Here is a 45,442-nt window from a genome sequence, read left to right as displayed (position 1 = left end):
GTTCGCCTTCAGGCGCACCAGAATTTCGCCGGGGCCGGGCTTCGGGATATCCCGCTCGATGAGCGCGAGACCGTCAATACCCCCGTCTCCCTGAATTACATAGGCTTTCACTGGTTCATCCTTGCTTGTTTGAATTACTTCCGGTTATTGTTATTTATTAGCGCCCCGGCTCTTCCCCTATTGAAGGAAGAAAAATGTTTACTGTAAAGCAATTTTTTAGTCCATAGTCCTGAGTGGACCCTTCAGGTTCGTCCCCGTCCCCGATTTCTTATCGATTATTTAGCAGTAGCCCCGACATGATTGCGCAATATCTTCCTGATTTCAATCTCTACCATCTTTTGATTGTCTGTGTCGCCCTTGCCCTAGGCGGCTTCGTCAAGGGGATATCGGCCTTCGGACTGCCGACCATCGCCGTGCCGATCATCGTTTTCTTCATGTCGCTGCCGGCCGCCGTCGCCATCATGGTCTTTCCCATGATCATCACCAACTTCGTCCAGATGATGATCTCGGGTCAGGTGAAAATGGTACTTAGCCGTCACTGGCGGCTTTTTCTCGGGCTGGCGCTGGGATTGCCCGTCGGAGTGTATCTGCTCTCGGCCGTCGATACACGCTACCTGCTGATCGTCGTCGGATCGGTGTTGATCCTGATCGCAACGCTGGAGATGTCTGGCATATCCTTCGCTTTTCTCGGGCGGCGGGAAAAGCTGTTCGGCCCGATCATCGGCGTTATCGCGGGGGTCATCGGCGGTATTACCACCCTTTATGGTACGCTACCGATTTTCTTCTTTGTCGCGCTTGACCTCAAAAAGGAGGTCTTCATCGCGACCGTCAGTGCCTTTTTGTTCTTCGGCAGCATCTTCCTGATGTTGAGCCTGCAGACGATGAATTTTCTGCGCGTCACCGAGGCGGTCTACAGCGTCATCGGCTTGGTCCCGCTGTTCGCCGGCATGTGGGCCGGGACCCATGTCCGCCACCGGATTGACCAGCGGAACTTCAAGAAGATTGTTCTGTTACTGGTCGGTCTCATCGGCGCGATTATGATCTACCGCGCCTTTTCATGATCTCTTTATATCCGGAGCAACGCGTTATTCCGCCGACAGCCGCAAATCGCTCCGGTCCGACCGGGGCACGGTGAAGGAAAAGCTGGCACCACCCTTCTTCGGGCTGGCGACCCAGATCCGGCCGCCAAGGAAGGTGACAATTTCACGGCAAATGGCGAGCCCGAGTCCGGACCCCTGCGGCTTATCCTCACTACTGTCGAGAGATTGATGGAATTTTTCAAAGATATGTTCTGCCATATTTTCCGCAATGCCCTTGCCATTGTCGGTGACGGTGACCGTCAGAACATCCTCAGCGGGGGCAACTGTGACATGGATGCGGCCATTTGACTTGTCGCAGAACTTGATAGCGTTAGACACCAGATTAATCATCACCTGAATAAGCTGGTCCCGGTCCGCCCGCACCGACGGCAAACCCTCCGGCAGGTCGAGGGTCAGCGTCACATCGTTTTCCTTGAGCAGACCGGCGAGCGTCGCCATTGCCTCATGAGCCGTGGCGGCCATATCCACCGTATCCAGCGACCAGTCCATTTGCCCGGCCTCCATGCGCGCAAGGTCGAGCAACTGGTCGATCAGCCGGGTCAGGCGGCTGCTTTCCTTGATGATGACGTTCAGAAACTGCGACCGCTCGGCAAGCGACACTTCGGGATTGTCCACCAGAATCTCGCCGAACGCGCGAAGCGAGGTAAGGGGGGTCCTGAGTTCGTGACTGACCATTGACAGGAAATGATCTTTCAGCGAATCCAGTTCCTTCAGTCGCTCATTGGCATTGCGCAGTTGCCCCGTCGCTCGCTCCAGTTCGGCAGATTTCTGCTCCAGCCGATGGCTGTACTCGATCACCTGGCTGGTCTCGTCGAGAATGCGGTAAACCTCATCCAGCCCGACAATCTCGCCCTTGACGACGGAGCCCATCATCACCCGCGCGGTCGCCGAGCCGATGGCGCCGGCCAGCATTTTTTCCGCGAAATCCAACATCGCCGCATCGGCGGTCTGGCCTTTTCGCAGATTGATGTCACGCTCGGCGGCAAAATTCGTGAAGGCCTGGGCAACCCGCTGGACACCGACGAAGCGGCCCACAAGCTGCTGCAAATCGGCGACTGTTGCCGATCCGCGCCAGTAGCGGCTGTCGCGGTCATCATCCGTATGGCCGAACACATCAACGAACAATGTTCCCTGTATCCGTTCGATCGCCGTCTGCTGCGACATAAGCGAGACCACCCAATAGGCGCCGATATTGACCAGCATGCTCCAGAATAGCGCATGCGTTAGCCGATCAAATCCTTCCATTCCGAACATCGAATAGGGCTTGAGAAAGGCAATACCCCAGGGACCGTTCTCGATAAAACTTACTGGCAGCCAACCCGACTGCGCAAAGGAAGGCAGAAGAAGCGTATAGAGCCAGACAATAAACCCAAGCGCCAAGCCGCTCAGCGCCCCACGGTAGGATGCGCCTTTCCAGAAAATACCGCCGATAAGGGCCGGCAGGAACTGCGCCGCAGCAGCAAAGGAGACGAGGCCGATCATCACAAGCGAATAGGATTCGCTGGCAATCAGGTAATAGGCGTAGCCAAGAATCATCACCAGCAGGATGCTAACCCGGCGAATGGTGAGCAGCAATCCGGTCAGGTCATCGTTCTTGTTGATATTCAGCCATTTCGAACGCAGTAGGAGCGGCATGATGAGGTCATTGCAAACCATGGTACTAAGCGCGATAGAGGCGACAATCACCATTGAGGTCGCCGCCGACAATCCGCCGACAAAGGAAAGGAGGGCGAGAGCACCCCGGTCATTTACCAGCGGCACCGTGAGCATGAACATATCTGCATCGGTTGGCCCGCCCTGAAAGGCGAGTCGACCGGCAAGCGCCACGGGCAGCACGAAGATATTGGTAATCAACAAATAAAGGGGGAACAGCCACGTCGTTTTGCGTAAATAGGATTCGTCCGGGTTCTCCACCGCCGTGATATAGAATTGCCGCGGCAGACAGATAATCGCCGCCATGGAGAGTACCGTCATCGTCATCCAGACATTGTAACCGCCATCGCCGCTGATACGGAAAAGAGAACTGAGCCCCGCCTCCTCGGCCTTGGCGAAAAGATCGGTGAAACCGTTATAAAGCCCGTAGGTCACAAAAATCCCGACAGTCAGGAAGGTCACGAGCTTGACCACAGATTCGAAAGCGATGGCCGCGACCAGCCCCTCGTGATGCTCACTTGCATCGATATGGCGGGTACCGAACAGGATTGAAAACAGGGCAAGAGCCACCGCCACAACAAGCGTCGTATCGATGGGCAGTATCGACTGGTTCGAGACATCGAGCAGCGACGTCTCAGGCGAATTAACAAGGATACGGAAACTGCTCGCAATGGATTTGAGCTGGAGCGAAATATAGGGCATTGTGCCGACCACCGCGATCACGGTCACCAGACCGCCGAGCCCAGCCCGTTTACCGTAGCGAGAGGCAATGAAGTCGGCGATGGAGGTGATACGGTGGCCCTTGCAGATGCGGACAATCTTTACCCAGACCACCGACCAGAGCAAAAAAACGAGGGTCGGGCCGATATAAATGGCTAGAAAATCAAGCCCGCGTGTTGCCGCCAAGCCGACACTGCCATAAAAAGTCCAGGAAGTGCAGAACACTGCAATCGACAGGGTATAGATATAAGGATTGCGGGTCAGGTGCCTACCCTTCTTCGCCTGGGAATCGACGAACTGCGCAATGGCGAACAATAGCCCGAGATAGAGAAAGGAGACCGTGAGGACGAGCCCCCCGGACATTACTTCTTCCCCCGCTGCGCGTCGTCCGCCGAACGACCTGCAGGCAACGGCACAGCCGGCGTCCGATCACGCCGCCGCGCCCCGATCGCCGTGAGCACAATCGCCGCGCCCCAGATACCGAACATGCTAAGATAACTTATGGGGATGCCGAACAGAAGCTGGGAGCTGTTGATGATACGCAGAACCGGCGGCATGAAGGCAATAAGGCAGGCAACAAAAAGCAGGATCGACCATTCTTTTTTTCGCCCGCTTCTCATCATCGCCCTAGACCTTTATGATTGGATTTACCCCGCCATCTCAAACCTGCTTTGCCTTCAATACCGACGTCGGAACGGCGACAATTTCCTTGACCATTTTACCGAGGACGCGCGTTGAAAACGGCTTGGTTACAAATTCATCGGCACCAAGGGCCAGCGCCCGTTCTTTGTCTGCCTCACGGCTTTTCGCCGACAGCATAATAATCTTGACGGCCCGGCAGGCGGGATTTGCCCGAATTGCCTCACAAACTGCAAATCCGTCCTGCTTTGGCAGCATGATATCAAGAAGCACGAGATTTGGCACATACTCTGCGATCGCCCGGAGTGCCTGTTCGCCATCGCGGGCCACACGCACTACGAAGCCAGCCTGTTTCAGGATAAACTGCAAGGACAAGACGATGTTCGGCTCGTCCTCCACAACAAGCACTGTATGCACCATTTTGCCGTTTGTTCCCTTTCGTTAACCGGGGTAGCGGAATTTTCTCCATCGTCTCTTGCGATATCTTTTTAGTTCAAACTCCAGCCCCAAGTCTCCCTGCCTGCAATTATAGCCTAGTCCCCCGGCTGTTGTCATTGACTGATCTTTCCGGGAGGCAGGCGTTACTTGTTCATGCGATTGTCGATCAGCTCCTCAACCACTGCCGGATCGGCAAGTGTCGAGGTATCACCAAGGCTGCTATAGTTATTCTCAGCAACTTTGCGCAAAATACGCCGCATGATTTTACCAGAGCGGGTTTTCGGCAAGCCCGGCGCCCACTGGATCAGGTCCGGAGAGGCAATCGGCCCAATTTCCTGTCGCACCCAGGCGACCAGCTCTTTCCGCAATTCCTCTGACGGATCAACACCCGTAGTGAGCGTGACATAGGCATAGATACCCTGCCCCTTGATATCATGTGGATACCCAACGACAGCCGCCTCCGACACCTTCTCATGAGCGACGAGTGCGCTTTCAACTTCCGCGGTGCCCATGCGGTGACCGGACACATTGATTACATCATCGACACGCCCGGTGATCCAATAATAACCGTCCTCATCACGGCGGGCGCCGTCACCGGTAAAATACCGGCCCGGGAAAGCGGCGAAATAGGTCTGATAAAATCGTTCATGATCACCATAAATCGTGCGCATTTGTCCCGGCCAGCTATCGTCAATACAGAGGATACCCTCGCACACGCCCGTCAGGACTTTGCCATCGCCATCGACCATCACCGGATCGATACCAAAGAAGGGCAACGTTGCCGAGCCCGGCTTCAAATCCGTTGCCCCGGGGAGCGGCGTGATCATGATGCCGCCAGTTTCAGTTTGCCACCAAGTATCGACAATCGGGCAACGGCTATCGCCAACCACCTCGTAATACCAGCGCCATGCCTCGGGGTTGATCGGTTCGCCGACCGAGCCGAGAAGCCTAAGGGATTTGCGCGAGGTCTTCTTCACCGGCCCGTCCCCGTCCCGCATTAGCGCCCGGATCGCAGTTGGCGCGGTGTAGAAAATATTCACCTGATGCTTGTCGCAGACCTCCCAGAAACGGGAAACAGTCGGATAATTCGGCACCCCTTCAAACATCAAGGTGGTCGCGCCATTGGCAAGCGGGCCATAAATAATATAGCTATGGCCGGTCACCCAACCGACATCGGCGGTGCACCAGTAGATATCGCCGTCGTGGTAGTCGAAGACATAGCGGTGGGTCATGGCCGCATAGACAATATAACCACCAGTAGTATGCATGACGCCTTTCGGCTGGCCTGTCGATCCCGAGGTGTAGAGGATAAACAGCGGATCCTCGGCGTTCATTTCCTCAGGCGGACAATCGGCATCCGCTTTCGCCATTTCCTCGTGATACCAGATGTCGCGTCCCTCGGTCCAGTCGATCTTGCCGCCGGTGCGTTTGACGACAATGCAGGTGGTGCAGTCGGGGCAGTTTTCCAACGCCTTGTCCGTGTTCGCCTTCAGCGGGATCGGCCGGCCGCCGCGAACGCCTTCGTCGGCGGTAATAATGCAGTTGGACTTGCAATCGATAATACGGCCCGCCAGCGCATCGGGAGAGAAGCCGCCGAAGACGATGGAATGAATGGCGCCAATTCGGGCACAGGCCAGCATTGCCACGGCCGCCTCGACGATCATCGGCATGTAAAGCGTGACACGATCACCCTTTTTTATTCCCTTTGCCTTCAACACGTTAGAGAATTTGCAAACTTCATCATGCAGTTCGCGATAGGTGAGCGTCTTGTCATCTGTCGGCTCATCCCCTTCCCAGATAATCGCGGGGCTGTCGCCTCGTGTTTCCAAATGCCGGTCGAGACAGTTGTAGCTGACATTCAGCGTACCATCGTGATACCAGCGAATATGCAAATCGTCCTTCGCGTAGGAGACATCCTTGACCTTCGTATAGGGCTTAATCCAGTCGATCCGTTTACCATGCTCGCCCCAGAAGGCCGCCGGATCGTCGATCGACGCGCGATACATCGCATCATAACTCGCCTTGTCCGCCCAGGCGGCATTCGCCAGTTCGGCAGGTACGGGATATAATTCATTTATTGACATGCTCTTAAGCCCTTTCACACCGTAGTCTACGGTAAATCATTTTCCTCACTATCAGGATAACATTTAACGCAGCACGGGAGACGGGTAAAATAAATTTTTACCCGTCGCCGGAATAACCCCTAAATCAAAGTGGTTATCCTGGATATTTTTCCGAAAACGTCAGATTGCCAGATATTCGTGTCGTAGATCCTCATCTTCAAGCACCTCTTTCGCGGTCCCGCGAAAAGCGATTTGTCCCATGTCCAGAATCAATGCCTTGTCGGCCAGTTGCAGGGCGGCGACCGCATTCTGTTCGACGATGACCGTGGTGATTCCGAGTTTCCGGACCTCCATCAGTATCCTTTCAATTTCCTGAACGATCACCGGCGCCAGCCCCTCATAAGGTTCATCCAGCAATAGCAGCTTCACATCTCTGGCCAACGCCCGCGCTACCGCGAGCATTTGCTGTTCTCCGCCTGACATGGTCACAGCGTCCTGATTGCGGCGCTCGCCAAGGCGCGGGAAATGTTCGTAAATCCGCTCGATTTCCCAGCCTTTTGGCTCTGCGACCTGGGCCAGGATCAAATTTTCCTCAACCGTCAGGCCTCCAAATATCCGCCGGTCCTCAGGTACCAGCTGTATTCCAGCCCCCGCTGCCTGATAGGCTTGCAACGGATGGATGGGCAAACCTCCAAGATAAATCTCGCCGCGCTTCAGCGCCGGGCTGTCGAGCCGGGCAAGCGCCCGCAACGTCGAGGTTTTTCCAGCCCCATTGCGCCCCAGCAGAGCGACGATCTCACCCTCTTCCACGTCAAAGGAGACTCCCTGAACGATATAGGATTCCCCGTAATAAGCGTGAATATCCTTAACGCTGAAATATGGTTTTTTAATTTCCGCCGACATCAGGCAGCTCCCCCCAGATAGGCTTCCTTGACTTTAGGATCCTCGCGTACTTCCTCAGGATCACCGCCGGCAATAATTTCGCCGCGGGCAAGAACGCTAACTTTGTCGGCAAGGCTGAAAACGACATGCATGTCATGCTCGATAATGATCTTTGTCATGCCTCGCGATTTTATTTTCTTGAGCAGGTCAATCGTCTGATTGGTGTCATGGCGGGCCATTCCCGCCGTCGGTTCATCCAGCAACAACAGCCGCGGTCGCAGGATCAGGCACATTCCGAGTTCAAGCCGCCGCTTGTCGCCGCGTGACAGACTCCCCGCTTCCATCATCATCATGTCCTTCAGGCCGACATCCTCAAGGATATTCTCGGCTTCATCACGAATCTCCCCCTGACGGGTGAGAGGCTTAGCCGCATTGAAACGAAAGGAGCCATCGCGGTGGGAAAATGCCGGGATCATGACATTTTCAAGCAGGGACATTTCCTGGAAAATCTCCGGAGTCTGGAAAACCCGGGCCACGCCAATCTGGGCAATTTCATGAGGCTTTTTGCCGGTCAGTTCCTCGCCGTCAAATATTACCTTCCCCGTATCAGGTTTCAGGCGGCCGATACAAACATTGAGCAGGGTTGATTTACCCGCACCGTTGGGCCCGATTATCGCATGCGTGGTCCCCTCTTCCACATGCAGGTTTATATTCGACAACGCGCTCAGCCCGCCGAAGCTCTTGTTGATATTGTCCAAATGAAGAACGAGATCACCCATGGTCTTCCCTTTACTCGCCGGCCTGGTTCGGGGCCTGCACCGATTGTGCGTCGCGTTTTCTATCCGAGGTGAATAAACTAAAGATGCGGTTGAAGCCTTCGACAAGACCGCCGGGCAGGAAGATTACGACAATGACGAATAGCAGCCCCAGAGTGAGGTTCCACCCACTGCCGACGAAAAGACCGACAACAGGGACCAGAAAATCCACAACCGAATCTGGCAAGAAGGAAAAGGCATGATGCAGGACGTTGTTATCGAAAGATGAGAATATATTCTCGAAATACTTGATAAGGCCGGCCCCCAGCATCGGCCCGATCAGCGTCCCCGCGCCGCCGAGAATTGTCATCAACACCACCTCTCCCGAGGCGGTCCATTGCATTCTCTCGGCCCCCGCAAGCGGGTCTGTCACTGCAAGCAGGCTTCCGGCCAGCCCGGCATACATGCCGGATATGACGAACGCCGTCAGCATATAGGGACGTGTGTTCAGCCCCGTATATTTCATTCGGTTCTGGTTTGACTTGATCCCTTTCAGCATCAATCCAAATGGCGACCGGAATATGAGCAATGACAGGAAGAAACAGATGATCAGTAGCACGGCGCAAAAATAAAATCCCGGGTAACCGCTCATCGGTTCGCCGAATAAATCGGTGATGGGCAATCCCGCACTCGTTGCCTCCCCAAACATCCTGTCGATAATACGCGGATCAGCGCGGGCCAACTGCAATCCGGTTTCCCCGTTGGTAATGGGGGTTAGCACCGAATACGCCAGATTATAGGACATCTGCGCAAAGGCGAGAGTCAGGATTGAGAAATAGATGCCCGAGCGCCGCAGGCTTAAAAAGCCAATGATAAGGGCAAGAAGTCCCGAAAAGATAACTCCGAAGATCACGGCAGGAATAGCGTTCATGGTCAAGAGCTTGAACGACCAGACGGCGGCGTAGGAGCCAACCCCGAGAAAGGCAGCATGCCCGAACGAAAGATAGCCCGTTAGCCCGAAAAGAATATTAAAGCCAATAGCAAAAATACCATAAATCGCGAACTTCTGCAGCAAATCAGGATAGTTGGCGCCGAACGGCTCCGACCATAGCGGGAGCGCCAGAATGACAGCGGAGAAGATAAGCAAAAGGAGCGCATCATTGAGAAACGGCTTTTTCATTTTATTCATCCATCACGCCGGTTTTGCCCAATAATCCGCGCGGCAGAACCAGTAAAATAATCACGGCGACAAGATAGAGAATAATCTGGTCAATGCCCGGAAGAATATCCTTTATCTCGTTCATTGAGGCGAAGGACTGCACGATTCCGAGCAGGAATCCGGCCAACACGGCGCCGCCAAGCGATCCCATCCCCCCCACCACAACAACGACAAAGGATAGAACGAGGAATTCCATTCCAAGATGATAATCCGGCGGCAGAATGGGCGTATACATCACGCCGGCAACACCGGCAACGACAGCCGCAAGGGCGAACACGATCGTGAATCGTCGCTGGATATTAATGCCAAGAAGGCCCACTGTCTCGCGGTCCCACATCCCGGCGCGCACCACCATGCCGTAGGTCGTGAACTGCAGAAAGGCAAAGACCGCAAAAATGATGACGCCGGAAAAACAGAGATAGACGAGACGCCACCATGGATACACCAGGTTTTTGCCAAGTCCCACCCAGGATCCGACATCTGCACTTCCGGCGAGAAATGCCGGTGCGGACTGCGGTATCGGGTTGGCGCCGAAATACGCCTTGATAATTTCCTGAATGACGATTGCAAGGCCGAACGTGACGAGTATCTGTTCGGCATGCGAGCGCTTGTAAAAATGTTTTATCAGGCCGCGCTCCATCACATAGCCGACCAGCAACATAAAGGGGATGGCGAGTAAAATCGACAGCGGTACCGAATAATTGATAATCGTCGTGCCGATATCGCCAAACCAGGTTTCGATATAGGGCTGTTCCTTGTAGGCGGCAAAAGCCGTAATGTTTTCATCGCGGATCTTGGCGGAAATCGTCACTAATTTCTGAAAAGTAACGGCGCAGAATGCGCCCAGCATAAACAGCGCGCCATGGGCGAAATTGACGATCCCCAGAGTCCCGAAGACTAGCGTTAGCCCCAGCGCAATCAGGGCGTATGCAGCACCCTTATCCAGACCATTTAATATTTGAATAAAAATGGCATCCATAAAAATCTACCCAGAAGGCCCCCAAAAATGGTCGATTTAACGAGAAGTCGATGTACACGCGGAAAGAGCAAGCCGGGCGGGATGGCGACCGCGACTGGTCGCCATCCCGCCTATTGTTGCTTATTCCCTACATTTTAACTTCATACGGCCCAAGTTCGCCGCCGAATATTTTCCAATCATATTCCACTTGAGCGCGTGGCGTAACATCGACAACGTTCAGAAGATCGAACTGGCTTGATGGGTTTTCATTCCCGCGCACCACCAGCACATCCTTGAAGCACTGATGATCTGCAGCGCGATACAGGGTCGGACCGTTGCCCATACCGTCGAAGTTGAAGCCTTCCAGCTGCTTGATCACTTCTGGTGGGTAGAAGGTGCCGGCCATTTCACAGGCATTCGCATACAGTAATGTCTGGACATAACAGGTATGGGCGGCCATGGAGGGCGGAGCCCCATATTCGGCGCCGAAGGACTTCACAAAGGCCTGCGAGCCTTCGTCCTGCAGCGACCAGTTCCAGTTGGCGGTTCCTAGAATGCCCTTGATGGCATCGCCAGCACCCTGCGCCATCAGGCGCGAGAACAACGGCACAACAATCTCGAAGTTCTTGCCATTGACCTGCTTGTCGCGCAGGCCGAACTGAACTGCCTGCGTGAGGGAGTTGATCATGTCCTTGCCGTAATGGTTCAGGATCAACACATCGGCATCGGAATTCAGGACCGGAGTGATATATTGCGAAAAGTCACCGGCACCAACCGGGGTTCTCACGGTATTAACTGTTTGCCAGCCGAGCGCCTCGGTTGAGTTCTTGATCGATTCTTCCTGAGTCCAGCCCCAAGTGTAGTCGGCGGTCAGGTGATAGGCCTTGCGATCAGTGCCATATTCCTTTTTCAGCACCGGCGCCAACGCCGCACCAGACATATAGGCATTGAAGAAATGACGGAAACCATACCGGCGCTTGTCCTTACCCGTCGTGTCATTGGAATGAGTGAGGCCCGCCATGAAGATGATACCCTGTTCCTGGCAGAGTGACTGTACGGCAACCGCCACACCGGAGGACGAGCCGCCAGTGACCATCAGGACACCGTCCTTTTCGATCATGCGTTTCGCCGAAGCGCGCGCCGCATCCGATTTTGTCTGGGTATCTCCGGTTGAATAGGCAACCTTTTTGCCAAGGATCCCTTTGCCTGTGAGACTCGATGGCTTAAAGGTGTTGAGCATGCCGCCGTCGCCTTCGCCATTCAGATGTTTTACTGCGAGTTTGTAGGCACGGAGCTCGTCGGCACCTTCGTCCGCGTAAGGGCCGGATTGCGGCACGTTAAACCCGAGCGTAACCTGGTCTGCATTTTTTGGATCATTGCGAAAGTCGGCGGCCCAAGCGTTCTTGATAAAGAAGCTCGGGGTCGATGCAACCAGTCCCGTTACCGCGCCAGCCTTCAGCAGGCCCCGGCGCGAAACGCCTGGTTTCTTGATGTCATTCATAAAATTTCTCCCATTTTCCAGTAGGTCATCCCTGTGCCGGGAGTTTATCATTTTGTTTTCCGTAGAATTCAAACCCCCGCCCTGTAAAAATTTCACATTTTTAATATTATTCCAATAATACACTGGAAAACGGCGGTTTTTTATGTCAATATTTTTCGAATAATTTTGTAAATATGTAAAGTATGTAAATATCAGGATCAGAAACATGGCAAGATCCGCGCTTTTGGGAACCCGGCTCAGGAGATTGCGCAAGGAAAAGAAACTGACACAGGTTGAACTCGCCGACCGCCTTGGCATCTCTGCAAGCTATCTCAATTTGCTCGAACATAACCGGCGCAGTATCACAGTACCTCTGCTGCTGCGAATAAGCCAGATTCTCAAAGTCGATCCGCTGGTCTTCTCGCCCCAGGAGGAAGGGCTCCTGATCGCCGAAGTAACGGACGCCCTGAAAGACCCGCTGTTTGCTGATGACGACTTTGGCGATGAGGACATCGCGGCGATGGCGGCTGATGCGCCAATGCTCTGCTCCGCGCTCAAAAAGACATATGATGCCTACAAGGCTTCGCAGACCGATATGCAGCTGTTAAGCGAACGTTTATCCCAGGACCTGCTGTTCGCCGGCTCCTCTTTTCGTCTGCGGACCCTGGTGACATCGATCCTGTCTTCCACTGAAATTGTGCATGATAATGAAGATCTTGGCCCGAAGGAACGAAAGGAATTCTTACAGATTGTTCTAAAAGACAGCGAGGCCCTGACTGATACGGTCAACGAACTTCTCGGCATTGTTGGTGGCGACGGCCTGAGCGGCAAAACATGGGCCCCGTCTCCTAATGAGGCGGTGTCAGATTTTATTCAGTCGCGGAATAATTATTTCGAGCCGATCGAAATCGCCGCAACGGAATTCCGCAATTCAATTGGCAGCGACGATATCCTGCCAACACTGGCACTGGCTGATTTTCTAAGGCGCGAACATGGCGTTCAAATCGATTATGCCAATCGCGACAGCCATAACACCGAGGCGACCTTATATGACGAACAGAACCGGTCGCTGGTTCTCTCGAAGGCCCTGCCACAATCGAGCGTCAATTTCCATCTGGCGTTGCTCTGTGGTCAATTGTCGTTTTCCAGTCTGTTTGACGAATTGGTGAACGCACCGGAATTGCCCAGCGATGCCGCGCGGGCGAAAGCCGTTGCCGCCCTGTCCAACTATTTTGCCGGTGCCTCTCTACTGCCCTATGATATATTTTTCCGTGCGGCGGAGGACCTGCGCTATGACATTGAGCTGTTGCAACAGCAGTTCGGCGGCAGTTTCGAACAGATCTGCCATCGCCTGACGACACTGCAGCGACCCGGAAAATCAGGCATTCCCTTTCACCTGATCCGAAGTGACGTCGCCGGGAACATCTCGAAACGGTTCAGCGCCTCTGGCTTGCGTATTCCGCGCTATGGCAATTCCTGTCCGCGGTGGGTGCTACATGCCGCGTTCCTGACCCCCGGCACTATCTGCCCGCAAATTTCCGAGATGCCCGACGGCAGCCGGTTTTTCTCGATTGCCCGGACCGTGACCAAGCCAAGTCTCGGCTATTCCCAGCCAAAACGCCATTATGCCATCAGTATCGGCTGTGATGTCAGCCAGGCACAGCGACTTATCTATGCCGACAGCATGAACCTTGCGGCGCCAAGAACAGTTATGCCCGTCGGCATTACCTGTCGGCTGTGCGAACGGTCGAACTGCGCGCAGCGCGCGGCGCCGCCCCCCTCCCAGATCCGGCAGATGGCCGCGCCGCAGAAACGCAACATATCGCCCGGAATTGGGGATATCTAGGGCCGCACGGCGCTTGGCCAGCGCCTGTTACTTGCTTTGAAGGATTAGCCGGCCTTTTGCCGTGCGCCGAATGACGCCGTCGCGCAGTGCGGTGAATTCGAGTTCCATGTTGGGGCCCGTCAATGTTCGCTTGTAAACCTGCATATCATAGTCGCCGACATCGCTGATCGCCATGACATAGACAGTTAATGTCTGCTTGCTGATCCGCGCCCAGGAAACAGTGTCCCCCGCATAGACATCTCCCCCGAGATTGTTTTTCCAAACATTGGGAACTTCCGATTTGACATAGGTAAATGTCGTTTCCTTCAGAACTTCCTTGGGGTTCGTCGGGCTTCCCTTCTGGCGAAGCAAGGTCCGCCATGTCACGGTAAAATCCCCGTTGTCCGCCGGCGAGATGCTCACGTCAATATCGCGGCTGGTAATCGGAAAATTCACGCTGACATTATTTTCAGAGATGGCATTTCCCTGCCAATTGCCCGCAAATGCGGAAATCGGAAGGTCTTTTGCCGCAGCGACGACCGGCAGTGCCACGGCAATGATCACCGCCACCAGAAAATTCACGACTCTACTCAATGTTCCTGTCCCCCAAATATATTTCATTTAACCTGCCCCTGATACCCCGCACAATAGGGCAAGGCCGCGCGCGGGACCAGTCTATTTTATCGCCAGTGGGTCATAAAAAAGGCCGCAAACATTGCGGCCTTTTTTGTATTTTACAGTTATCGCCTAGCTTTCATCCACAACAATTTTTCCGTTTGTGATGTCGGTTGAAGTCAAAACGGAGTTCTCGACAACAACTGAAAAATCGGCGATTGGTGCGTTGGCCCCATCGGTTACGGTAATCGTGGTATTCGTCCCGTCATCACTGAAAACGACATGATCGGCTCGGTCGCCCGAATTAATATTCAAATCATCGAATACGGCGGACAGGTCAATGACATCATGATCACCATTGGTGCCGAAATCGTGAATGACGTCATCGCCATCCGACTGCGCACTCTGGAATACAAACCGGTCATCGCCATCATTACCGGTGAGCGAATCATCTCCGGCCTGCCCAGCGATATAATCATTTCCCGTCCCGCCCATAATCGTATCCACGTTCTGCGTCCCCGTGTAGAACGTATCGGGGCTGATCTGGATATTCAGGTCTGCCGTACTTGTCGATCCAACCGTATCGGAAATGGTGTAACTGAACACCTCGCTCTCGAAGTTCGAAACATCAGTATTTGCGACATAATGATAGTCACCGTTTTGAAAATTCAGCTCCAGAACGCCGAAATCGGTTGTCAGTGTAAGGTTATTCCCGCTCACCGTTACGTTTGGATTGCCATCATCGCTCAGATCATATGTCGTCCCATTATAGGCCACCGATACAATCGGAATGGCGGCGAGCGGATTATCACCTGCACTATCGTTGGTCAGCACATTCCCGGATAATTCCGCTTGCGTTGCCACAAGACTGCCATTCAGCTGGGCAGCGTCATCCACATATAAATACGGGCCGCCCGGTGCAGTCACATTATCGTCCGTCGGCGTATTGTCGAAGAGCCCGAGATATTCACTATTGTTCGCCGCCGCGCCAATCCCGACGGAATAGACCTCGGCACCGCTGAGATCATTATTCACCCAATCGTTAAAGGAATTAATCGCAAAACCGTTGCCGCCCGGACCAGACTCCGTCGGAACACCGTCGGAGAGAAAATAGAACTTGGGCACATCCTGGGGATCGAAATCAATGGTACGCGCGAGATTAAGCGCTTCGTAATAGCTCGTCCCGCCACCGCTCAGACTGTCAATTCCGTTGAGGGCATTCAATGTCGAGGCAAGCGTGGTAAAGGTCCCATCACCACCGCCCAGGAATTTGGCCGTGGAATCAAAATCAATAATTGTAATCTTGGTGCCATCCGGATTCTGAGAAAACAGGGTTGTTGCCAGGTTTTTCAGCGCCTGTTCCATTAATGCAAGATCGTTTTGGGACAAACTCGCGGAGGTATCGACGATAAAAACAGCATGGGTATCGAGTGGCTCGGTAATCACCACAGGCCCGTCGGCAACAGCATTTGGACCGAGGACCACAGGCACATCGTCCACCGTCACGTTAATGGTAAGGCTAGTGCTGGCCGTGTTGTCGCCCTCCTGCAGTTCGCCGCCGGCCCCGACCATCGCCGCCTCCAGCGAGGTCGCGGTCACCGACAGCGAGAAATCCGTCGTGTCGTCAGTGACTGGGGTAATCGACATGTTCGCGAGATTCCAGCCCGTCACATCGACGCTGCTGCCATTACCAATAAAACTGTTAGTGCCATCGGTCAGGGTCGCGCCCGTCGGAACGCCATCAATAGACAGGGACAGGCTTTCAGACCCGTCCGTATCCTGAAGCGCCGCCGAGATATCCGGCAACCCAATCGCCGTATTCTCATTGCCGGTTACCGACGCATCCGCGCCGGAGGCATCTAAGGTAAGCGTCGGCAGGTCCGCCACCGCGTCAATCAGCACATCAATCGTCCCCGCCGTTCCGGCCGTGGCAGCCGCCGCGCCGTCCTGAGACCAGGGGGTTACAATGATTGAAAAGTCACCATCGCTGTCCGCGGGAAGGCCGGTAATCGTCAGTGCGGCCAGATCGGCCTGCTCCACTCGCCAGCCACCGGCGTCGGCCGCTCCGGCAGAGAAAGTCACAGCGGCGGGATACCCACTCAGGATCACCCAACCGTCTTCCGTTCCGCCTTGGCCGGTTGTCAGCGTGATGGCAAGGGCGATGTTTCCATCTGCCGGGGCCGGAACCGAGGCAATCTGATCAGCAGCAGTTCCAAAATCCTCTTTCCCAGCCGCGTCCGTAACGATGACAGTCGGCACGTCCGAACCAGGATTAGGGCTGCCGATGGGCCGGAAATCTTCATTCTTACCAATGATTTCATCGGCTTCCTCACGAGAAAAAGAGAGATCCGTCGGCGGCAAAAGATCGGCGATACCAAGGGGGTCGCCAATGCTGCCATCGTGAAAGGGCTGAAAATGGGCGCCGCCGCCATCGCTCACGTTATTTCCGGCCTGCGGCGAAATGTCGGCGACCGAATATCCCTCCACCAATGGCGTGATCTGGTCAACCACAACAACGTTGCCGTTGGCGAACCCAATCGCCGGCGGGTTTTCCGTCACCGCGAATGTCAGGAAATCCTGCAATAAAACCGAGGGTCCGCCATCAACCGGCGTAATAATCAGGTTTCCGCCGTCCTGACTAAAAGTAACGTCCTGAAGCGATGCGAAGGGCAGCTCAATTGTTTCTCCGGGCATTGCCACAATTGTCATTCCAACATCGTGACCTGAATTTTCACCGACGCTGTTATTGGTGTTCGACGTTGCCATTGCTCACACTCCACGGACATTTACATAATACCAGAGACAACCCAAATTAGGTAACCCTCTGGAAAAATTATCAAAATCGGGTTTCTTTTCTATGTAGCCCGAACTATAGCCAACTTTTTACACTGAAGCGATTGTTATCCACATCCCCTAAATGGGGGATAGACACAAAAATAATCAAATTTTACGTAATTGTGGAAACTTATTTATCAGGAAACCGCGTTTGCCACAGTCTAGAGGCAAAATGTAAAGGACTCGTAACTTTTTAAACATTTGAAGGCGCGACCGTCAGGTCTTTAGCAGAGCCAGTTTTGCCAGCAGAGCGGAAAGCAGAGCAATCGCGATAGAGGCCAGCATAATTGCCTGCAAAGAAATATCTGCATCAAGCGCCCACCCCATGAAAACCGGCCCAAGGGCGGATCCGAAGACCATGACGACGGTCGCAACTGACCGGATTGCCCCGAGATGAAGGGTTCCGTAAAGCTCTGGCCAGAGGGAAGAGAGGACCGGACTGGTAGATCCCGCCCCGAGACCAAGAACAAACATGACCACGACCGCATACCCCTGCGGTCCGGAATAGCTAAAAATAGCGAGGCCTAGCATCAGCGGTAACAGTACGAAAGGCATGATCCGGCGTGCCCGGAAGATATCCACAAAAAAGCCGGACACCATGCCCCCAATCAGGGAGGCGAGGGCGAAAACAGTGAAACACAATGTCCACCATTTAAAATCCCAGCCCTTTAACGAGATAAAATAGACCTGATGAAAGAACAGGCCGGTGATAATTGCGGCCTGGGCCATGGCCGTCGGCGCCAACAGGTAAAAGCGCCTGTCGCGCAGCACTTCCGCGCGGCTCCAGTGCCGTGCCTCCTTATCTGCTGCCACCAGAAGCTTCGCGCCGGGACCGTCCTGACGAGTGGTGTGACGGATAAGCACGGGAATAACCGGCAGCAGGGTAATCGCCATCAGGACCCCCATACCCGGCCAGATATATCGCCAGTCAACCACGCCGAGGGCCAGCACAATCAGCGGCGGGAACAACGCCTCGCCAAGCGGGAAACCGAGACCGGCGATGGCGACCGCCCGCCCCCTCTCCGCCTCATACCGCCGCGCCATCGAGGTGAGCGAGACATGTGTCATCATCCCCTGACCCATGAAGCGGATGCCTATGATCCCGAAAAAAAGTGTAATTGGCCCCTGAATAAACCCAAAAGCCAGCATCGCCGCGATCATGATCAGCGTGATCTTGAACACGAACTGGCGAAGCGGCAATCGGTCGACCAGCGGCCCGCCCTTCCATAACATCGCGGCGCAGAGAAGCGTTGCGACCGTGTAGATGGCGCCAAACTCTCCGTTGCTGAGGTTAAAATCCTGGCGGATATGACCACCGATGACGGAGATGACATAGGTCTGCCCAGGCCCCGACCAGAATGAAAGAAGCAATCCAAAAAGCAGAAACCGCCATTCCTGGCGGATAAAGGGTATCGTTCCTTCAATACGCATAACGTGACCGGCCTGTCCGGGTGAAAACTGCGGTCATTGCGTCATGTTTGCTGGCCTAAGTCAATGAGCCAATCCTCACCCGCCAAATGTTTTCTTGATCCTGTCCCGCCCCTGACTCGCTTCTTCCGCAAAAAACGTAAAACAGACTGGTATATCTGCTCTTTGAATGTCAAAATCCGCTCTCAGGGAAGTTAAGATAAAAAGAAGAGCCGCCCAATGTCACGCTACGTCCTCGCCATCGATCAGGGAACCACGTCCAGCCGCGCCATCGTTTTTGATAAGGACTACACGCCTGTCGCCACCGGGCAGCGGGAATTTACCCAGCATTATCCGGCCTCAGGCTGGGTCGAGCATGACCCGGAGGAAATCTGGGACACGACAATCGCCACCTGCAAGGAGGCCCTTGCCAAAGCAAGTGCGACAATCGCGGATATTGCCGCCATCGGCATCACCAACCAGCGCGAAACGGTGGTGATCTGGAACCGGGAAACAGGCAAGCCAATCCATAATGCCATTGTCTGGCAGGACCGGCGGACCTCGGATTTATGCATGGCTCTCAAGGAAAGAGGGCTGGAAAATCTGTTCACGGAAAAAACCGGCCTGCTGCTCGATCCGTATTTTTCCGGTACTAAAATCTCCTGGCTGCTGGATAATATAGAGGGTGCCCGGAGCGATGCTGAAGCGGGCAAGCTCGCATTCGGGACTATTGACAGCTTCCTGCTCTGGCGGCTCACCGGCGGCAAGGTTCACGCGACCGACGCGACGAATGCCTCTCGGACGCTGGTCTATGACATTCACAAGGGGGAATGGTCGGACGAACTCCTGAAAATTCTGGATATCCCGATATCCCTGCTTCCAGAGGTGCGTGACAGCTCGGCCGATTTCGGGGTGCTTGACCCGTCACTTCTCGGCGGATCCGTGAAAATCACAGGAATTGCGGGAGACCAGCAATCAGCGACGATCGGCCAGGCCTGCTTCACGCCAGGCATGATGAAATCAACCTACGGCACGGGATGTTTTGCCGTCCTCAACACAGGCGATACCCCCGTTGCCTCGCAGAACAGGTTGCTGACCACTATCGCCTATCAGCTGGACGGCAAGCCGACCTACGCCCTCGAAGGATCCATTTTCATTGCCGGGGCCGCCGTTCAATGGCTACGCGATGGATTGGGCATTATCAAGGAGGCGGCGCAATCAGGGGAACTCGCCGCCAAGGCTGATCCGGAACAGTCGGTCATTATGGTGCCCGCGTTCGTGGGTATCGGCGCACCCTACTGGGATTCCAAATGCCGGGGCGCGATCTTCGGGATCACCCGCGCAACAGGCCCGAAGGAATTCGCAAAAGCCGCCCTTGAGAGTGTCTGTTTTCAAACCCGCGACCTGCTCACGGCAATACAAGCTGATTTTGAGACCGAACATGAGACCGTTCTTCGCGTCGATGGTGGCATGGTCGCCTCGGACTGGACGATGCAGCGTCTCGCCGACATTCTGGGCGTGCCAGTTGACCGCCCGAAATCAGCGGAAACCACGGCGCTCGGTGCCGCCTACCTTGCGGGGCTTTATGTCGGTTTCTATCCATCGCCTGATGAATTTGCCAAATCCTGGCGACGCGACAGGCAATTTTCGCCGCAGATGCCCGAGGCAGAGCGCGATGTCGCCTATGCCCTTTGGCAGGACGCGGTCCATCGCACGCTAACAAATCGGAAATGACCATGGCTACGATCGAGTATTTTTATGCGGGCTATTCGGCCTTTGCCTATATCGGGTCGGCGGAACTCCAGCGGATCGCACAGGAGGCAGGCTGCGAAATTGATCATCGCCCCATTGATTTACGACAAGTCGTTGCCAGAAGCGGCACGATCCCCCCGCCTGAGCGGACAGAGGCGCATCGGGACTATTATTTCGGCCGAGAGATCATCCGCTGGGCCGAGCATCGGAATATTCCGGTTATGTCCGGAAAGCCGACCCATCATGACAACGACATCACCTTGTCGAACTGTATGCTCATCGCCGGACAGCTTCAGGGGGTAGACATGGATCGCTTGTCACACGAAATGTTGAAGGCGCATTGGGTCGATGACTATGACCTCGATAATCGCGATGACCTTATGCGGATAGGGCAGGCCGCCGGGATTGATCCCGTACCCTTGCTGGACACCGCCATGACGGCGACGGTTCGCGATATTTACGGAAAGAACACAAAAGAAGCGATTGCCCGGTCGGTTTTCGGCTCGCCGACCTATTTCGTCGAGGGCGACATGTTCTACGGGCAGGACCATCTGGAACTGGTTGCCCGCGCGCTTGAAACGCCTTACCGGGGCCGCTGGCCGAGATAATGGGCGCTCTGCTCGCTACAGCCGCTTTTCACTTTTCGGATCGAATATATGCAAATGGTCCGGGGTCACACGTATCGGCAGAACATCCCCCTTATTAATATATTGAATGCCGTCCAGCCGCACAGTCAGGTTGGTCTTGCTCTCGCCGAAATGGCCGTGAACAAGGGTATCCGCGCCCAGATGCTCGATCATCACCGCCTTAAGCGGGACCGCGTCCGTCGCATCGGCCGCGACTTCCAGATGTTCGGGCCGGACTCCCATAATCACATCGCGGCCCGCGTTCTCTGGCATCCCGCCGTTTCCGAGTGGTAGCGCCGCCTGTCCTGAGACAGTCACGTTGCGGCCCTCCTGATCGATTTTCGCCTCGGAGAAATTCATAGCGGGAGAGCCGATAAAGCCGGCGACAAATAGCGAGGCCGGCCGCTCATACAACTCAATCGGCGTCCCCAGCTGTTCAACGATACCCTCATTCAAAACCATCAAGCGGTGACCGAGGGTCATTGCCTCAACCTGGTCATGGGTCACGTAGACGCTGGTAATGCCAAGATCGGTTTGCAGCCCCTTGATCTCAAGCCGCATTTGTACGCGCAATTTGGCGTCCAGATTTGAGAGCGGTTCATCGAACAGGAAAACACTCGGCTCCCGGACGATGGCGCGGCCCATGGCAACCCGCTGGCGCTGCCCACCGCTGAGCTGCCGGGGCTTGCGCGTCAGCTGCTCCTCAGTCAGCTCAAGGATGGTCGCGGCCTTTTTGACCCGCTCGTCGATTTCCGTCTTCGGAAGGCCCATGATTTTAAGGCCATAAGCCATATTCTTATAGACAGTCATATGGGGATACAGAGCATAATTCTGGAATACCATGGCGATATCCCGCTCGGACGGCTCAAGGTTATTGACCACTCTCTCGCCAATACTGATCGAGCCTTCAGTCACTGATTCAAGCCCGGCAATCATGCGCAAAAGCGTTGACTTGCCACAGCCTGACGGACCGACAAGAACAAGAAACTCTCCCTCCTCGATCGCAACGTCCACACCATGAATTGCCTTGAACCCATTCGGGTATGTCTTGCGAAGGTTTTCCAGAACGACACGTGCCATAATCTTTCTTCTCTTCCTACTTCTCGGTTTCCGTCAGGCCCTTGACGAACAGGTTCTGCATAAAAATCACGACGCAGACCGGCGGCACCATCGCCAACAATGCCGTCATCATGATCACATTCCATTCAGGTGCTTGTTCAGCGGATTCCAGCATCTGCTTGATGCCCATAACAACCGTATACATGTGAACGTCCGATGTGATCAGCAGCGGCCACAGATACTGGTTCCAGCCATAAATGAACAGAATCACGAACAGGGCGGCAATATTGGTGCGCGACATCGGGATCAGAATGTCCCAGAAGAACCGCATCGGTCCCGCGCCATCCACCCGAGCCGCCTCCAGCAGTTCATCGGGTATGGTCAGGAAGACCTGCCGGAACATGAAGGTTGCCGTCGCAGAGGCGATCAGCGGTATCGACAGCCCCCAATAGGTATCGAGCATGCCGAGATTGGCGACTACCTCATAGGTTGGCAGGATCCTGACCTCCACTGGCAGCATCAGCGTAATGAAGATCATCCAGAAGAAAAACATCCGAAATCGGAAGTTAAAATAGACGATGGCAAAGGCCGACAGCAGGGAAATCGAGATCTTGCCGACGGCAATCATCATCGCCATCACCAGGCTGTTAAACAGCATGCCCGCGACCCCCTGACCATTTCCGCCCGAAAGCCCTTTGTTCAGCGCAAGGCTGAGGTTCTCAAAGAAATGTCCGCCGGGCAGCAGGGGAAGCGGAACCTGCGTCATCCGTAGCTCGTTATGCGTGGCGGCCACAAAGGTAATCCAGATTGGAAAGGCCACCATGGCAATGCCGAGAATCAGAATGAGATGGGAAAATATGGTAAGCAGGGGCCGGTTTTCAATCATCAGTAGGACACCTTCTTCTCGACATACTTAAACTGCACAACCGTCAGGCTGACCACGATGATCATCAGGATCACCGATTGCGCCGCCGAACCGCCAAGGTCCAGTCCGACGAACCCGTCGTTGAACACCTTGTAGACCAGGATCGTTGTCGCGCTCGCCGGACCACCGGCGGTTACCACATGGATGATGCCAAATGTCTCAAAGAAGGCGTAGACGATATTGACCACCAGCAGGAAGAAGGTCGTCGGCGACAGAAGTGGAAATATGATATCCCAGAAACGGCGGAAGGGCCCCGCCCCGTCAATCGCTGCCGCCTCAATCAGGGATTTCGGGATCGATTGCAGTCCAGCGAGGAAAAACAGGAAGTTATAGGCAATCTGTTTCCAGGCCGCCGCCATGACCACCAGAGCCATCGCCTGATCACCGTTGATATTATGGTTCCAGTCATAGCCGAACACCGCAAGAAAATAAGTCAGAATACCTAGGGTGGGGTTGAACATAAATACCCAAAGAGCGCCCGCCGTCACCGGAGCAACCGCATAGGGCCAGATCAGCAGCGTCCGGTATATCCCTGAGCCCTTAATCACCCGGTCGGCCATAACCGCCAGCATCAGGGCGAATGACATGGAGATGAACGCAACGGCGGCGGAGAAGACGATTGTCCGCTCGAACGCTCCCCAATATTGTTCTTCATGAAACAGTAAAATGAAATTCTGGAACCAGACGAATTCCGTCTTGAGGCCAAACGCATCCTGTATTAGCAAGGATTGGTACAGGGCCTGTCCCGCCGGCCAAATAAAGAAAACAAGCGTCACAATTATCTGCGGCATTACCAACAGAAACGGTAACACTGAAGGGCCGAAATGAACTTTTTTCAGCATGAACTACCCCTGTTCGATATCTCCCGCAGCAGCCGACAGCCGCTACGGGAGAATAACCGATTATTTTTAAATCAGCTTATTTATTTGCCGATTCAAATTTACGGAGCTGGGCATCGCCGAGTTCGACGGCATCGTCCATCGCCTCAGAGCTTGATTTCTTCCCGCTCCAGATCGCTTCCATCTGATCATTGATAATGTCGCGTATCTGGACGAAATTACCAAACCGGATGCCCCGGGAGTTGGGAGTAGGCTCATTCAGGCTGAGTTCCTTGATCGCCGTATCGGTGCCAGGGTTTTCCTTATAAAAACCCTGTTCTTTCGACAGCTCATACGCCGCCTTGGTAATCGGCACATAGCCGGTTTCCTGATGTCACCATGCCTGTACTTTTGGGGAGGAAAGATAGGTCAGGAACTTGGCAACACCTTTATAGTCGCCCTGATCCTTGCCTTTCAAAACCCAGAGTGTCGCCCCGCCGATAATGGAATTCTGTGGGCTGTCGATGATACTTGGATAGTAGGGCAACATAGCTTGGCCAAATTTGAATTTCGCCTGGCTCTTGATGGCTCCGTAGTAAGACGACGAATTCATCCACATGCCGCAGTCCCCATTGGTGAACATCGGCAGGCTGTCGCCGCGGCGACCGCCATAGACAAACAGCTTCTCCTTGGACCATTTTTCCAAATTTGCCATATGCATTTTGACGGCATCGTTATTAAACGTGAATTTGGTGTCCAGTCCTTTGAACCCGTTTTCCTCGGTTCCCATGGGAATATTATGCCATGAGCCGAAATTCTCGATCATGACCCAGGATTGCCAGCCGAACGAAAAGCCGCATTTATAACCGGCGTCGACCAGCTTCTTCGACGCGGCTTCCACTTCCGGCCAGGTCTTGGGAACCTCGGCCACACCTGCCTTGTCCAGAGCATCCTTGTTATACCACATAACTGGTGTGGAGCTGTTGAACGGCATCGACAGCAATTCCCCATCCGAGGTCTGGTAATAACTGATTACAGCAGGCAAATAATCGGACTTGTCGAACGGCTCCCCGGCATCCTTCATCATCTGTTCGACCGGATAAATTGCGCCTTTCGCCGCCATCATCGATGCCGTTCCAACTTCGAACACCTGCACGATATGCGGCTGCTTTTTCGCCCGAAAGGCCGCTACCGCTGCCGTCATTGTTTCAGTATAGTTGCCCTTGAAAGTCGGCACAACTTTGTAGTCGGATTGGGTCGCATTGAAATCTTCGGCAATCTTATTGACCCGCTCCCCATTGACGCCGCCCATGGCATGCCACCATTGAATTTCAGTTGCAGCCGACGCGAGGCCAATGCTGCTGGCCATCGTGGCAAGCACGACCGGCGCAAAAAGCTTTTTAAATATTGACATTATATTTTCCCTACAAGGTTGATTGAAACGGCCGCCGATATCTATCGAAGCCTGAATTTAATTTTCTAATGGAGACAACCCTTCTCCCCCATCAGAGTACCGGTATTTGCAAGTCTATCAATGACGGTTTAATGACAGTGCCGGAATCTCAGCAAAGAATTAGCAAATCTGCAGTTTGATGATAATATTTGGGTATGGGTCCATAACATGATGATATGGAATTCAAAAAAAATATGGAGAGTTATGAATCGACTCAGACAACTCGAAGCTTTCCGGGCCGTTATCATGGCGGGCGGCGTGACTTCGGCGGCAAACATGCTCAACATCAGTCAACCGGCTGTCAGTCGGTTGATTGCCAGTCTTGAGAAAGCCCTTGCAATCCCCTTGTTCGAGCGGCGTCAGGGGCGCCTGTATCCGACGTCGGAAGCTGAATTCCTCTTCACAGAGGTCGATCGGGCGATTACCAATCTTGACCATATCTCGAAACTGGCAGCGGACATCCGTAACCAGAAGGCGGGCCATCTGCGGATCGCCTGCCTGCCCGGGTTTGCCACCTCGCTACTGCCCCGTGTCGTTGCCGAGTTCCTTGTGGATCGGCCAGACGTGACCATGTCGATCCAAACCCGCAGTTCCGCCCGGGTCCGGGAATGGATCGCCGCACAGCAGTATGACATTGGAATCGCTGATGAATTCGAAGGGCATAACGCAGTTCATCATGAGGCCCTAAACATTCGGACAGTTTGCGCCCTGTCCTCTCGCCATCCCCTCGCCCGCCAGTCCGTCATCACAGCAAAAGATCTTGACGGCCTACCGATGATCGTCCAGGACCGACAAAACCGCTTTTACCACGCCGTCAAGGCGGCCTTTGACAATGCCGGGGCTGTGCTCAATCAACGTGTCGAAGTCCGACAGTTTGCTACGGCCTGTATCATGGCAGAGCGGGAAGTTGGAATTGCCATTGTCAGCTCAATCGATGCGGCAGAATATATCGGCCATGGTCTTGTCTCCCGCCCGTTTGAGCCACAACTCCCGTTTCGGTTGGATATTCTCTATCCAAAGTATCATCCTCGGTCGCTCCTGATGCAGGAATTTATTGAAAATTTCCAGAGAAGCCTGAAGCCCTTTATCCTGCCCCGGTAACTCCTCTCCCTTCATCATTTTAGTTGACTTAGTCAACTATTTTGGCATTCTGGAACGAGACTGGAAGGAACTATGGATATTTCAGAAACCCGGATTGACGCGGTTCGACGTTTTAACCGCTTTTATACCAAGCAGGTAGGTGCCCTTAACGAGGGCCTCCTAAAGAGTAAATATTCCCTCACAGAAATGCGTATTCTATATGAATTGAATGCCCATGACCGACTGACAGCAATTGATCTTGTCAGGGAGCTTTCCCTTGATCCGGCATATCTCAGCCGAATATTAAAAAAATTTAGAACTGCAGGCCTGCTGAAGTCTACTCGCAGCGAAGAGGATGGCCGCCAGTGGCTGCTCGCCCTGACTGAAAAAGGGCGAACTGACTTTACACCCTATACCAAGGCCTCCCGTGATGAAGTGGCGGAGTTGCTCAATCCGCTCTCGGATCAGGAGCAGCTAAAACTCCTTGCGGCCATGAAGACCATACTTGAAACTTTCGGCGAAGCTGACGGTGCCCCGGCCTCTTTTACCATTCGCAGCCACCAGCCCGGTGATATCGGCTGGATTATCCGTCGCCACGGCCAGCTTTATTTCGAGGAATACGGGTTTGATGAGACGTTCGAAGCTCTGGTCGCAAAGGTTGCCGGCGAATTTCTAGAGAGCCATGATCCAAAAACGGAGCATTGCTGGATTGCCGAGCGGGACGGAGACATTCTCGGCTCCATCTTTCTTGTTCGAAAAACTGACAGGGTTGCGAAACTGAGATTGCTCTACGTCGAGCCCAGCACCAGGGGTCAGGGAGTTGGCCGCAAACTTATCGAAGAATGCCTCGATTTCGCCCGATATAATCACTATGAAACAGTCACTCTCTGGACGAACAGCATCCTGGGCGCGGCAATCCATTTATACGAGGAAGCCGGATTCGAGTTAATGGATGAAGAAGCGCATCACAGTTTCGGATGCGACCTCATTGGCCAGAACTGGGATCTTCAGCTGTGACCCGGGAGGTTCCCGCCCTGTTCGCGGCGGGCATCAGTGGGATTCTTGTTGGCGTGGCGCTGGTTGCAACGGGCTCAATCGTCGAGGCGGCGGGGCCGATCACCATTGCCTTCATCCGCTACCTGATCGGCGCCCTGCTGTTGTTACCATTCGCGCTCCGAACTTCCTGGATACGCGTCCCGTTGACAGATTTCCTGCCCCTTGCCCTCCTTGGCATTTTTCAGTTTGCTGTATTGATCATGCTGCTTAATTTTTCCGTGATCTATATCGAGGTCGGACTGGCAGTGCTTATTTTCGCAACCCTGCCCCTGCTGACGATGACGATCGCTATCCTGCTCGGCCGGGAAGCTTTCACGTCGCGCAAACTGATCGGCATCACGCTAACCATCGTCGGTGTCGGGTTTGCTGTCGGTGCCACGGCTTTTTCGGAAAATATTGGGGCTGATGGCTGGCTTGGCATTTCCGCCGCCTTTTTAAGTGCGCTTTCAGGAGCGGTTTGCTCAATTTTTTACGGACCATACCTCAAGCGATACCCGACCCTCCAGATCAGTACGCTTGCCATGCTGGCCTCGGTGATTTTCCTCTGCGGGCTGGCTGTCACCGAAGGCATGCTGACCACCCTGCCGCATTTCACACTCCACGTCTGGCTCGTGCTGCTGTTCATCGGCTTTGCAAGTGCGGTTGGCTATTTCTGCTGGCTCTATGGACTCTCCCATACGCTGCCATCGAACGTCACCGTTTTCCTGGGGTTGAGTCCAATCAGTGCGGCCCTTTTCGGCGCCCTGTTCATCAATCAGCCGCTGACCTGGCAGGACGCCACCGGAACTGTGCTAGTCGTTTCGGGCTTGGTCGTCTCGCTCTGGCGGCGACGAGCACCGCCGCAAGCCCTGCCTATTTTGCCGCCACAATAATAATCTCGACCTTGTAATCAGGCGTTGCCAGCTTACTTTCCCCGCAGGCGCGCGTCGGGGGGTTTTGCGGATCGATCCAGGCATCCCAGACCGCATTCATTTCACTGAAATATGCCATATCGGACAACCAGATTGTTGCCTGCAGCATCTTCGATTTGCTGCTTCCAGCTTTTGCCAGCAATCCCTCGATAGCTGCACAGATGGCTTTGGTCTGTGCGGCGGCACTCTCCCCCGGCGCGCCGACCTGACCCGCCAGATAAATCGTGTCGCCATGGACAACAGCCTGGCTCATGCGGGACCCGGCCCCAATACGTTCAATCGTCATCGTTTTATCCTTGGAAAAAGTGGTGGTTACCTAATTCATACTACATGAAAGATCTACCTAGCGTGTGCAAAAATTATGACATAACTTCTGAACAGGAAACATGCATCACTTGGCATTTAGGTTTTTTCCGGATGAAGTTGAAATCAATAATATTGGCAACAATCATTGAGGCCGTATGTCTGCTTACTTTAACAGCGTCAGCTGAAGACTACAATCATGTCAGCGGCAATCACAGTTGGTCTATGAGTTGCAACAAATCCGGCTACGTTTTACAGTCCCAATATCCGGTATCCCGTTTTCATGAAGCCGGAGCAGGTTCTTCTGTGACACGTGAAAAGGAAACGCTCTATTTGGGACGCTCCTTCGATGCCTTACACACCGTGATGTGCGACGGCAAATGGTGCTGGGCCAATGGCGGATTCTTGGCCGAATTTGACGGCGATAAAATGGGTTTTCCCAGGCAGGAATTGGCTTGTCCGAACAGTGAAGACGAATTCCTGGGCTGCCAGTGCTGACGGCTTAACGCGCATCCAAAACGCGAACGGTTGGTCAGGTTTCTAAAGAGCAGGAACTCTCTTTGCTCGCGATGAAGTCGTCTCCATGAAATGGCTCCAATAGCGTTGGCAAGGGTCTTGGGGTCCGGACCGCCGCCCATGTCGATGGGCGCAGGGAGAGCTTAGTCTCCCGTAAGGGGTACAATCCCGCGATACGGGTTGAATGGCTCTGAAACGGGTTCAATACCCTGGAAGAGCCAAGGCCGGAGGGATGCAACGGGAACGCGCAGCCGTTCTCTGAAGGGTCTCATAAGCACGAAAGTGCCCCAGAGGGCACTTCACTATCGGTTGCAGGGGGCGTAGTAATTTAACTTGCAAGGACAGAATAGTTTTGGTTGCGGGGGCAGGATTTGAACCTGCGACCTTCAGGTTATGAGTTAGATTTCTGGTATTATCAGGATCTGTCATATGGTGGCCTATATGGTCATATACCATTGTTATAATTATCTTATTTTATATATTCGTTACGCCCTGTCTCTCACAAATATCTTGATTTTCGCTGTCAAATGCTTCCATTATGCTTCCGGAATGATGTATGGAAGCGAATATGAGATTGAACAAGCGTACCATTGACGGCCTCTTGGTAAAAGAAAAAGACTACTTTGTCTGGGATGAAACCCTGCCCGGCTATGGGCTGCGGGTGCTGCCCTCCGGGCGCAAGACCTTCCTCATTCAATATCGCGACGGCGGCGGACGCACCCGGCGCAAGGGGCTGGGGCGATACGGCACGGTAACCGCCGAAAAAGCCAAGGAGAAGGCCCGTGAGCTGCTTGGTGGCGTTGCCCATGGGTCAAACCCTGCTGAGGAAGCCAAGCGCAAGCGCGGGGCCGCTCTCGTCTCGGAACTTTGCGACCGCTTTATGTCCGATTATGTGCCGTCCCATTGCCGGGAAAGTACGGCGAAGGAATATCGGCGCTGCATGGACCTTTTTATCAAACCCGCCTTTGGAACGGTACAGGTAGAGGAAGTGCAGCGAAGCGATATTGCCGATCTTCATCACAAGCATAGGGACAAGCCCTATCAGGCGAACCGGACATTGGGCGTTCTCTCGGTCATGTTCAATCAGGCCGAAGTCTGGGGCCTCCGGCCCGAAGGGACAAACCCCTGCCGCCATGTCAAAAAATATGAGGAGAAAAAGCGCGAACGGTATTTGAGCGGCGAGGAGCTTTCCCGGCTCGGCCAGACCCTTGCCGATCTGGAAGCGGAAGGCATTGAATCGCAATCAGCGATTAACTGCATTCGGTTGTTGACCCTCACGGGCTGCCGCCTCGGCGAGATACAAACCCTCAAATGGGAATATGTCAAAGGCAACTCCGCTTTCCTACCGGATTCCAAGACGGGCGCGAAACGGGTCTATCTTGGACCGGCGGCTCTGGAAGTTCTCACAAATATTGAGCGTATCGAAGATAACCCCTACGTCATTACCGGGAAGCTTCCCGGCTCCCATATCACCGATATGCAGAAGCCATGGCGGCGGATAAGAAAGGCGGCAGGACTTGAAGATGTGCGGCTCCATGATCTCCGACACTCCTTCGCCTCAATCGCTGTAGGATCGGGCGAAAGCCTTCCCATGATTGGCAAGCTGCTCGGGCACAGTCAGGTGCAGACCACCGCCCGTTATGCCCATCTTGCCGATGATCCCATGCAGAATGCCGCCGAACGCGTATCGACTGAGCTGGCGAGGCTGTTGAAGGGCGGCGCAACCGCATAATTACCCGGATTATTTTGTATGATATGGATTGGATAGGTTACGTATCGTTACGTATGGGAAAATGATTTTTCCATAACAGTTTCAGCAGGGATTGAGCCGGTCAATGGCCAGCTCAAGTTTCAGCTTTGATCTGCGCCGCCCTCATCGGTGCCGCAACAATTTTGGCCCTGTTGTATCGGCGGACATGGAACCGTGCCATAGGAACAATAGACGCAGCAGTCCCCCGCCTTGGGCTTTAGGAGAAGACCGCAACCCTTGCATTCATAAAACCACTGGCAAGCATCCGTCGGCATGGTTTCCGCTTCGCTATGCCCGCATTCCGGACAGGTAAGGATCGACGTCAGTTCGATGTTTTGTGATTGAGTTTCCATAAAGCGTAACCCGTAATTCCTATAAATATTGCCAATGCGGGCAGTAATACAATGTCCAGCATTCCCAGAAATGCCGAAAGCCCAACGGCGCTGACAAGGATGACGAGCAGTGGCGTAAAGCAACAGAGCGCCGCTATTACCGTCCCGACGATCCCGATTTTAAGCAGGTTTTTGTCTTTCATTCCTGTATGCTACAATCTGTAGTCACTACAGGTACAAGGGAATTCTGATGATGAACATAAAAAACTTTGGCATTGGGGTTCTGTCCCGAAAGACCGGCTGCAATATCGAAACGATACGATACTACGAGCGAATTGGTCTGATGCCGGAGCCGCCGCGAAGCAATGGCGGGCATCGGAGTTATTCGCGCGATCATTTGAAGCAGCTGGCCTTTATCATGCGTTCGCGCTCTCTCGGATTTTCAATCAGCGACATACGCCAGCTCTTATCCTTGATCGACAACGATAAAACGTGTGAGCAAGTGCAGTCCGTCACTGTCAGGCATTTGAAAGAAATCAACAGGAAGATAGAAGAGTTGATCCGGCTGCGGTCCGTGCTTGAAAGCGCCGCTGATAAATGCGCGGGCGGAACCGCGACGGACTGCCCGGTTGTTGATATTCTCTACGAGACTGCCTGATCTTTTCCATGACAACAGACAGCCACATTTCTTCGTAACGATACGATACGTAATGTTTCAAATCGATTATGAGCAATATTCCTTACTCCTTTTGACTCAAACCCGTATGGGAATGTCTCACATTATCCCGTAAGGGAATTGATACGCTGATAAGCGCCAATGGTTTATTTTTCCGCCTCTTTCCCTTATGGGTTATTCCCTCTCAATTACGTTGCTTATCCAGAAGGGTTTAACCCCATGCCACTCAAATTTGATCTCGATAGTCATTATTTTCTGTTGCAAGCATTCGACCGGCTCGGGCGACATTTGTATCGAAACGACTGGACCGGCATGGAAGCCTTCGCCGCCCCGTCCGATGATCCGGCCATTCTGAAAACCCGGCACAAGGAACTAAACGACCAGCTCGATACGATAGGGCTTGAAAAAGCCGGACTACTGCTGAAAGGCGGCAGGCTGGAAAAGGGACCCGAGAAAGAAAAGATTAATCTGCGGCTGTTCGAGCTTCAAAAACAGGAGCAGGAGCTTCTAAACAGGAAAAGCGCCCTTCCCTCCTACCGTGAAACCCTGATTGCCGATTATGAGCAATATCAGCGCGGGCAGCAGACACGGGAAATCCTGTTTCGTGGATTTGCCGATAAAAAGATAGAGGCGCTGTTCGGGCTGGACCAGATCATCGACTGGAAGCTTTAGCGAGGCTACGAGAGTTTTGAGGCTTCCGTATCCCTTCCCCTTGCGACCGCCCCGCCCGAATACAGCACGCGCGGGGATGCTCCCGTCTTTGTTTCGAAAACATCCTTTGAGCAATGGCTGACGACACTTCAGCCTCTTGTCGAGAGTGAGCCGGAAATCCTGACAACAAAGGAACAGGCCATCCGGCTTATTACGAAGCTGGCGGAAACGCATAAGAGAATAAAAAAGGAAGATTGCTGGCAGGCAATGAAGTCTGAAATCCCCGACCTCACCCAAAATATGTTCGATGACGTCTGGAAAGATCATGCCCCTGCGCATTGGAAGAAACCGGGACGACCGGCAAGTTAAACCCCTGACTTTTATCTTTTCGCAGTCAGGGGTTTAATTTCTTTGAATCTCAACCCCTTGTTTTTAAAGGTGATTAAACCCAAGGGTCAAAGTCCGGGGTTTATTTAAAACAGTTGGGGAGTTTTATCAAAAGACGGCGTTAGCGATATTCAGGTCATTCGATAACTTATGAGAAGGACTTGATACCATGAACGTTAATACTATCCCGAAAGATCATTCTGAAAACCCGGCCTATTACGACAGCCTGATTAACGAAACCGAAGCAGCGAAGTTTCTGGGTTATACCATCCGCGCCTTGCAGAACTGGCGGGTGCGCGGGGGCGGCCCGAAGTTCGTAAAGGTTTCCTCCCGCTCTATCCGTTATCGCCGCCGGGAACTGATCGCCTGGGCGGAAGCACATATGGTTTCAAACACCTCTCAATCTCAATTTACCTGAGTTTTCTTTTGGAGCTGTGAGGCTCCCCGCCCCTCCCGTGTCTTGTTTCTCACGGGAGGGGTCGCTTCCCGGCCCCGCCCTCAAAACCCCTAAAAGCTTCCCCGGCGCGGAGCGCACCAACTAACAAACCATCGATCACAAACCAACGGAATAGTTCCGTTAAAGGGGGGTCTTTGTAACACCCCCCTCTAGAATTACTTGAGCGTAAAAGAGCGTAACCATGAAGATCAAACAACTCTATGCGGGTTTCGATACTATCGAAGTCGCCTTTCTGGGAGCTTTACCAATAGAGGCTTTGGAGACCTTTCGCGAAGCCAAGCAGGAAGCGGCGAAGCAGCAGGAACGGCAATTGATGACAATCGGTCCCGGAAATGTTGCGGGGCATATCGCTTCCCACGGCCTGACCGGCGGTTATGCCTTCCTGTTCGATACCGGGCCCACGGGGGATATTTGGAGCTTTAAGGACACAGCGGACCCCAGCAAATGGAACATTGCCGTCAAGCCCCATGCGAGCGCCCTCGCCTGCCACAGCTATCAGGAAACAAGGGAACGCATTCTTGACACCCTTAATGCAATGGGATGCCGTTTCGGGAAAGAGAGTATTCGGCGTGTAGACTTTGCCATGGATTTTCTTATGCCGGAAATGTTCGAGCTTAATCACATGCAATTCGTCTCGCATCATCGCTCTAAACTCTCGCCGTATTTTGGGAGCAAGGGAGAAACAAAAGAAACAGATACGGATAAAGCCGCCCTCGTCTTCCGGGGACGCAGAACTGAATCCGTCACCGTCGGTAAAATGCCAGGTCGACAGGTAATCGTTTATGACAAGCGAAAAGCGGCTATTGAGCAGCGCACCTACTACTGGTTCAGAGTTTGGGGAATAAACCCCAAAGATACGACAAAGAATGTCTGGCGGGTCGAATTGAGAGCCGGGAAAAAGGAACTCAAGGATAAATGGAACATTCGGACCTTTGCCGATCTTGAAAACTCTGTCGGCGACTTGTTCAATGATACCATTGAGAAAGTGCGCTATCTCGACGATTTTCAGACAGACGGAAATGTTACTCGGCAGCGTAAGCATCCATTGTGGCTAGCCGCTGCGGAATGCCTCTCAAAGAAGTTCATCGATTACCACTCAGGGCTTGTGCCCGAACAAGTACGGGAAGTATTCCGGGACCAGCAGATAGAAACCTACATTCAGCAAATCACGGGTAATGCCGCTGGGCTTGCGGCGGTGCTGGAACTAACAGACGAAGAAATCAGCGAAACGTTCGGTCAGGATATTGGGCAAACTATTTCAAATAGGATTAACTGCGCCGAAACCAATTTCTTCGAAAGTCGTGATCGGGCACAGAATAGGCTGGTTCTTAAAACTCAACCTATAACGAGCAAACGGCTTGATCAGGCAATTCTTCCCAAAGAAAGCCATCCGAAAACCGCCTTTGAAAAAGACAAAGTACGGCTCCAAGCCATTGTAGATAGGTTGCGCAAACGTCCCATCGACTATTAAAAATGTCAGCCGTTTACCGTACGACCATTTTCAAGAGATTTAAATTAGCGATTCCAACATAATAAAAGAAACCTAAATATCAAATTCTGTTGATAGACATGACATTTGAGTATTAGAGTTTAAGCAAATCAGAAATTGAGCCAACAGTAGTGCTTTTTAACGCCTCAATAGTTGTATATTGCATAGGTACATCACCACTGCAGCATAGCCAAGAAAAAACCTTTGGGTCTTGGATTTGTGTAAACCGGGTCAGAGCAACTGAGTTATCGTTAACGATGGACACCCGATTCAAATGCTTTTTTAATTTATCAGGCTTTCCGTTTTTCTCTTCGCCTTGATATTCAGACAATAATGATGCTATCTCAGAATAATTTCGCGCTAATTGAAGATCTTTGCACTCAATCACCAGAATTTCGCAAGTATCGTTCCTCCAAGCCAAAACATCAATATCGCCAAAATCAACTTCTGTTTTACTATTCAAAAGCTCTGGAACACCAATATTTACACGGACACACCAACCGGCTTCTTCTAAAACTCGCGCAACTTTTTTCTCAAAAGTATGTCCTTCTCTTGCTTGCCCCCACCAAGCATCTTTCATTTTTGAGGTTTTAAAAAATGCTTGCTCAAGGCGCCCATTAAATGCTCCGTCGAAGAGATAGGCGAAGCTTTTTCGCAATGATGCAGGAGGAATGATCAATTGATAGTCAACTTCTTCATTTATTTGCAAAATAGGTCTGCTAACGAACGACAATCGCCGCCCAAAACGCCAAGGGTAAATATCCTTTAACTCAAAGCCTTTTGGAGGCTTGTCCCAATTCGGTCGAGATATAACAGTAAATTGTTCCAAGAAATGGCTAGCAACTTTCTCATCAATACCATCAACACAGACCGTGTTTAAAAATTCGCTCCGCTTTAGTACCAAAATAGGGCTGTTTTTTTCTATAGCCTTATCTTCTATTGCTCCGATGATTTCCCGAGCCTGATCAAGGTCAAAACCCATCTCTTCCTTCCAAGCTTCCCAAAATTCGCTATCAATGGAGCTTCGAATTTCAGGCGAAATGGTCGGATCTTCATAATTTTTTGTTTGCAATGGAGCTTCTGTTAGAAATTTATTACCGATAACTTCGGATAGCATCGGTTCAACTACTAGCCGTCCAAAATCGTTTTTAAACAATATATCTCCGAGCGGGGATAATGTCAGTTCGGGTGGTAAAGCATTGTATCTAATCGCATCGGAAATACCCCCAAACTGCACCACAAGGAGTATTTTCGATATAAGTCGTGTTAATTCTATATCTGAAAGTTTACGACCAGAATTCGTTGGGCAGACACAAACTGCCATTTCCGCCAGAACACGACTACCAATCCCAGCTCCCGCAAATTTAGACACTTGCAGTACGTACTGATCAATTGTTTGTTTTGTTTCTCCGTGCAAACCAAGAAGTGCAGCGGATGTTCGTTTCCAATGATCTTCTTCTGCGCTAGCCTTTTCAATATTACTTACTATTCGAAGTAATGCACCTTTGCGATTAAAGCTCTTTAATTCCAATCTGATATCAGAGATCAAAGCATCTACAATTTTATTGAGAAATCCCGTGCACATTTTTTGCCCACGAATTATATTTCCTTGAGACCGATCACGCACACGCCACGCCAAACCTAACCTAGCTATGCCATTTTCGATTGAATCGACAGTAACTAACTCTTTTGGCAACAGATGTCTCACGAAATCAAGGAACTCGCGAGCCTGAAACAAATGAAAGCTTCGCGCTTGGTTATTGGGTACAACAAGTTTTTCAAGCTGAGCTATTTCTTCAGCACTTGATTTTATTTTCAGCAATTTCAAAAACGCAAAAAGCATTTTCCGCGCAACAACCCTCTCGGCAATATTCTCGGCTGTGCTAAAACTTTTTAAGAATCCGGCCGCTAAGATTACTTCACACGAGGAACCGTTATCATTGAATTGAAAGGTACATAACGCTTCTAGTGCTTCCTCTGTAGACTTTTCTTTGAATTCCTTAGGCAGTTCAGAGTCCTTGAAAATTAGATTAATCCGTTTTGGCCTAGCCGCCTCACCACCAGAGAAATAGTTATCAATTTCACCACCAATACGATGAAGCCATTCAGAACCCATTTCCCATAATCGAAACGTAACATCTGAATCTTTCAAATGGGGAGCTTCGACTTGGAGCCAAAGCCGGTAATGCCCCTCATATACCGAAGTCAATTTTCCTTCTCTAGCATCAGTCAAAGACGAATATAATTTCTGGGAAGTGTCACTTTTAAAAAAAGGATTTGGCGACGTATATTGGATCAAGTGACGTTTACCGGATTCATCAGTTGCGCCATGTCTGTCATAGCCAAGATCAGAATCCATTCGAACATTGCGCAAAAGGTTAATCGGTGGATTGAGTAATAGCGGCGCTTCTGGCGAAATAGGTCCTTCAGGTAATTCAGAATGAGGCACAAAATGTCCATCATTCTCTCTAACGAAGCCAATTAAATTGAGAATACCGTTAGGATTTAGTATTTCTACGCCGGCCCTCTTAACAGCCTCCAATCCATCTTGGATTCGCCAGAAATATCCAGGATTCATATCACCCAACCAACTTAGACGAACCAAATCCGCAACGGCCATATGCTCGAAACGCCATTTTGGGTGATCAACTTTAATACCTTCAGTCGCGTAACCTTTTCCCCAGCCACACCCAATCAATAGGACTAGCCCGCCTCTGAACCATTCTTTCTTTTCAAAGCTTTTGATAGCACCATCAATTGACAGTTGAATGGCTGTTGTAAGCGTCCCATCATCTTCGAAATTTTCTTTGAATCCCCCCTTTAAATGCACACTGACAGATGGAAGGAACAGATGAAAGGAAGCAACAAATCCGTCATCAACCTCAAAAGCGAATTCTGAAATCCTATGTTGTCCAATTTTTCTCCAATTAAAGGAAACATTCATTGGACCTCCTAGGAGAGGTGTATCTGAAAGCAAATTTTTATATAAAATCGCCAAACATTGATCAAATTCATTCTCTATATTTCCGTCAATGATTTCAGCTATGACAAAGTCTCTAAGCGCAACTGATAGTGCTGATGGAAGTGTAACGGTTAGCTTATCTTCCTCGTAAAAAACAAACGGGCGTTGTTCCAAGTTTGAATCTCCCACACGCTGAGCGGAGGGTCGTTCTTTGTTACTTGGGTCAAACAGAAAGGGTTCTATATCGCCGGGTTTTATACCATGTTGCTCAAGTTCCTTGATAGGTATGGTGACACAGTTCAAAAGTTCATTACGTCCCGGCAGGAAGCGGCTGGACAAGGGCTTGTGCCTCTCCTCACTTCCTATCTGATATCGATTAAGCCCAGCTTTTTCGCAAACGATATCTGAAATCTTGAGTATTGCATGGACGTTTCGCCTGATCTGTCCAAAGCGTCCGCTTTTCGGCATGGTATTAACTGCGCGATATACCAGATCAGTATAAAATCCCGCTGCCTCCCATACACCTTCAATTATTCGATAGTCCTCATGTTCACCAATAACTAGAGAGACAAATACATCCTCTGCTGGATCTTCAGCAGCGGCACATTTTGACTTACCAATTAGGTTAAACCATCGAACTGCTTGGCCGATGTTGGCCTTTCTCTTCCCTGAACAATAACGAACAGCAAGCACCACCAGTATTTCCAATCTAATACAATTTGATTGGTATTCTGGAACAGTCAAAAGACCGGCTAAGAGTGGAACTGTATACCTAACGTTGTATTTTTCTAAATCTCTAACAAGTTTTTTATTTTCTTCAGCTATTTGATCAATTGTCACAAGGAGTGATGACCATTTTTGGCTTTCTTCAAATAGCTTTAATAGTTTGCCTTGATCAAAATTGTTATCATCACTCATGCGCCATACTCTCTATATTAACCATCAAGCATAATAAATTTCAGCGACACCAGAACGCTTAAATAGGCAGTTTAAACGCTTTTACAAACCCTAAAAAAGCCAACTTCATTTTTTCTATAATCTTGGCAATCCGCGGAATATGACAGTCCTAATCGTCTATTCTTTCAATAATTTCCCTTGATCTACTTCTGAGTCCGTCACGACTATATTTATTATGCATAAATCTTCTTTGTCTGATTCAAAATACATAAACAATCTATTTTCAACGACGCCGTTAATATTATCGTCTGATGGCATAAGGACGTGATCGCCAATATTTGGCAGTAAGAGAAGTGAATCATTTTTATTGCTTAGTTCTATTGACTGACTTTCGTCTAATGGGCGATCGGAATCCGCTGGACGGTATTGAAAATTAACCGTGTATTTCATATTGTAGACCTTCTCTACCGCTAAAATAAAATTCCTAATTAGCAGCCTTGCAATTTATACCTGTAATGACAAATAAAAAATTCCACTACGAAAATTTAAAATACTTATCCTTCCCTACCATGCTTCCATTATGCTTCCGGCCAACAAAAAACGGCTTAGCGTGTTTCAGCTAAGCCGTTGTTATTATTGGTTGCGGGGGCAGGATTTGAACCTACGACCTTCAGGTTATGAGACAGTAGATTACTCTATAGTCATCTTCACTTATTCCACCAATCCTATATAATACGCCATATTTCAGTTGCCTATGATGCCTTAATATTGTTACTATTGTCAACTATGTTCGTCCCCGGTATGTCCCAACGACTATTGAGACGACCCTGACAAGGAAATAACGATGCCCCGTATAGCAGACAGAGTTAAACTAACTGATACCTTCGTTGCTCAGTATATTACTGACAAGAAGGATGATGCAGTTTGGGACAGTGAAGTTGATGGATTTGGGTTTCGTTGTCGTGATGGTGCGAAGACTTTTATTTTTCGTTATTCAGTCGGAGGTCGTGGTGGTCGCCAGTATCGCATGACCTTGGGTGCAACTGATGCTGTTAAGATCAGTGCAGCACGGAAAAAGGCAAAGGAACTCCGAGCTGAAGTCGATCTTGGTGGCAATCCAAAAGCATCCATTCAGGCCAGAATAGACACCGACAAAGAAACTCGATCTATCCCAACACTAAACCAGTTATCACTTCGTTATTTGAATGAATACGCCCTGCTCAAAAAATCCCGGTTTGAGCAGGATGTTTACCGACTTCGCCGCCTTGGCTTTATAACCAGTGCCCAAGTACATGATTTCGGAAACACCGTTTACAACAATAAGGACCTCCCCGATCAGAAACGTGAATATGGAAAGCGTCTCTCCAATTATAAGAGCCAGAAGCCACCCGTGCATCCTGGTCTGGCTAATAAGCGAATTGACCTAATTACAGAAGACGATATTTCTCGATTACACGTTATGGGGTCTGCCACTCAAACTGAAGCTAATCGTCGCCGTGAAATCATCCGCAAGATGTTCAACATAGCGCAAGGTTGGTATCCGAAAGCTGTAGTCAAGAACCCTGCTGTAGGTACATCTATCACGCCATATGAGGAAGGTGAGCGTGAACGTTTTCTTACCAGGCTCGAAATTTCCCGCCTCATTCAAGCCCTATATGCGGTGGAATTAGAGAATGGACAAAGATATAGCACCAGCATCAACGCAATCCGAATGATAATGTTTACAGGGGCTCGACCTTCAGAAGTTTACCGTATGAAGTGGAGCCAGCTTGACCTTGAAGAAGCTGTATGGTCGAAGCCAGCATCAACAACAAAACAGAAACGCCTTCACCATATTCCAATAGCCCAGGATGCTATATCACTCCTTAATCATATTAAGTTACTAAGCGGTCATAGTGAGTATGTTTTCCCTAGCAGAACGTCCCCTACCCGCCCCATTGGCGAAGTTAAAAAAACGTGGTCTAGGGTCATTGCAACAGCGGAAATTGAGAATGAATTTGGAACTCGCCTATATGATTTGCGGCATACCTTCGCCACGCTCCTGGTTGCCGGCGGCCAGAGTTTATTTTCTGTAGGAAAACTACTGGGACATAGCACCACCAAGGTCACTGAGAGATATGCCCATGCTGATATTGATGGCCTTCGTGCTGTATTAGGATCAATGGATCAAGTGTTTTCAGATGCCGCTAATGTTACCGCACTGCCTAAGCGAGATGAACTATGACCAACTTACAAAAGGTTTTTGGCGGTGCAAAAAAACGGACCGTCACCAAACGGACAGATTTTATATTGAGTGAAGAACGCTTGCTTGCCGCTGAACGTGCGCTCGACAGCACCCCGAATAACAAGGTGTTGAGAAAAGTTCTTGCTGATGCATTTGATCTTTATCAAGGAATGCAATCTTACTGGGAGCAATCACCTTCGAATGCGGTTGTACGGGAAGAGGCTGGCAAGGTGCTTGCTCGAATAAAAAGAGGAGCTGACCCTTTAAGGGTCTTAAATGCTCGCCCATACACTAAACCAAACCTCTCTGATGATCCCCGCGATGGCACCAAAGCAACACTTATGGCCTTAACAAAAATCAAACTAAACAGCGGGGTCTCTGAAGAGCTTTTGACACAGCTAAGATACCAAGGCATTGATTCTGACAATCCAAATGTAGAACATCTAATTTCAGCTCTTACAGATTTAAAAAATGCACTTAGGCCAAAGACCGGTCGTCCTGAAGAATATCCCAGGGATGGGATGCTTCTACAGCTGATCAAGATATATGAAACAGAAACTGGCAATGAGGCGACTTACTCTAGTAATATTGGGCGGTCTGAAGGGCCATTCATGGATCTCTGTCGTGCTATGCTTAGCCCCGCAAATGATTTCATGACAATAAATGCATTGGACATCGAGCAAGCTTTAAAGCGCCATAAAAAACGGCTGAAATAAAAACGGTTACTTCTGTACTTAGATTAGATTTCTTAGACATTTTATAACCCTACCAACAACAATTGGTAGGAACTTGAAATGCCCAGACAAAGTTTACTCGATAAAGATATCGCTCAAATAGAGCCATTATCCCATCCACATTTTAGCCCCATTAATGATCTGGGTCTTGATTCACAAGACCCTGAAACACGGGCTTGGCTTTTTGAAATCCTCACCTGCAAAGAAGCAGCAAAAGAAATCAAAACCACACCAAACGCCCTGGCAACTTTTCGCTGTCGAGGGCGAGGTCCTGCCTATCTAAAACTAGGTGGAAAAATCATGTACCGCCGCCTAGACCTTCTTGCTTACCACCAAGCTGGGAGGGTCGAGCCATGATCACGAACTATCAGCACATGGAGCATGAGCAGTCACTTCTACTGAAAGTTTACCCTGAGCATTTCAAGCAAAAAGGGGACCTCTAACATGCTGCCACACCCTTACGCAAATCTGTTCCCTACGATGAAGGGGAGCGCGTTTCAGGAGCTTGTGGCTTCGATCCGTAACGATGGGCTTGAACAGCCCATCGTTACCTTTGAAGGCAAGATACTGGATGGTCGCAATCGCGCTGCTGCCTGTGCTAACGCTCAGGTGACGTCCACCTACGTTAAAGATAAAGGTGATGACCCGTTAGGGTTCGTCATCCGACACAACCTGACCCGTAAACATTTAACCACAAGCCAACGTGGGTTGGTGGCTGACAAGTTAGCCAACCTTGAGAAAGGTGATAATCAGCATACAGGAAATCCTACATCCCAAGCCACGGCTGCTGAAATGTTAAACGTCAGTGTCGATACAGTGCAGCAAGCAAAAAAGCTGCGCGAAACGGGCGACGAGGAGTTGATCGAGGCTGAAGGTCAGAAGCTGTTGAGGTTATGGGACAAGACCAGTGCCGACGGTAGGGCGTTCTTTTTGAGATGGATAGGGGCGGATTGATATGATCAACTCAAACATCACCACATCAAAAAATAATCGACGAGTTGATAAACGGCTTGCTCAACGGATCATTAAAGCCGCTACAAATTACGATCACAATGGTTGTCATATTTGCGGCCACCAGCCGACTGGTCGAGAAATATATCCCATTGGTCAGATAGGTAAACATGTTGTCGGTGTCTGCCCACAACACCTTCGACGGCTCGACGCTATCCTCAGTATGCAATTCTACTTCGAGGGTGAAGATAATCAAAAGCAGCGTGAGATGGCAGCATCGGCCAGCACCAATGACCCGATGCACTGAGCCAGACATCCGCAGAAAGTCGTTTAGTCAGAACCCGACTGTCATGCCAGTTGCGACGGGGTGTCGACCTGCTACGAAGACCCTCGGGATTAACGCCGACGGTGTTCTGGCAATTACTCAGGGGTTTGAACCGCAATGGAAGTGGGGATTGTCATTTCACGATGTGCCCAATATCGCCTCTCTGTTCGAGGTATTAAATGAGGCCAGCCAAAATCCTAATTCAGTAGTCCTGAGAGGTGCATTACGCGATCATGTCGACCCTGATGGCGTCATTCACTTACGTAAAGATGTCAACAAGTGGGGTGACAAGGCCCACTTTGAGGAGTGCCAACGCCGTTGGTTGATGATTGATATCGACAAGTTGCAGCTCGACGACATTGACTTGGTAAATGACCCTGAAGGGACAGTTAAGCGGGCCAGTAAAAAATTTCTACCTGAGTGTTATCAGGGGATTAGTTTCGTGTGGCAACTGTCATCATCTGCTGGCATAGGTAAAGACACCGGGTCATTGAGCATCCATATTTGGTTCATTTTGGATAGGGCTGTCGGCCAAGATGAATTGAAGACCTATCATGCGCTGAAAGCCCCGGCCATCGATCCGCGCCCATTTCAAACAGTTCAGGTTCACTATATCGCTGGACCTATATTTGAGGAGGGTATTCAAGACCATCTTTCAAAACGAATAGGATTGGTCAAGTTGGATAAAACTGAGGTTATTTTGCCACAATTACCACCCGAAGCAATTGCGAAGGCGTACCGTACTATTGGCAAAGGGCCTATAGGCTCGGTTCATGGATTTGAAGAAAAACTTAAGTTCTTGGGTGATGGTGATGGATTGTCACGCTTCCATGATGTTCTTATCGCCGCGGCGTCCAGTTACGTTTATGGAAAGTTCGAGTGGGAAATAGATATTGATTGGCTCAAGGCGCGTTTACGAGAGGCCATTAATGAGGCTCCGAAACATGATGCTCGAACCAACATCCCTCATTACCTTAGTGATGGCTACCTTGACCAGAACATCGACACGGCAGTCAGTAAGTATTGCCAGGTTGTCACGGTGCCGAAGTATCCAGCCGCAAAGTTGACATCCAAACAGGCGCGTCGCGAAATCAAGTCGAGTATGTGGGATGCCGCCGACCAACACTTTGATGCGCTGGCCGAATGGGAAAAAATGAATAAACCTTATCAGGATTGTTACAGGAAGGTCTATGAGAAATTTGAAGCTGCTGCCCGAAAATCAGCAAAGAAAAACGGCATCGAATACGACCCTGTAGCTGGAGCCGCAGAAATCCGTAATGAGGTTTGGAAAGACCTAGAGTTAGGTGAATTGGAAGATCCGGGGCCGTTACCAAAGAGTGTTTTGAGTCTAGCTGTAGGTGTTGGCCTAGGCAAAACCGAACAGGCATTCAGGCTGATTAAATATGTCCGTGATAAGGCACTGGCCTTGCTCAAAGCCGATAAGAACGCGAATGATGCCAGCAAGCTTTCAGATGCTACCCGTATCGCCTACCAGCGACTCACTAAGGCCATACTGGCGGTGCCGACACATAAGTTAGCGGATGAGGCAGTTGAACGTGCGGAGAATGCTGGGCTGACAGCCGGGCCGTTCCGGGGGAGACTGTTTGAAATCAAGGAAACCAGTGAACATCCGATGTGCAAACGTGCAGACAGTGTCCAGGGGTGTATAGATGCTGGTCTTCCGGTAGCATCGAGTATATGTAGCAACGGTGTCAAGGAGTGCAAGTTTCGCCATTCGTGCAGGTACTATGGTCAAATTGGCAATCTTAAACCCCTTGATGTTGTGATGGTTCCCCATGCATCGTTGTTTCACAAAAAACCGCCTTTTAATTCTCGGGGATTATTGATTATTGATGAGCAATTCGCTTTTGGTGGTGAGCGCCATCGTCGAGCCTTGCGAGTATCAGACCTCCGGAAGACTGAGGACGTGGTTTTTTCGAAAGATGATGACGGCAAGTTGATGCCCGATAAAAGGCTTACCAAAAAGCTACTTCACCTTCGTGACACTGCCACAAAAGCAGTCATTGAGAACCCTGAAGGCAACCTAGCGGGGCGATACTTTTGGGAACTGACAATCAGTGCCGTTGCCGAGGCCATTCGGCTTGAATGGCAAACAGTGGTTAATTTACCCGTATATCCTGGAATGCCCCGCAAGCAGCTTCTTAAGGCGTTGGCTTCATCGGCAGCAATTAGGCGTATGCGTTTGCGAGTTGATTTTTGGAAAGCACTGCTAGTGCTGGTCGGTAGTGATGGGACACAAAAATCTGGTTGGTTGATCCGTGGTGAAAATGCCGATGGTGACGCGGTCGTTCATGTTGGTGGACGGGCTAAGATTAAGGACGGTTGGTTTGACGGTTTAGCGGTTTGTTTGGACGCCACATCATCGCCTGAGTTGGTGCAGTTGTACTTCCCCAAGCATGAGGTTATCGCACCTCCAGCAATCGAGGCTACCCAGCCGAATGTGACTGTTCTTCAGACGATTGATAAGGCGTTATCAGCGTCTATGTGTATCCCCGACG

Annotated in this window: 38 protein-coding genes and 2 pseudogenes; 19 read left to right on the top strand and 21 right to left on the bottom strand. The window is 51.4% G+C overall.

Going from position 1 to position 45,442, the window contains the following annotated elements:
• Nucleotides 1–296: 296 nt before the first annotated feature.
• Nucleotides 297–1,061 carry a sulfite exporter TauE/SafE family protein gene (locus ACESNI_RS04680; protein ID WP_373085321.1) on the top strand — a complete coding sequence of 255 codons (765 nt, stop codon included), beginning with the start codon at nt 297–299 and terminating at the stop codon, nt 1,059–1,061.
• Between the two features lie 24 nt (nt 1,062–1,085).
• Here the strand turns inward: ACESNI_RS04680 and ACESNI_RS04675 are convergent, their stop codons facing one another.
• From ACESNI_RS04675 to ACESNI_RS04635, 9 genes are all read right to left on the bottom strand, one after another.
• Entirely contained in the window at nt 1,086–3,836 is a 2,751-nt protein-coding gene (locus ACESNI_RS04675) for an ATP-binding protein (RefSeq protein WP_373085320.1), read from the bottom strand.
• On the bottom strand, nt 3,836–4,096 hold the full coding sequence (locus ACESNI_RS04670; protein ID WP_373085319.1) for a hypothetical protein: 261 nt from the start codon (nt 4,094–4,096) through the stop codon (nt 3,836–3,838). The genes ACESNI_RS04675 and ACESNI_RS04670 overlap by 1 nt, the downstream gene beginning before the upstream one ends.
• A 37-nt stretch (nt 4,097–4,133) precedes the next feature.
• A complete protein-coding gene (locus ACESNI_RS04665; protein WP_373085318.1) occupies nt 4,134–4,532 on the bottom strand; it encodes a response regulator transcription factor in 399 nt (132 codons plus the stop codon).
• 161 nt (nt 4,533–4,693) lie between these two features.
• Nucleotides 4,694–6,634, bottom strand: a complete 1,941-nt coding sequence (gene acs, locus ACESNI_RS04660; RefSeq protein ID WP_373085317.1) for an acetate--CoA ligase — start codon at nt 6,632–6,634, stop codon at nt 4,694–4,696.
• A 159-nt stretch (nt 6,635–6,793) separates the two neighbouring features.
• On the bottom strand, nt 6,794–7,516 hold the full coding sequence (locus tag ACESNI_RS04655; RefSeq protein WP_373085316.1) for an ABC transporter ATP-binding protein: 723 nt from the start codon (nt 7,514–7,516) through the stop codon (nt 6,794–6,796).
• Entirely contained in the window at nt 7,516–8,274 is a 759-nt protein-coding gene (locus tag ACESNI_RS04650; RefSeq protein ID WP_373085315.1) for an ABC transporter ATP-binding protein, read from the bottom strand. The genes ACESNI_RS04655 and ACESNI_RS04650 overlap by 1 nt, the downstream gene beginning before the upstream one ends.
• A 10-nt stretch (nt 8,275–8,284) precedes the next feature.
• Nucleotides 8,285–9,430, bottom strand: a complete 1,146-nt coding sequence (locus ACESNI_RS04645) for a branched-chain amino acid ABC transporter permease (RefSeq protein ID WP_373085322.1) — start codon at nt 9,428–9,430, stop codon at nt 8,285–8,287.
• Between the two features lies 1 nt (nt 9,431).
• Nucleotides 9,432–10,448 (bottom strand): branched-chain amino acid ABC transporter permease, encoded by a 1,017-nt coding sequence (locus ACESNI_RS04640; protein ID WP_373085313.1) that lies wholly within the window; start codon nt 10,446–10,448, stop codon nt 9,432–9,434.
• Between the two features lie 127 nt (nt 10,449–10,575).
• On the bottom strand, nt 10,576–11,928 hold the full coding sequence (locus tag ACESNI_RS04635; RefSeq protein ID WP_373085312.1) for a substrate-binding protein: 1,353 nt from the start codon (nt 11,926–11,928) through the stop codon (nt 10,576–10,578).
• Between the two features lie 205 nt (nt 11,929–12,133).
• Between ACESNI_RS04635 and ACESNI_RS04630 the strand changes: the two genes are divergently transcribed.
• Nucleotides 12,134–13,753 (top strand): short-chain fatty acyl-CoA regulator family protein, encoded by a 1,620-nt coding sequence (locus tag ACESNI_RS04630; protein WP_373085311.1) that lies wholly within the window; start codon nt 12,134–12,136, stop codon nt 13,751–13,753.
• A 27-nt stretch (nt 13,754–13,780) separates the two neighbouring features.
• Here the strand turns inward: ACESNI_RS04630 and ACESNI_RS04625 are convergent, their stop codons facing one another.
• From ACESNI_RS04625 to ACESNI_RS04615, 3 genes are all read right to left on the bottom strand, one after another.
• A complete protein-coding gene (locus ACESNI_RS04625) occupies nt 13,781–14,353 on the bottom strand; it encodes a hypothetical protein (RefSeq protein WP_373085310.1) in 573 nt (190 codons plus the stop codon).
• Between the two features lie 126 nt (nt 14,354–14,479).
• Nucleotides 14,480–17,113, bottom strand: coding sequence for a VWA domain-containing protein (locus ACESNI_RS04620; protein WP_373085309.1), 2,634 nt, complete (start codon nt 17,111–17,113; stop codon nt 14,480–14,482).
• A 285-nt stretch (nt 17,114–17,398) separates the two neighbouring features.
• Complete coding sequence (locus ACESNI_RS04615; protein ID WP_373085308.1) at nt 17,399–18,613, bottom strand: MFS transporter; 1,215 nt, start codon at nt 18,611–18,613, stop codon at nt 17,399–17,401.
• A 216-nt stretch (nt 18,614–18,829) separates the two neighbouring features.
• Here ACESNI_RS04615 and glpK point away from each other — a divergent pair, with 216 nt between their 5' ends.
• Together glpK and ACESNI_RS04605 are read left to right on the top strand one after the other, a co-directional pair.
• Nucleotides 18,830–20,323: a glycerol kinase GlpK gene (glpK, locus tag ACESNI_RS04610; protein WP_373085307.1), complete on the top strand. Its 1,494-nt coding sequence runs from the start codon at nt 18,830–18,832 to the stop codon at nt 20,321–20,323.
• Between the two features lie 2 nt (nt 20,324–20,325).
• Nucleotides 20,326–20,949 (top strand): 2-hydroxychromene-2-carboxylate isomerase, encoded by a 624-nt coding sequence (locus ACESNI_RS04605; RefSeq protein WP_373085306.1) that lies wholly within the window; start codon nt 20,326–20,328, stop codon nt 20,947–20,949.
• 15 nt (nt 20,950–20,964) lie between these two features.
• Here the strand turns inward: ACESNI_RS04605 and ACESNI_RS04600 are convergent, their stop codons facing one another.
• The 4 genes and pseudogenes from ACESNI_RS04600 to ugpB all read right to left on the bottom strand — a co-directional run bounded on the left by ACESNI_RS04600 (nt 20,965) and on the right by ugpB (nt 25,183).
• Nucleotides 20,965–22,047: a sn-glycerol-3-phosphate import ATP-binding protein UgpC gene (locus ACESNI_RS04600; RefSeq protein ID WP_373085305.1), complete on the bottom strand. Its 1,083-nt coding sequence runs from the start codon at nt 22,045–22,047 to the stop codon at nt 20,965–20,967.
• Between the two features lie 16 nt (nt 22,048–22,063).
• Nucleotides 22,064–22,912, bottom strand: coding sequence for a sn-glycerol-3-phosphate ABC transporter permease UgpE (gene ugpE / locus ACESNI_RS04595; RefSeq protein WP_373085304.1), 849 nt, complete (start codon nt 22,910–22,912; stop codon nt 22,064–22,066).
• Nucleotides 22,912–23,793, bottom strand: coding sequence for a sn-glycerol-3-phosphate ABC transporter permease UgpA (gene ugpA / locus ACESNI_RS04590; RefSeq protein WP_373085303.1), 882 nt, complete (start codon nt 23,791–23,793; stop codon nt 22,912–22,914). The genes ugpE and ugpA overlap by 1 nt, the downstream gene beginning before the upstream one ends.
• A gap of 76 nt (nt 23,794–23,869) precedes the next feature.
• A pseudogene (gene ugpB / locus ACESNI_RS04585) lies at nt 23,870–25,183 on the bottom strand (sn-glycerol-3-phosphate ABC transporter substrate-binding protein UgpB).
• Between the two features lie 243 nt (nt 25,184–25,426).
• Between ugpB and ACESNI_RS04580 the strand changes: the two are divergent.
• From ACESNI_RS04580 to ACESNI_RS04570, 3 genes are all read left to right on the top strand, one after another.
• On the top strand, nt 25,427–26,323 hold the full coding sequence (locus tag ACESNI_RS04580; RefSeq protein ID WP_373085302.1) for a LysR substrate-binding domain-containing protein: 897 nt from the start codon (nt 25,427–25,429) through the stop codon (nt 26,321–26,323).
• A 72-nt stretch (nt 26,324–26,395) separates the two neighbouring features.
• Nucleotides 26,396–27,319: a GNAT family N-acetyltransferase gene (locus ACESNI_RS04575; RefSeq protein WP_373085301.1), complete on the top strand. Its 924-nt coding sequence runs from the start codon at nt 26,396–26,398 to the stop codon at nt 27,317–27,319.
• Complete coding sequence (locus ACESNI_RS04570; RefSeq protein ID WP_373085300.1) at nt 27,316–28,230, top strand: DMT family transporter; 915 nt, start codon at nt 27,316–27,318, stop codon at nt 28,228–28,230. Before ACESNI_RS04575 ends, ACESNI_RS04570 begins: the two co-directional genes overlap by 4 nt.
• Here ACESNI_RS04570 and ACESNI_RS04565 read toward each other — a convergent pair.
• Nucleotides 28,211–28,555, bottom strand: coding sequence for a RidA family protein (locus ACESNI_RS04565; protein ID WP_373085299.1), 345 nt, complete (start codon nt 28,553–28,555; stop codon nt 28,211–28,213). The two genes, ACESNI_RS04570 and ACESNI_RS04565, sit on opposite strands and share 20 nt — an antisense overlap.
• 131 nt (nt 28,556–28,686) lie before the next feature.
• On the opposite strand from ACESNI_RS04565, the gene ACESNI_RS04560 reads away from it, so the two are divergent.
• Both ACESNI_RS04560 and ACESNI_RS04555 read left to right on the top strand, forming a co-directional pair.
• Nucleotides 28,687–29,070, top strand: a complete 384-nt coding sequence (locus ACESNI_RS04560) for a hypothetical protein (RefSeq protein WP_373085298.1) — start codon at nt 28,687–28,689, stop codon at nt 29,068–29,070.
• A 586-nt stretch (nt 29,071–29,656) separates the two neighbouring features.
• A complete protein-coding gene (locus tag ACESNI_RS04555) occupies nt 29,657–30,820 on the top strand; it encodes a tyrosine-type recombinase/integrase (RefSeq protein ID WP_373085296.1) in 1,164 nt (387 codons plus the stop codon).
• A gap of 119 nt (nt 30,821–30,939) precedes the next feature.
• Here the strand turns inward: ACESNI_RS04555 and ACESNI_RS04550 are convergent, their stop codons facing one another.
• Together ACESNI_RS04550 and merF are read right to left on the bottom strand one after the other, a co-directional pair.
• Nucleotides 30,940–31,191, bottom strand: coding sequence for a GDCCVxC domain-containing (seleno)protein (locus ACESNI_RS04550; protein ID WP_373085295.1), 252 nt, complete (start codon nt 31,189–31,191; stop codon nt 30,940–30,942).
• On the bottom strand, nt 31,161–31,373 hold the full coding sequence (gene merF / locus ACESNI_RS04545; RefSeq protein ID WP_373085293.1) for a mercury resistance system transport protein MerF: 213 nt from the start codon (nt 31,371–31,373) through the stop codon (nt 31,161–31,163). Before merF ends, ACESNI_RS04550 begins: the two co-directional genes overlap by 31 nt.
• 47 nt (nt 31,374–31,420) lie before the next feature.
• On the opposite strand from merF, the gene ACESNI_RS04540 reads away from it, so the two are divergent.
• The 4 genes from ACESNI_RS04540 to ACESNI_RS04525 all read left to right on the top strand — a co-directional run bounded on the left by ACESNI_RS04540 (nt 31,421) and on the right by ACESNI_RS04525 (nt 34,812).
• Nucleotides 31,421–31,828: a helix-turn-helix domain-containing protein gene (locus tag ACESNI_RS04540; RefSeq protein ID WP_373085291.1), complete on the top strand. Its 408-nt coding sequence runs from the start codon at nt 31,421–31,423 to the stop codon at nt 31,826–31,828.
• Nucleotides 31,829–32,065: 237 nt separating this feature from the next.
• On the top strand, nt 32,066–32,518 hold the full coding sequence (locus tag ACESNI_RS04535; RefSeq protein ID WP_373085290.1) for a hypothetical protein: 453 nt from the start codon (nt 32,066–32,068) through the stop codon (nt 32,516–32,518).
• Between the two features lie 535 nt (nt 32,519–33,053).
• Nucleotides 33,054–33,302, top strand: coding sequence for a helix-turn-helix domain-containing protein (locus ACESNI_RS04530; protein WP_373085289.1), 249 nt, complete (start codon nt 33,054–33,056; stop codon nt 33,300–33,302).
• 220 nt (nt 33,303–33,522) lie between these two features.
• Nucleotides 33,523–34,812 (top strand): hypothetical protein, encoded by a 1,290-nt coding sequence (locus tag ACESNI_RS04525; RefSeq protein WP_373085287.1) that lies wholly within the window; start codon nt 33,523–33,525, stop codon nt 34,810–34,812.
• A 112-nt stretch (nt 34,813–34,924) separates the two neighbouring features.
• On the opposite strand, the gene ACESNI_RS04520 is transcribed toward ACESNI_RS04525, so the two are convergent.
• Together ACESNI_RS04520 and ACESNI_RS04515 are read right to left on the bottom strand one after the other, a co-directional pair.
• On the bottom strand, nt 34,925–38,710 hold the full coding sequence (locus ACESNI_RS04520; protein WP_373085285.1) for a hypothetical protein: 3,786 nt from the start codon (nt 38,708–38,710) through the stop codon (nt 34,925–34,927).
• 156 nt (nt 38,711–38,866) lie between these two features.
• On the bottom strand, nt 38,867–39,139 hold the full coding sequence (locus tag ACESNI_RS04515; protein ID WP_373085284.1) for a hypothetical protein: 273 nt from the start codon (nt 39,137–39,139) through the stop codon (nt 38,867–38,869).
• A gap of 394 nt (nt 39,140–39,533) precedes the next feature.
• Here ACESNI_RS04515 and ACESNI_RS04510 point away from each other — a divergent pair, with 394 nt between their 5' ends.
• The 6 genes and pseudogenes from ACESNI_RS04510 to ACESNI_RS04485 all read left to right on the top strand — a co-directional run.
• Entirely contained in the window at nt 39,534–40,913 is a 1,380-nt protein-coding gene (locus ACESNI_RS04510; RefSeq protein ID WP_373085283.1) for a tyrosine-type recombinase/integrase, read from the top strand.
• Nucleotides 40,910–41,629 carry a hypothetical protein gene (locus ACESNI_RS04505; protein ID WP_373085282.1) on the top strand — a complete coding sequence of 240 codons (720 nt, stop codon included), beginning with the start codon at nt 40,910–40,912 and terminating at the stop codon, nt 41,627–41,629. Before ACESNI_RS04510 ends, ACESNI_RS04505 begins: the two co-directional genes overlap by 4 nt.
• A 78-nt stretch (nt 41,630–41,707) precedes the next feature.
• Complete coding sequence (locus tag ACESNI_RS04500) at nt 41,708–42,004, top strand: hypothetical protein (RefSeq protein WP_373085281.1); 297 nt, start codon at nt 41,708–41,710, stop codon at nt 42,002–42,004.
• 87 nt (nt 42,005–42,091) lie between these two features.
• Nucleotides 42,092–42,601 carry a ParB N-terminal domain-containing protein gene (locus ACESNI_RS04495; RefSeq protein WP_373085280.1) on the top strand — a complete coding sequence of 170 codons (510 nt, stop codon included), beginning with the start codon at nt 42,092–42,094 and terminating at the stop codon, nt 42,599–42,601.
• A gap of 1 nt (nt 42,602) precedes the next feature.
• Nucleotides 42,603–42,905, top strand: coding sequence for a hypothetical protein (locus ACESNI_RS04490; protein WP_373085279.1), 303 nt, complete (start codon nt 42,603–42,605; stop codon nt 42,903–42,905).
• Nucleotides 42,906–43,053: 148 nt separating this feature from the next.
• A pseudogene (locus ACESNI_RS04485) lies at nt 43,054–45,442 on the top strand (hypothetical protein); the annotation flags it as partial.

Source organism: Sneathiella sp. (genome assembly GCF_041689005.1).
In the GTDB taxonomy this organism is placed as follows: domain Bacteria; phylum Pseudomonadota; class Alphaproteobacteria; order Sneathiellales; family Sneathiellaceae; genus Sneathiella.
The sequence above is the reverse complement of the archived record's forward strand: the minus strand, read 5'-3'. Positions and strand labels throughout refer to the sequence as shown.

What these genes read in the sequence shown, in the direction of transcription:
- ACESNI_RS04680 (WP_373085321.1), top strand. Translation starts at nt 297, where the DNA reads ATGATTGCGCAATATCTTCCTGATTTCAATCTCTACCATCTTTTGATT.
- ACESNI_RS04675 (WP_373085320.1), bottom strand. Translation starts at nt 3,836, where the DNA reads ATGTCCGGGGGGCTCGTCCTCACGGTCTCCTTTCTCTATCTCGGGCTA.
- ACESNI_RS04670 (WP_373085319.1), bottom strand. Translation starts at nt 4,096, where the DNA reads ATGATGAGAAGCGGGCGAAAAAAAGAATGGTCGATCCTGCTTTTTGTT.
- ACESNI_RS04665 (WP_373085318.1), bottom strand. Translation starts at nt 4,532, where the DNA reads ATGGTGCATACAGTGCTTGTTGTGGAGGACGAGCCGAACATCGTCTTG.
- acs (WP_373085317.1), bottom strand. Translation starts at nt 6,634, where the DNA reads ATGTCAATAAATGAATTATATCCCGTACCTGCCGAACTGGCGAATGCC.
- ACESNI_RS04655 (WP_373085316.1), bottom strand. Translation starts at nt 7,516, where the DNA reads ATGTCGGCGGAAATTAAAAAACCATATTTCAGCGTTAAGGATATTCAC.
- ACESNI_RS04650 (WP_373085315.1), bottom strand. Translation starts at nt 8,274, where the DNA reads ATGGGTGATCTCGTTCTTCATTTGGACAATATCAACAAGAGCTTCGGC.
- ACESNI_RS04645 (WP_373085322.1), bottom strand. Translation starts at nt 9,430, where the DNA reads ATGAAAAAGCCGTTTCTCAATGATGCGCTCCTTTTGCTTATCTTCTCC.
- ACESNI_RS04640 (WP_373085313.1), bottom strand. Translation starts at nt 10,448, where the DNA reads ATGGATGCCATTTTTATTCAAATATTAAATGGTCTGGATAAGGGTGCT.
- ACESNI_RS04635 (WP_373085312.1), bottom strand. Translation starts at nt 11,928, where the DNA reads ATGAATGACATCAAGAAACCAGGCGTTTCGCGCCGGGGCCTGCTGAAG.
- ACESNI_RS04630 (WP_373085311.1), top strand. Translation starts at nt 12,134, where the DNA reads ATGGCAAGATCCGCGCTTTTGGGAACCCGGCTCAGGAGATTGCGCAAG.
- ACESNI_RS04625 (WP_373085310.1), bottom strand. Translation starts at nt 14,353, where the DNA reads ATGAAATATATTTGGGGGACAGGAACATTGAGTAGAGTCGTGAATTTT.
- ACESNI_RS04620 (WP_373085309.1), bottom strand. Translation starts at nt 17,113, where the DNA reads ATGGCAACGTCGAACACCAATAACAGCGTCGGTGAAAATTCAGGTCAC.
- ACESNI_RS04615 (WP_373085308.1), bottom strand. Translation starts at nt 18,613, where the DNA reads ATGCGTATTGAAGGAACGATACCCTTTATCCGCCAGGAATGGCGGTTT.
- glpK (WP_373085307.1), top strand. Translation starts at nt 18,830, where the DNA reads ATGTCACGCTACGTCCTCGCCATCGATCAGGGAACCACGTCCAGCCGC.
- ACESNI_RS04605 (WP_373085306.1), top strand. Translation starts at nt 20,326, where the DNA reads ATGGCTACGATCGAGTATTTTTATGCGGGCTATTCGGCCTTTGCCTAT.
- ACESNI_RS04600 (WP_373085305.1), bottom strand. Translation starts at nt 22,047, where the DNA reads ATGGCACGTGTCGTTCTGGAAAACCTTCGCAAGACATACCCGAATGGG.
- ugpE (WP_373085304.1), bottom strand. Translation starts at nt 22,912, where the DNA reads ATGATTGAAAACCGGCCCCTGCTTACCATATTTTCCCATCTCATTCTG.
- ugpA (WP_373085303.1), bottom strand. Translation starts at nt 23,793, where the DNA reads ATGCTGAAAAAAGTTCATTTCGGCCCTTCAGTGTTACCGTTTCTGTTG.
- ACESNI_RS04580 (WP_373085302.1), top strand. Translation starts at nt 25,427, where the DNA reads ATGAATCGACTCAGACAACTCGAAGCTTTCCGGGCCGTTATCATGGCG.
- ACESNI_RS04575 (WP_373085301.1), top strand. Translation starts at nt 26,396, where the DNA reads ATGGATATTTCAGAAACCCGGATTGACGCGGTTCGACGTTTTAACCGC.
- ACESNI_RS04565 (WP_373085299.1), bottom strand. Translation starts at nt 28,555, where the DNA reads ATGACGATTGAACGTATTGGGGCCGGGTCCCGCATGAGCCAGGCTGTT.
- ACESNI_RS04560 (WP_373085298.1), top strand. Translation starts at nt 28,687, where the DNA reads ATGAAGTTGAAATCAATAATATTGGCAACAATCATTGAGGCCGTATGT.
- ACESNI_RS04555 (WP_373085296.1), top strand. Translation starts at nt 29,657, where the DNA reads ATGAGATTGAACAAGCGTACCATTGACGGCCTCTTGGTAAAAGAAAAA.
- ACESNI_RS04550 (WP_373085295.1), bottom strand. Translation starts at nt 31,191, where the DNA reads ATGGAAACTCAATCACAAAACATCGAACTGACGTCGATCCTTACCTGT.
- merF (WP_373085293.1), bottom strand. Translation starts at nt 31,373, where the DNA reads ATGAAAGACAAAAACCTGCTTAAAATCGGGATCGTCGGGACGGTAATA.
- ACESNI_RS04540 (WP_373085291.1), top strand. Translation starts at nt 31,421, where the DNA reads ATGATGAACATAAAAAACTTTGGCATTGGGGTTCTGTCCCGAAAGACC.
- ACESNI_RS04535 (WP_373085290.1), top strand. Translation starts at nt 32,066, where the DNA reads ATGCCACTCAAATTTGATCTCGATAGTCATTATTTTCTGTTGCAAGCA.
- ACESNI_RS04530 (WP_373085289.1), top strand. Translation starts at nt 33,054, where the DNA reads ATGAACGTTAATACTATCCCGAAAGATCATTCTGAAAACCCGGCCTAT.
- ACESNI_RS04525 (WP_373085287.1), top strand. Translation starts at nt 33,523, where the DNA reads ATGAAGATCAAACAACTCTATGCGGGTTTCGATACTATCGAAGTCGCC.
- ACESNI_RS04520 (WP_373085285.1), bottom strand. Translation starts at nt 38,710, where the DNA reads ATGAGTGATGATAACAATTTTGATCAAGGCAAACTATTAAAGCTATTT.
- ACESNI_RS04515 (WP_373085284.1), bottom strand. Translation starts at nt 39,139, where the DNA reads ATGAAATACACGGTTAATTTTCAATACCGTCCAGCGGATTCCGATCGC.
- ACESNI_RS04510 (WP_373085283.1), top strand. Translation starts at nt 39,534, where the DNA reads ATGCCCCGTATAGCAGACAGAGTTAAACTAACTGATACCTTCGTTGCT.
- ACESNI_RS04505 (WP_373085282.1), top strand. Translation starts at nt 40,910, where the DNA reads ATGACCAACTTACAAAAGGTTTTTGGCGGTGCAAAAAAACGGACCGTC.
- ACESNI_RS04500 (WP_373085281.1), top strand. Translation starts at nt 41,708, where the DNA reads ATGCCCAGACAAAGTTTACTCGATAAAGATATCGCTCAAATAGAGCCA.
- ACESNI_RS04495 (WP_373085280.1), top strand. Translation starts at nt 42,092, where the DNA reads ATGCTGCCACACCCTTACGCAAATCTGTTCCCTACGATGAAGGGGAGC.
- ACESNI_RS04490 (WP_373085279.1), top strand. Translation starts at nt 42,603, where the DNA reads ATGATCAACTCAAACATCACCACATCAAAAAATAATCGACGAGTTGAT.